This window comes from Sphingomonas sp. LaA6.9 (assembly GCF_022601895.1).
GTDB lineage: Bacteria > Pseudomonadota > Alphaproteobacteria > Sphingomonadales > Sphingomonadaceae > Sphingobium_A.
The window spans coordinates 1-57,671 of the sequence record NZ_JAKVIO010000008.1; the positions used below are offsets into that span (position 1 = coordinate 1).

42 protein-coding genes and 1 pseudogene (1 of these 43 running past the window's edge) are annotated in these 57,671 nt (G+C 64.2%); 16 read left to right on the forward strand and 27 right to left on the reverse strand.

The window, feature by feature from the left end:
- Positions 1-973: acyl-CoA carboxylase subunit beta (locus MKI88_RS05980; RefSeq protein ID WP_281063713.1), on the reverse strand; the 973-nt coding region annotated here is incomplete at its 3' end.
- 211 nt (positions 974-1,184) lie between these two features.
- Between MKI88_RS05980 and MKI88_RS05985 the strand changes: the two genes are divergently transcribed.
- On the forward strand, positions 1,185-2,579 hold the full coding sequence (locus tag MKI88_RS05985; RefSeq protein WP_241630051.1) for a short-chain fatty acyl-CoA regulator family protein: 1,395 nt from the start codon (positions 1,185-1,187) through the stop codon (positions 2,577-2,579).
- A gap of 55 nt (positions 2,580-2,634) precedes the next feature.
- Here MKI88_RS05985 and glk read toward each other — a convergent pair whose 3' ends face one another.
- Complete coding sequence (glk, locus tag MKI88_RS05990; RefSeq protein ID WP_241630052.1) at positions 2,635-3,609, reverse strand: glucokinase; 975 nt, start codon at positions 3,607-3,609, stop codon at positions 2,635-2,637.
- A gap of 209 nt (positions 3,610-3,818) precedes the next feature.
- Here glk and MKI88_RS05995 point away from each other — a divergent pair, with 209 nt between their 5' ends.
- Positions 3,819-5,102: a sugar MFS transporter gene (locus tag MKI88_RS05995; RefSeq protein WP_241630053.1), complete on the forward strand. Its 1,284-nt coding sequence runs from the start codon at positions 3,819-3,821 to the stop codon at positions 5,100-5,102.
- Here the strand turns inward: MKI88_RS05995 and MKI88_RS06000 are convergent.
- The gene (locus MKI88_RS06000; protein WP_241630054.1) at positions 5,099-5,347 is read right to left on the reverse strand and encodes a hypothetical protein; all 249 of its coding nucleotides are present in this window, start codon (positions 5,345-5,347) and stop codon (positions 5,099-5,101) included. The two genes, MKI88_RS05995 and MKI88_RS06000, sit on opposite strands and share 4 nt — an antisense overlap.
- 1 nt (position 5,348) lies before the next feature.
- On the reverse strand, positions 5,349-6,425 hold the full coding sequence (locus tag MKI88_RS06005; protein ID WP_241630055.1) for a Glu/Leu/Phe/Val dehydrogenase dimerization domain-containing protein: 1,077 nt from the start codon (positions 6,423-6,425) through the stop codon (positions 5,349-5,351).
- 119 nt (positions 6,426-6,544) lie between these two features.
- Here MKI88_RS06005 and MKI88_RS06010 point away from each other — a divergent pair, with 119 nt between their 5' ends.
- The gene (locus tag MKI88_RS06010; protein WP_241630056.1) at positions 6,545-7,000 is read left to right on the forward strand and encodes an Lrp/AsnC family transcriptional regulator; all 456 of its coding nucleotides are present in this window, start codon (positions 6,545-6,547) and stop codon (positions 6,998-7,000) included.
- A 4-nt stretch (positions 7,001-7,004) separates the two neighbouring features.
- Here MKI88_RS06010 and MKI88_RS06015 read toward each other — a convergent pair whose 3' ends face one another.
- Positions 7,005-8,174, reverse strand: a complete 1,170-nt coding sequence (locus MKI88_RS06015; RefSeq protein WP_241630057.1) for an MFS transporter — start codon at positions 8,172-8,174, stop codon at positions 7,005-7,007.
- A 99-nt stretch (positions 8,175-8,273) separates the two neighbouring features.
- Here MKI88_RS06015 and MKI88_RS06020 point away from each other — a divergent pair, with 99 nt between their 5' ends.
- On the forward strand, positions 8,274-9,212 hold the full coding sequence (locus MKI88_RS06020; protein WP_241630058.1) for a LysR family transcriptional regulator: 939 nt from the start codon (positions 8,274-8,276) through the stop codon (positions 9,210-9,212).
- On the opposite strand, the gene bla is transcribed toward MKI88_RS06020, so the two are convergent.
- A complete protein-coding gene (gene bla / locus MKI88_RS06025; protein WP_241630059.1) occupies positions 9,184-10,113 on the reverse strand; it encodes a class A beta-lactamase in 930 nt (309 codons plus the stop codon). The two genes, MKI88_RS06020 and bla, sit on opposite strands and share 29 nt — an antisense overlap.
- A 96-nt stretch (positions 10,114-10,209) precedes the next feature.
- Between bla and MKI88_RS06030 the strand changes: the two genes are divergently transcribed.
- Positions 10,210-11,082, forward strand: a complete 873-nt coding sequence (locus MKI88_RS06030; RefSeq protein WP_241630060.1) for a LysR family transcriptional regulator — start codon at positions 10,210-10,212, stop codon at positions 11,080-11,082.
- Between the two features lie 2 nt (positions 11,083-11,084).
- Here the strand turns inward: MKI88_RS06030 and MKI88_RS06035 are convergent, their stop codons facing one another.
- From MKI88_RS06035 to MKI88_RS06065, 7 genes are all read right to left on the reverse strand, one after another.
- Positions 11,085-11,735, reverse strand: a complete 651-nt coding sequence (locus tag MKI88_RS06035; protein ID WP_241630061.1) for a glutathione S-transferase family protein — start codon at positions 11,733-11,735, stop codon at positions 11,085-11,087.
- Positions 11,736-11,968: 233 nt separating this feature from the next.
- On the reverse strand, positions 11,969-13,144 hold the full coding sequence (locus MKI88_RS06040) for a BamA/TamA family outer membrane protein (RefSeq protein ID WP_241630062.1): 1,176 nt from the start codon (positions 13,142-13,144) through the stop codon (positions 11,969-11,971).
- Positions 13,145-13,254: 110 nt separating this feature from the next.
- Complete coding sequence (locus MKI88_RS06045; RefSeq protein ID WP_241630063.1) at positions 13,255-14,583, reverse strand: DcaP family trimeric outer membrane transporter; 1,329 nt, start codon at positions 14,581-14,583, stop codon at positions 13,255-13,257.
- A gap of 246 nt (positions 14,584-14,829) precedes the next feature.
- On the reverse strand, positions 14,830-15,684 hold the full coding sequence (gene pflA, locus MKI88_RS06050; RefSeq protein WP_241630064.1) for a pyruvate formate-lyase-activating protein: 855 nt from the start codon (positions 15,682-15,684) through the stop codon (positions 14,830-14,832).
- Entirely contained in the window at positions 15,674-17,932 is a 2,259-nt protein-coding gene (gene pflB, locus MKI88_RS06055; protein ID WP_407073307.1) for a formate C-acetyltransferase, read from the reverse strand. The genes pflA and pflB overlap by 11 nt, the downstream gene beginning before the upstream one ends.
- A gap of 61 nt (positions 17,933-17,993) precedes the next feature.
- On the reverse strand, positions 17,994-19,274 hold the full coding sequence (locus tag MKI88_RS06060) for an MFS transporter (protein WP_241630065.1): 1,281 nt from the start codon (positions 19,272-19,274) through the stop codon (positions 17,994-17,996).
- Between the two features lie 9 nt (positions 19,275-19,283).
- Entirely contained in the window at positions 19,284-20,870 is a 1,587-nt protein-coding gene (locus tag MKI88_RS06065) for an L-serine ammonia-lyase (protein ID WP_241630066.1), read from the reverse strand.
- Between the two features lie 665 nt (positions 20,871-21,535).
- Here MKI88_RS06065 and MKI88_RS06070 point away from each other — a divergent pair.
- Together MKI88_RS06070 and MKI88_RS06075 are read left to right on the forward strand one after the other, a co-directional pair.
- Positions 21,536-22,459 carry a hypothetical protein gene (locus MKI88_RS06070; RefSeq protein ID WP_241630067.1) on the forward strand — a complete coding sequence of 308 codons (924 nt, stop codon included), beginning with the start codon at positions 21,536-21,538 and terminating at the stop codon, positions 22,457-22,459.
- A 1-nt stretch (position 22,460) separates the two neighbouring features.
- The gene (locus tag MKI88_RS06075) at positions 22,461-23,231 is read left to right on the forward strand and encodes a metallophosphoesterase family protein (RefSeq protein WP_241630068.1); all 771 of its coding nucleotides are present in this window, start codon (positions 22,461-22,463) and stop codon (positions 23,229-23,231) included.
- Positions 23,232-23,255: 24 nt separating this feature from the next.
- Here the strand turns inward: MKI88_RS06075 and MKI88_RS06080 are convergent, their stop codons facing one another.
- The 3 genes from MKI88_RS06080 to MKI88_RS06090 form a co-directional block, all read right to left on the reverse strand.
- The gene (locus MKI88_RS06080) at positions 23,256-24,434 is read right to left on the reverse strand and encodes an acetate/propionate family kinase (RefSeq protein WP_241630069.1); all 1,179 of its coding nucleotides are present in this window, start codon (positions 24,432-24,434) and stop codon (positions 23,256-23,258) included.
- A 38-nt stretch (positions 24,435-24,472) separates the two neighbouring features.
- Positions 24,473-25,438, reverse strand: a complete 966-nt coding sequence (locus MKI88_RS06085) for a phosphate acetyltransferase (protein ID WP_281063715.1) — start codon at positions 25,436-25,438, stop codon at positions 24,473-24,475.
- Positions 25,439-25,779: 341 nt separating this feature from the next.
- The gene (locus MKI88_RS06090; RefSeq protein WP_241630070.1) at positions 25,780-28,197 is read right to left on the reverse strand and encodes a PQQ-dependent dehydrogenase, methanol/ethanol family; all 2,418 of its coding nucleotides are present in this window, start codon (positions 28,195-28,197) and stop codon (positions 25,780-25,782) included.
- Positions 28,198-28,351: 154 nt separating this feature from the next.
- Between MKI88_RS06090 and MKI88_RS06095 the strand changes: the two genes are divergently transcribed.
- From MKI88_RS06095 to MKI88_RS06110, 4 genes are read left to right on the forward strand one after another with little or no spacing between them, the layout of a single operon-like run.
- Positions 28,352-29,107 carry a CoxG family protein gene (locus MKI88_RS06095; RefSeq protein WP_241630071.1) on the forward strand — a complete coding sequence of 252 codons (756 nt, stop codon included), beginning with the start codon at positions 28,352-28,354 and terminating at the stop codon, positions 29,105-29,107.
- Positions 29,104-29,973, forward strand: coding sequence for a xanthine dehydrogenase family protein subunit M (locus MKI88_RS06100; protein WP_241630072.1), 870 nt, complete (start codon positions 29,104-29,106; stop codon positions 29,971-29,973). Before MKI88_RS06095 ends, MKI88_RS06100 begins: the two co-directional genes overlap by 4 nt.
- Positions 29,970-30,455, forward strand: coding sequence for a (2Fe-2S)-binding protein (locus MKI88_RS06105; RefSeq protein WP_241630073.1), 486 nt, complete (start codon positions 29,970-29,972; stop codon positions 30,453-30,455). Before MKI88_RS06100 ends, MKI88_RS06105 begins: the two co-directional genes overlap by 4 nt.
- Before the next feature lie 41 nt (positions 30,456-30,496).
- Positions 30,497-33,181 (forward strand): xanthine dehydrogenase family protein molybdopterin-binding subunit, encoded by a 2,685-nt coding sequence (locus MKI88_RS06110; protein ID WP_407073310.1) that lies wholly within the window; start codon positions 30,497-30,499, stop codon positions 33,179-33,181.
- Positions 33,182-33,222: 41 nt separating this feature from the next.
- Here the strand turns inward: MKI88_RS06110 and MKI88_RS06115 are convergent, their stop codons facing one another.
- Together MKI88_RS06115 and MKI88_RS06120 are read right to left on the reverse strand one after the other, a co-directional pair.
- Positions 33,223-33,867, reverse strand: coding sequence for a 2-dehydro-3-deoxy-6-phosphogalactonate aldolase (locus MKI88_RS06115; RefSeq protein WP_241630075.1), 645 nt, complete (start codon positions 33,865-33,867; stop codon positions 33,223-33,225).
- On the reverse strand, positions 33,864-34,739 hold the full coding sequence (locus MKI88_RS06120) for a 2-dehydro-3-deoxygalactonokinase (RefSeq protein ID WP_241630076.1): 876 nt from the start codon (positions 34,737-34,739) through the stop codon (positions 33,864-33,866). The genes MKI88_RS06115 and MKI88_RS06120 overlap by 4 nt, the downstream gene beginning before the upstream one ends.
- Positions 34,740-34,958: 219 nt before the next feature.
- On the opposite strand from MKI88_RS06120, the gene MKI88_RS06125 reads away from it, so the two are divergent.
- A complete protein-coding gene (locus MKI88_RS06125) occupies positions 34,959-35,378 on the forward strand; it encodes a hypothetical protein (RefSeq protein ID WP_241630077.1) in 420 nt (139 codons plus the stop codon).
- On the opposite strand, the gene MKI88_RS06130 is transcribed toward MKI88_RS06125, so the two are convergent.
- Positions 35,360-36,913, reverse strand: coding sequence for a serine hydrolase domain-containing protein (locus MKI88_RS06130; protein ID WP_407073311.1), 1,554 nt, complete (start codon positions 36,911-36,913; stop codon positions 35,360-35,362). The genes MKI88_RS06125 and MKI88_RS06130 overlap by 19 nt on opposite strands.
- A gap of 755 nt (positions 36,914-37,668) precedes the next feature.
- Between MKI88_RS06130 and MKI88_RS06135 the strand changes: the two genes are divergently transcribed.
- Positions 37,669-39,561 carry a CocE/NonD family hydrolase gene (locus MKI88_RS06135; protein WP_241630079.1) on the forward strand — a complete coding sequence of 631 codons (1,893 nt, stop codon included), beginning with the start codon at positions 37,669-37,671 and terminating at the stop codon, positions 39,559-39,561.
- A 57-nt stretch (positions 39,562-39,618) separates the two neighbouring features.
- Here the strand turns inward: MKI88_RS06135 and MKI88_RS21515 are convergent.
- The 5 genes and pseudogenes from MKI88_RS21515 to MKI88_RS06155 all read right to left on the reverse strand — a co-directional run.
- Positions 39,619-40,341 (reverse strand): annotated as a pseudogene (locus MKI88_RS21515) (phytochelatin synthase family protein); the annotation flags it as partial.
- Between the two features lie 113 nt (positions 40,342-40,454).
- Positions 40,455-42,332 (reverse strand): CocE/NonD family hydrolase, encoded by a 1,878-nt coding sequence (locus MKI88_RS06140; RefSeq protein ID WP_241630080.1) that lies wholly within the window; start codon positions 42,330-42,332, stop codon positions 40,455-40,457.
- Between the two features lie 18 nt (positions 42,333-42,350).
- Complete coding sequence (locus tag MKI88_RS06145) at positions 42,351-43,844, reverse strand: serine hydrolase (RefSeq protein ID WP_241630081.1); 1,494 nt, start codon at positions 43,842-43,844, stop codon at positions 42,351-42,353.
- A gap of 83 nt (positions 43,845-43,927) precedes the next feature.
- The gene (locus MKI88_RS06150; protein ID WP_407073308.1) at positions 43,928-44,983 is read right to left on the reverse strand and encodes a DUF1611 domain-containing protein; all 1,056 of its coding nucleotides are present in this window, start codon (positions 44,981-44,983) and stop codon (positions 43,928-43,930) included.
- A 33-nt stretch (positions 44,984-45,016) separates the two neighbouring features.
- Positions 45,017-46,150, reverse strand: a complete 1,134-nt coding sequence (locus MKI88_RS06155) for a dipeptidase (RefSeq protein ID WP_241630082.1) — start codon at positions 46,148-46,150, stop codon at positions 45,017-45,019.
- A gap of 266 nt (positions 46,151-46,416) precedes the next feature.
- On the opposite strand from MKI88_RS06155, the gene MKI88_RS06160 reads away from it, so the two are divergent.
- Both MKI88_RS06160 and MKI88_RS06165 read left to right on the forward strand, forming a co-directional pair.
- Positions 46,417-48,363, forward strand: a complete 1,947-nt coding sequence (locus tag MKI88_RS06160) for an amidohydrolase family protein (RefSeq protein ID WP_241630083.1) — start codon at positions 46,417-46,419, stop codon at positions 48,361-48,363.
- 339 nt (positions 48,364-48,702) lie between these two features.
- The gene (locus tag MKI88_RS06165; protein ID WP_241630084.1) at positions 48,703-51,342 is read left to right on the forward strand and encodes a TonB-dependent receptor domain-containing protein; all 2,640 of its coding nucleotides are present in this window, start codon (positions 48,703-48,705) and stop codon (positions 51,340-51,342) included.
- Positions 51,343-51,431: 89 nt separating this feature from the next.
- Here MKI88_RS06165 and MKI88_RS06170 read toward each other — a convergent pair whose 3' ends face one another.
- A complete protein-coding gene (locus tag MKI88_RS06170; RefSeq protein WP_407073309.1) occupies positions 51,432-52,724 on the reverse strand; it encodes a dipeptidase in 1,293 nt (430 codons plus the stop codon).
- Between the two features lie 129 nt (positions 52,725-52,853).
- Entirely contained in the window at positions 52,854-53,864 is a 1,011-nt protein-coding gene (locus MKI88_RS06175; protein WP_241630085.1) for a histone deacetylase family protein, read from the reverse strand.
- Between the two features lie 711 nt (positions 53,865-54,575).
- Here MKI88_RS06175 and MKI88_RS06180 point away from each other — a divergent pair.
- The gene (locus MKI88_RS06180; protein WP_241630086.1) at positions 54,576-55,337 is read left to right on the forward strand and encodes a hypothetical protein; all 762 of its coding nucleotides are present in this window, start codon (positions 54,576-54,578) and stop codon (positions 55,335-55,337) included.
- Positions 55,338-55,358: 21 nt separating this feature from the next.
- Here the strand turns inward: MKI88_RS06180 and MKI88_RS06185 are convergent, their stop codons facing one another.
- A protein-coding gene (locus MKI88_RS06185; protein WP_241630087.1) for an EAL domain-containing protein crosses the window boundary here: on the reverse strand, positions 55,359-57,671 show its 3' portion. Its footprint extends 768 nt past the window's final position; the window shows 2,313 of its 3,081 coding nt (coding positions 769-3,081); the start codon falls outside the window, past its right edge — the gene reads right to left on this strand; its stop codon occupies positions 55,359-55,361.

Genomic DNA, 57,671 nt, shown 5'->3' on the forward strand with positions numbered 1-57,671 from the left:
GGTTGGCGACGATGCCGACGGTGCGCCCCTCGATCCGGCCAAAGCCGATGATGATATTGCCGGCATGCGCGGGCTGGAGCTCGAAGAAATCGCCTTCGTCGACGGTCTTCCGGATGAGCTCGTGCATGTCATAGGGCTGGTTCGCGTTCGCGGGGATCAGCGTGTCGAGGCTTTCCTCAATACGATCATAGGGATCGGCGGTCGGGCGCTCGGGCACTTCCTCGCGGTTGGACAGCGGCAGATAATCGATGAAGGTCCGCGCCGCCCACAGCGCCTCGATATCATTCTCGAACGCCACGTCGGCAACGCCCGATTTGGTCGTATGCGTCACCGCCCCGCCGAGTTCCTCTTGTGTGACCACTTCGTTGGTAACGGTCTTCACCACATCGGGGCCGGTGACGAACATGTAGGATGAGTCCTTCACCATGAAGATGAAGTCGGTCATCGCGGGCGAATAGACCGCGCCGCCCGCGCAGGGCCCCATGATGAGGCTGAGCTGCGGCACGACGCCGCTGGCGAGCACGTTGCGCTGGAACACTTCGGCATAGCCGCCGAGCGAGGCCACGCCCTCCTGGATGCGCGCGCCCCCCGAGTCATTGAGCCCGATCACGGGCGCGCCGACCTTGAGCGCGGTGTCCATGATCTTGCAGATCTTCTGCGCATGGCGCTCCGAAAGCGAGCCGCCGAAAACGGTGAAGTCCTGCGAAAAGACATAGACGAGGCGGCCGTTGATCGTGCCCGATCCTGTGACGACGCCGTCGCCCGGGATCACCTGCTCGGGCATGCCGAAATCGACGCAGTTGTGCTCGACATACATGTCGACTTCCTCGAAGCTGCCCTCGTCGAGCAGCACGTCGATGCGCTCGCGCGCGGTCAGCTTGCCCTTGGCATGCTGCGCCGCGATCCGCTTTTCACCGCCGCCGAGCCGCGCCGCCGAGCGCTTCGCTTCGAGTTTTTCGACATTTGCCTGCATGAGTCCCTCGATCCTTAACGAACCTGCCCCTTTTCAGGCTTTGCCTGGCGACGCAAATGTGAATTTGCGAAGTTGCGAAAGGTGATTTTGCAAAGTATGGTTCGCGCCCATCCCCCGTCATTCCAGCGGAGCTGGAATCCTGGCACACGGAATGTGCCGGGCGGGGCGGTGTTCATGGATTCCGGCTTTCGCTGGAATGACGGAGTGGTGGATGCGCAAGAGACTCTTCGCGGGCGAACGCCTGCGCGCGCTTCGCCAGCGCTCGGGGCTGGGACAGGCGGCGATGGCGACGCGGCTGGGCATTTCGGTCAGCTATCTCAGCCAGCTGGAGAATGACGACCGGCCGATGACCTCGGCGGTGCTTGCCGCGCTCGGCCGGCACTACCCGCGCGATCTCGATGCGTTCGAGGGTGACGAACCCGCGCGCCGCTTCGCCGCGACACGCACCGCGCTCGACGATCCGCTCTTCGCCGACGCGCCGATCGCGGCCGACATGCTCGCGCGCCTCGTCGAACAGCAGCCGCATTTCGCGGATCGCTTCATCGCGCTCCACACGGCCTATCGCCGCGCCGAGGAACGGCTGCAGATGGTCGAGGAAACCATGTCGAGCGGGGTTGCGGGCGACACGCGGCTTCCCTGGGAGGAGGTTCGCGACTGGTTTCACGAAGCGGGCAATTATGTCGACCTGCTCGACCGCCGCGCGGAGGCGCTGGCCGAAGCGATCGGCCCGGGCGAGCCCGCGATGATCGGTCGGCTGCGTACCGCGCATGGCATCGGAATCGACGCGGTTCCCGACGCAATGAGCGCGCCGCTCCGCGCGCTTGACCGCCGCACGCGCCGCCTCAGCCTTTCGCCGGCGCTGCCGCCGGAAAGCCGGCGTTTCATGCTCGCGCACCAGCTCGTCGCCTTCGAGATGGAGGAGGAGATCGCGGCGATCGCCGACAACGCCGCGCTGCGTTCGGCCGAGGCGCGCCGCCTGCTCGCGATCGGGCTCGCCAACTATGCCGCGGGTGCGCTGCTCATGCCCTATGAGCGCTTTCGCGCTGCCGCGCGGTCGCTGCGCCACGATATCGACCGTCTGGGCCAGCAATTCAGCGTCAGCTTCGAACAGGCGTGCCACCGGCTCTCGACGCTTCAGCGCCAGGGCGCGCGGGGCATCCCCTTCTTTTTCTGCCGCGTCGATATGGCGGGCAACATCACCAAACGCCACTCGGCCACGCGCCTCCAGTTCGCGCGCTTCGGCGGGGCGTGCCCGTTATGGATCGTGCACGAGGCGGTCGCGATCCCCGACCGCATCCTCGTCCAGCTCGCCGAGACGCCCGATGGCCTGCGCTATGTGCAGATGGCCAAGGGGCTGGTAAAGCCGAGCGGCAGCTATGCCCGCACCCCGCGCCGTTACGCGGTAGCGCTTGGCTGCGAGGTCCAGCACGCGGGGGACTTCATTTACGCTGACGGCCTCGATGTTGCGGGGGGCGCGACCCCCATCGGCATCTCGTGTCGCCTGTGCCCCCGCACCGATTGCGACCAGCGCGCCTTTCCTCCGGCGGACCGTGCCATCCGCATCGACCCCGACCGCCGCGACGTCGTGCCGTACCGGGTGACGTAGCGGGGAGGGGGCAGCAAGCTGGCCGCTGACCGCGCCCGCGCCGCAAAAGCCGCGTTTATGAAGGGTGGGCGCCAATCGCCCAGGCGGCGGCGGCACCGTAGAGGCCGGGCTCAGGGTGCGTGATCTGCTTGACCGGGATCGCTGCCATCATCGACTCGAAGCGACCCTTGGCGCGGAAGCGTTCGGCAAAGCCTGAACGGTGGATCGTATCGGCAATTCTGAGGCCAAGCCCGCCCGCGATCACGACACCCTGCGCGCCCTGCGCCAGCGCGAAGTCGCCCGCTGCCGCGCCCAGGCACTGGCAGAAACGGTCGAGCGCGGCGCTGGCGAGGCTGTCGGTGCCCGCGAGTGCGGTGGTCCACAGCGTCTTGTCGTCGGGCACATGAACCGCCTTGCCCTCGATCTCGGCGAGCGCCTCATAGATATTGACCAGGCCCGGGCCCGAGACGATGCGTTCCACCGACACGCGGCGATAGCGCTTGCGCAACCGATCGAGGATCGCGTCCTCGATCCGGTCGAGCGGCGCGAAGTCGATGTGCCCGCCCTCGGTCTCGCTCACGAAATAATGGCCGTCGCGGCGCAGCACCTGCGCGACGCCAAGCCCCGTCCCGGGACCCACAACCGATATGACACCGTTATCAGGCAGCGAGACTTCGGGGCCGCTGAGGTGGCGGAAATGCTCGGACCCCATCTGCGCGACGGCATGACCCACCGCGCCGAAATCGTTGACCAAAGCATAGCTCGATACGCCCAGCCGTTCGCCGATCAGCGACGGGCGAATGATCCACGGATTGTTGGTGAGCTTGATGACCTCGCCACCTACAGGGCTCGCCACCGCGATGCCCGCCTTGTCGGGAAGCGGGCGGCCGACTTCGGCGGCGAAATGCTCCCAGGCGAGTTGCAGGCTTGGATGCTCGGCGGTCTTGAGCGTGACGGGTTCGCTCAGATGGAGGACACGTCCTCCGTCAACCTCGGCGAGTGCGAAACGGGCATGCGTGCCCCCAATATCTACGGCAACGATCTCGGTCATGGCGTGCTCATGTATGGCAATTGCGCGAAAGGCAATGGTGCATCAAACGCATCATCGTTTCGTGCGAGGGGGGATATTGGGTGCGATGCCATCGGGATGCCGCGACCGACATCCCTCTTGCAAATTGTCGCATCTTGCCGTCATTACTGCGCACGACTGCCCCCGGCGCTGGTGGTCTGGTTTCCGATAAGAACGAGAGGATCGAAGATATGGCCCTGGCCTCGACGGCAGATAAGACAACGCTATCATATACAGATGCCCCCGCGGACCTGCGCTGGTTCGTCTTTGCGCTGTTCTTCATCTTCGGCGGAATCACCAGCCTCAACGACATCCTGATTCCCAAGCTGAAGCACCTGTTCGAGCTGAGCCATACCGAGGCGATGCTGATCCAGTTCGCCTTCTTCATCGCCTATCTGCTGATCTCCATCCCCGGCGCGATGCTGGTGAAACGGCTGGGCTATATGCGCGCCGCGTCGTTCGGTTTGCTGACGATGACCGTGGGCTGCCTGATCTTCATTCCCGCATCCTGGTCGGGGCTGTTCGTGCCCTTCCTGCTCGCGCTGTTCGTGCTCGCGGCGGGGATCACGATCGTTCAGGTCGTCGCCAATCCGCTGATTTCGGTGCTCGGCAAGCCCGAGACCGCGCATAGCCGGCTGACCTTCGCGCAGGCATTCAACTCGCTCGGCACCACCGTATTCCCGTTTGTCGGGGCACGGCTGATCCTCGGCTCGCTCGAAAAGGTCGACGAAAGTGCGCTCGACGCCGCCGGGCTCGCGGCGTACCGTGCGCAGGAAAGCCAGGTGATCACCAACACCTATATCGGACTTGCGATCGCGCTCGTGATTGTCGCGCTCGCCGTCTGGACGCGTCGCAAGCGCATGCCCGAAATGCCGCAGGAACCGATGCGGCTCTTCCAGTCGTTCGACCTGCTCAAGCAGCCCCGCGTCGCCTTTGGCGCGCTCGGCATCTTCCTCTATGTCGGCGCCGAGGTCGCGATCGGCAGCCTCATCGTCGCCTATCTCGTCCAGCCGCATGTGCTGGCGCTGCCCGAGCGCAGCGCGGGCGAACTGGTCGCCTTCTACTGGGGCGGCGCGATGGTCGGCCGCTTCATCGGATCCTGGCTGTTGCAGCGCTTCGCACCGGGGCTGGTGCTCGCCTGCGCCGCGCTCGGTGCCTGTGCGCTGCTCGCGATTTCGGGACTCTCGACGGGCACCGTCGCGGGCTGGGCGCTGCTGGCGGTCGGTCTGATGAACTCGATCATGTTCCCGACGATCTTCTCGCTGGCGTGCGAGGGGCTGGGCGAACGCGCGCCCGATGGCTCGGGACTGATGAGCACCGCGATCGTCGGTGGCGCGATCGTCCCGCTGCTGACGGGCGTCATCGCCGATGGTGCGACGCTCGCGCTCGCGCTCGCCATGCCTGCGGCCTGCTATCTCGGAATCGCGCTGTTCGCGCGCTACTGCCTGCGCAACCCGGTGCTGCCGCTCGGTTAGGTCGAGAAGGCGAGCGAGACGTTCTCGACGAGGCACGATGCGCGCATCTTTTCCGCGATGATGTGCGCATTGGCGAGCGGCAGATGGTGCTGCGTGATCTCGACCGCGAGACCGTCATCGTCGGCCTGCATCGCGACTGATGCGGGAACGAGCCCGAGCTGCGCGAAATAGTTGAGCAGCCGGGGCACGGTTTGCGGATCGGATGCGGCGCGGATCGCGAAATGCGCGCGCGATGCGGGTGTCATCTCACGCAGCCTTTACAAGGTCTGCGTGCTTGGCGCCCGCCGCATTCGCGATGATATGCCGCGCCATCCGGTCTGCCACGATATTCGTCGGCAGTTTCTCGCGCACCGCGCGTTCGAAGAGCGCGCGCATCCGCGGCCCTATCGCGCGCACGCGACCTTCGACCTCGCCCGCGGTCTCGCCCAGATATTCGGCGGCGACGTTGATGATGCCACCCGCATTGGCGACATAGTCCGGGGCGTAGAGAATGTCGCGCGCGTGGAGCAGTGCGCCATCCTCGGCGGTCGCGAGCTGGTTGTTGGCCGCGCCCGCGATCACCGAGGCGCGCAGCCGCGGGATGCTGTTGCGATCGAGCACCGCGCCGAGCGCGCAGGGCGCGAAGACTTCGGCATCGGCCTCAAGGATCGAGGCCGCGGGAAAGACGCGTGCACCCGTTTCGGCCGCAAGCGCCTGCGCACGGCGTTCATCGGCATCGGCGACCATCAGCCGGGCGCCCTCGGCCGCGAGCATGCGGCAGAGATGGCCGCCGACATTGCCCGCGCCCTGAACCGCGACCGCGACATCGGCCAGATCCTTGCCGAGCCGCGCCTGCACCGCGACGCGCATCGCCTCGAGCACGCCGAGCGCGGTCCAGGGTGAGGGATCGCCGCCGGCCATGCCATCGACGGCGTGGAGCCCGGCGACGTGGTTGGTGCGCGTACGGACGCGTTCCATGTCGGTCACGGCGGTGCCGACATCCTCGGCCGTGACATACGCGCCGCCGAGTGCTTCGACGGCTTCGGCGAAGCGCTCGAACAACGCCGCGCGATCGAAATCGCCGTCAGGGCACTGGAGCACTGCCTTGCCACCACCAAAGGGAAGGCCCGCCATCGCGTTCTTGTAGCTCATCCCGCGCGCCAGCCGGATCGCGTCGATCGTCAGCGCCTCGCGATTGTCATAGTTCCATAGCCGGCATCCGCCCGCAGCGGGGCCGAGCACGGTCGAATGGAGCACAATCGCACCAATGAACGCGCCCTTTGCATCCTCGATCAGATGGATCTCTTCGGGGGGCGTGTCGCCGATGGGATGAAACTGGGTCATTCTATGCTCCTTCAGGGGAAGGATTATCACGAGGCCGCCCGAAAGAAATTTCTAAATCTGCGAGAAATATGCGATATGGGAATTATAAATTCATGGAATTTGAGATTACGGGATAAAAAATGCTCGATTCGTCCGATCGCAAGATTCTCACCATCATGCAGCGCGACGCGACGCTGTCGACCGCGGAGATCGCCGAGCGCGTCGGCATGTCGCAATCGCCGTGCTGGCGGCGCATTCAGCGGTTGCGCGAGGGGGGCTATATCCGCGGCGAGGTCGCGCTGCTCGATCGCAGCAAGGTCGGGCTCAACGCGCAGATCTTCGCGCAGGTGAAGCTCTCCGCACACGGCCGCACGCACCTCGACGAATTCTCGGCGGCAATCCGCGGCTTTCCCGAGGTACTCGAATGCTTCGTGCTGATGGGGCCGGTCGACTTCCTGCTGCGCATCGTCGCCGAGGACATCAACGCCTATGAGCGCTTCTTCTTCGAGAAACTTTCGCGCGTGCCCGGCGTGCAGGAGGTCAATTCGGTGGTCGCGCTGTCCGAGATAAAGGCGACCACCGAACTTCCACTGTAACGCCTCAGACCCGCAGCGCCACCGGCGCGCGCCGGTCGAGCCGCGCGCTCCAGAGCGCGATGGCAAGCCCGCCCAGCGTGATCGCGGCGGCGACCCAGGTGACGGCACCGAGGCCGGGGCCGCGATCGATGGTGACGCCCCCCGCCCAGGCGCCGAGCGCATTGCCGAGGTTGAAGGCGGCGATGTTGAGGCTGGAAGCAAGCCCTTGGCCCGCGCCGCCCGCCTGTTCGAGCACGCGCATCTGCAAGGGCGCGACCGTGGCGAAGGCGGCGATGCCGAGCAGCCCGGTGAAGACGATCGCGGCGACCTGGCCGTGGATCGCGAAGCTCATCAGCCCGAGCACGCCGGCGAGCGCTGCGAGCGTCACGATCACCGCGGGCATAAGCCGCTTGTCGGCGAAGCGGCCGCCGAGCAGGTTGCCGATTGCGAGCCCGCCGCCGAAGACGAGCAGAATCGGCGAGACCGCGGCTTCCGAAAAGCCCGTGATGCGGGTGAGGATCGGCTGGATATAGGTAAACACCGCAAACACGCCCGCAAAGCCGAGCACGGTCATGGCGAGGCCGAGCAGCACCTGCGGGCGCGCGAGTACCGCGAACTCTTCGCTCAGCGGTGCTGCTTCGTGACGCTCATCCGCGCTCGGCACGAACACCGCCAGGATCAGCGTGGCGACGATGCCGATGGCGGCCACAACCCAGAAGGTCGCGCGCCAGCCCGCGGCGAGACCGAGCCACGCGCCAAAGGGCACGCCGAGCAAGGTTGCCGCGGTAAGGCCGGTGAACATGATCGCGATCGCCGAAGCACGGCGGTCGGGCGCGACGAGACTGGTCGCGACGACCGAGCCGACGCCGAAGAACGTGCCGTGAGCGAGCGAGGTCAGCACGCGCGCCGCCATTAGCGTGGCATAGTCGGGCGCGACCGCGCACGCGATATTGCCCGCGGTGAAGATCAGCATCAGTGCGATCAGCACGGTCTTGCGCGGGAGGCTGCGCGTGGCGATCGTCAGCAGCGGCGCGCCGACGAAGACGCCGAGCGCATAGCCCGAGATGAGCAGCCCCGCAGCGGAGATCGAGACGCCGAGATCGGCGGATATCTGGAGCAACAGCCCCATGATGACGAATTCGGTGGTGCCGATGCCAAAGGCTCCGGCGGTGAGGGCATAGACGGCAATGGGCATGGCGTTTCCCCTGAAGCGCGATTCAGCCGGAGACATAGCGCGCGCACCGATGATGAATTAGAAGGCGCAAAGGCACATCATCTGTGAGGTGAATTCATCATGAGCAGGCAGGACACCAATCGCTCGGGCGAGATGGAAGTCTTTGCGCGCGTCGTCGAGGAGGCTGGCTTTTCGGCGGCGGCGCGAACGCTCGGCATGACCCCCTCGGCGGTGAGCAAACTCGTCGCGCGGCTGGAGGCGCGACTGGGAATACGGCTGGTCAATCGTTCGACGCGACAGCTCCGCCTGACCGCTGAAGGGGCGGCCTTCTACGACCGCGCGGTACAGGTGCTCGCCGATATCGACGAGGCCGAGCGCGAGGCGTCGGCGGGAAGCGTGCCGCGCGGACGCGTTCGCGTGAATTCGAGCCTGCCCTTCGGTTATGCCTATCTGCTCCCGCTCGTGCCGCGCTTCACCGCACTGCATTCCGAAGTGACGCTCGATATCTCGCTGACCGATCAGGTGATCGACCTGTTCGAGGAGCGCACCGATGTGGCCATCCGGGTGGGGCCGCTGCGCTCGTCGCAGCTCATCGCGCGCAAGCTCTGCGAAAGCGGCACGGCGGTGGTCGCCGCGCCCGACTATCTGGCGCGATGTGGCGTGCCGAAGACGCCCGACGATCTCGATGGGCACAACCGCATCGGTTTCAACTTCACGCGCAGCTTCGAAGGCTGGCCTTTCCTGATAGACGGCGCAGTGCGCACCGTGCCCGCCTGCGGCAACGTGCTGGTGGGCGATGGCGAATCCTCACACCGGCTTGCGCTCGCGGGTGCCGGGATCGCGCGTCACGGGCGCTTCCACGTGCAGGACGATATCGATGCCGGCCGGCTCGTCCCCATCCTTGAGGACTATAATCCAGGCGACCGCGAGGACGTTTATGCGGTCTATGTCGGCCAGCCGGGGCAACTTCCCGCACGCGTCCGCGTCTTCCTCGATTTTCTGGTCGAGCAGATCCGCTTCGGCACCCGTTTCACCGATCCGCTCGCGCTTGTGAGCTGATCGCCGTGACAAGCGCGCGGGCGACCTCGGCATGGACGGCGCTGTTGATCTCAAAGGACTTCGGGCTGCCCGTCAGATAGCTCGCGACCAGGATCGGCGCGCGTCCCGCGGGCCAGAGGATGCCGATATCGTTGACGGTGCCGCGTTCGCCCGCACCGGTCTTGTCGCCGACACTCCAGTCGGCGGGCACGCCCGCGCGCAGCCGTGCATCGCCGGTCGTGTTGGCAACGAGCCAGCCGATCAGCAGATCGCGCGAGGCGGGGGTGAGGGGCGAGCGAACCAGCAGCCGGTGAAGATTGCCGAGCATCGCCAGCGGGGTGGTCGTGTCGCGCAGGTCGCCGGGCATCGCCTCGTTGAGCCAGGGTTCGATACGGTCGATCCGCGTGTGCCGATCGCCAAGGCTGCGCGCAAAGGCGTTGAAAGCCTTGAGTCCACCAAGCGCGGTCAGCAACAGATTGGCCGCGGTATTGTCGCTGGTCGTCATCGTCGCCGCACAGAGTTCGGAGACGGTCATGCCGGGCCCACCGGCATGATCCTTGGTCACGGGCGAGTGCGCCACCAGATCCGAGGTGGCGAAGGCGATGCGCCGGTCGAGGCGTTCCTGCCCATTGTCGCAGCGCGCGAGCATCGCCGCAGACAATAGAAATTTGAAGGTGCTGCACATCGGGAACCGCTCGTCGCCACGCCATGCGAAGCGCGCGCCACGCGCAGTGTCGAGGATCGCGACGCCAAGCCGGCCGCCATTGTCGGCCTCGATTTCGGTGATCCGATTGCGAAAGGCGCTATCACCAAAAATGCCACTATTGCTGTTGCCTGCCGCCATGGCTCCGGTTGCGCGAAGCGCCATGAGCGCAATCGCACTCCCACCGAGATGCTGGATTGCCCGTCGTCTGTCGATCATGCCCGTATCTCCCTTTCCGGCGAGAATGCCGGCTTGGCATCGGCGGCACAAACGACGATAAATCGGCTCTGACCATAATAAATTTTGGGTATTGTCGTGGACAAGCCGCATCTTCCGCTCAATGCGCTGCGTGCCTTCGAGGCTTCGGCGCGCCATCTGAGCTTCACGCGCGCCGCGCTGGAACTGTGCGTGACACAGGCGGCCGTCAGCCATCATGTGAAGCGGCTCGAGGAGCGACTGGGCACTGCGCTGTTCCGGCGGCTACCGCGCGGGCTGGCGCTGACCGATGAGGGTGCGGCGCTCGTCCCCGTGGTCGCGGATTCGTTCGCGCGGATCGGCGACATGCTCGACCGCTTCGCAGACGGGCGCTTCCGCGAGGTGCTGACGCTGGGCGTGGTCGGCACTTTCGCGGTGGGGTGGCTGATGCCACGCTTGGCGGGTTTCCGCGAGGCGCACCCCGAAATCGACCTGCGGCTGATGACGAACAACAACCGCGTCGACCTGGCGGGGGAGGGGCTGGATTTCGCGATCCGCTTCGGCGACGGCGCGTGGCACGGCACCGAGGCGGACAGGCTGTTCGACACGCCCTTCGCACCGCTGTGCAGTCCGGGTCTTGCGGCACGGATCGCGACCCCCGCCGATCTGGCGCGCGAGACGCTGCTCAGATCCTATCGCGCCGACGAATGGACGGACTGGTTTGCGGCGGCGGGGATTCCCGCGCCGACGATCCGTGGTCCGGTGTTCGATTCCTCACTGACCATGGCGCTGGCGGCGGAGGCGGGTGCAGGAGTTGCGCTGCTTCCCGTCGAGATGTTCGTCCGCCAGCTCGGCGAAGGCAGCCTCGCACGCCCGCTCGACATCGAGGCGGTGACGGGCGGCTACTGGCTCACGCGGCTCAAGACGCGCGCCTCAAGCCCTGCGATGCTGCAGTTTCGTGACTGGCTGCTCGTCCAGGCCGCGTCCGGCTGAGATCAGTCGGGAAAATTGCGCGCGATGACGGGGGCGATCGCGGGGTGCGCCGCCGCGCGATCGGCAATCGCGACGAGCCCGGGTGCGTGAGCTTCGAACCAGGGCCGGTTGGGGCGCCAGCGGATCATGATCGCGACATAGATGTCGAGCACGCTCATCGTCGCGCCCAGCACCCATGGCGCCCGCGCTTCGCCTTCGAACCACCGCCAGAGCCGCTTGCGATAGTCGATCACGGTGTCGCGCAGCGTGTCCGCGTCGCCCGGCGCCCAGCGCTCGGGATAATCGGCATAGGTGAAGGTCGCGTAGACATTGGTCACGAGCCAGACGAGATAGCGCAGAAATCGCGCGCGTTCGGGCGATCCGGGCGGCGGCGCGAGGCCGCTTTCGGGAAAGCGTTCGGACAGCCAGAGCGCGATCGCCGCGCTTTCGGTCATCACGCCGCCATCCTCGCACACGAGCACCGGGATCTGCGCCAGCGGGTTGAGCGCGAGGATCGTGTCGCGCATCGGGCCCGGCGTGTCGAACCCCTCGACATCCACGAAGTCGAATTCGACGCCCGCGACGGCGAGCATCGCCTCAACCAGCGTCGATCCCCAGCCGGGGGCGCCATAGAGCGTCGGGCGCGGCAAGGCGGATATGGTTGCGGATGGCATGGCGCCTTGCTGCCATAACCTGTGGCGCGTGCCAACGCCCGGCGGACAAAAGGGGCCAGGCCCGTCAAAGGGACGGCAGGCCTGGCCCTCCGGCGCGGACGATTCGCCGGCTGGGTCACATGCCGGGTCGACCGTCGCCTGCTCCCGCTTTGGTTACGGGCGCCGCGATCGTGCACCGAGGGCGTCAAGCCCGCGCCAGCAAAGCGTCAAACGATCGTCAAAAGATCATCAATTCAGAAAGCTTCGCCGATCCCGAGATAGACGCCATGCGCGTCCTTTCCGACCGCGAGGTCGAGGCGGAGCTGCACGTCATTGTCCTTGAAGGGCCGGTAGCGCACGCCAATCCCGGCCGCGGGGAGCAGGTTCCCATGGTCGAGAAGGTCGCCAAGCTGAGGTGCGATGCCACCCACGCCGACAAAGGCGACGCCGCCCCAGCGCTTTGCGATGTGATGGCGCAGCTCGCCCTGCACCGCCCAGCTCGCGCCATCGCGATAGCGGCCGCTGGGATAGCCGCGCAGCACGCCATTCGAGCCGAACAGGCACAGGTCGTAATAGGGCACGTCGCCGTTCGCGGAGCAAAGCGCAGCGTTGGTGGCCAAAATGGTCTCGGCGCCGACGGGGAAGTAGGCGCTGCCGTTCAGCTGGAGCTTGTCATGATCATAGCTGTCGCCCAGCGCCGTGAGCCCGAAGATCCACGAGGCGTTGAGATTGAGGCCGCGACGCGGCTGGTCGTGATTGTCGCGCGTATCATATGCGACGATCGGCCCTGCCATGGACAATGTGCTGTGCAACTGGTCGGCGGGCGGGGGAGGGGTGGACGAAACGGCATCCGCCTCGGGCCTGGCATCGTTGGAGACAAGCCGATAGCGGATGCCGACATAGCCATGGCGGAAGGCGCGCATCTGCGCCCTGACCTGAAGACTGAGCTTCTTGTTGACGAGGTCGAGCGCGTCGCCGCGATCGCCATCTTCTTCGCCGATCCCGTAGAAATTCTCGCGCGCGTCGAAATAGGAGGCCGTCGCGCTGACGCGGAATCGATCGTCGGCGGACGACATCTTATGGAATAGCCCGATCCCCTTGGAGCCGCGCGATGTCCACACGATCCCGCCGCCGGAGACCCATTGATGCGGGCTGTTATTGGGATTGTAGAAAGCGACGACGCCCCCCGCGATGCCCGCGCCCGTCGTCGGGCTGGAAAAGGGCACCGGCGCGAACAACAGGTCGGTCTTCTTTTTCTCCTTCTTTTCCGGCGGTGGCGTTTCGGTTGCTTCAGGCGTGGCGGGCGTCGCCGCCGCAGCTTGTGCGGCCTCGTCCGCTGGACCCATCTGCGCGCGGGCGGGCAGGGCGATAGCGGCCAGTGTCAGGGCGGCCGATGCTATCAGCGTGGAATGCCGAGCAGGATGCTGCACCGTGTTCCTCCGCACCGTCCATTGGGACGCACTCACCGTCTATCAGGCGGGCGCTCGCCAGGGCATCGGGACAAATCCTGAGGCGTGATCGGGGCTGGCAAGCCGGCCTGCTATTTTCCCATAATATCCTTGCTCGAGAAGCTGACCTTGAAGGTAAACTGGACGCGAAAATCCTTGCCCTTCGTGCCGTCCAGGTTCTTGCGTTCGCCCCATAGCAGTTCCGCGCCGGTCAGAACGCGCTTGATCGGAGACCAGAGCAGGTTGCCGCTGGCATATTGCGCCTTGTTGAACGTGTCGGGGGTCTGGAAATTGGTGTTGTCGACATCGACGATGCTGTAGCCGACCGAAGATGTCAGCTGGCTCGTCCAGTTGAAGTCCACATAGGCCGAGACGCCGAGCAGTGGCACCGGCGTCGCCTCGAGAACCAGGAAATCCTGTATGGGAGGCGGGGGAAAGATGGGCGGGACCGGGACCGGCAGGGCCGACGGCGCAAGGTCCATGCCGCCATCGTTCATGTAGGTCGCGATGCCTTCGCCATAGACGACGCCCGCGCGAATCGTGGCCGTCTTGCCAAAGTTGAACGAGCCCGTTGCATTGACGCCCCATCCGGTCTCGTCGCCCTTGGGCCTCAAATCCGGCTGACCCGGCGTCTCATAGCCGATCTGGCGCAGAATGCCGCTCAGGCGCACATGGCCCCAGTCGCCACCGTAACGAATTGCGGCGGTGAAGTCGGGCAATTCGTCCTTGCCTCGAATGCTGCTGCCAAGGCTCTCGTCGATGATGCGGATATTGCCCGTGTCGATGTCGTCGAGAGCATGCTCAAGCGCCACCGCCGCGGAAAAGCCGTTCTTGTCGACAAAGGTCACGCGCAATTGCGGCGTGCGCAGGAACACCATGCCGTTCGGTCCCCAATAGTCGACGACGTTCGGAAAAATGTCCCCGTCCATGAACAGCGAGTTGGTCTGTCCGGCCAGTACCGGGCCCCAACGGCCATAGGCGTGGCGCAGACGGACGGCAGTCTCGCCCGCGTCGTCCTTCACGCCGAAAAAGTCGATCTCAAGTTTGGCTTCCCAGCTATTGCCGCCAGCTTCGCCGCTGCCCTTCACCCCGAGCCGCGACTGCTTGACCGAGAATGACGTCTCGCCATCCGAGCCGAACTGCCCCTCCGGGGTGGCGATGCGCGAGGGACGAAAAGCGTCGACCCAGTCCGGGTTCATCCGTCCGTCGATGTCGGCGATGAGGTCAATCTGCGCAAAACCGTAGACTTCAAAATCTGTCTTCGTTTCCTCGGCGTCCTGCGCGAATGCAGGCGCCGATATCGACAATGCCAGCGCGCTCAGAACAAATCCCGTTGTGCGTTTTCCGCCTGAGCGCGCACCTCGCGATACGGCGCTATGTTGCGCGCGAAAGGTTGAGGCGATCGCTTGAAATGTGGCCATCACTTGCCTCCCTTTTCTTTCGAAGCGCAATTGTTGCGTTGAATTGCGCCCAGTGATCAGCAGATCGTGCAAGCAAGAAATATGTCCGCTAATATTGGCGACTAAGCCTTACGCGACAGCATATTTTACAGGGCGAATGGCGATCAATCGGGCAAACCCTGAACCTTGGTAAAATAAACCCCGAGACAACAAATTAGGTGATCCGGAACAGTTGGTTCGAAGCCGGATTTCTTATCCAGCCCGCAACTAGTCGGCCTTCAATCCCGCCGCGCGAAATATCTCCACGGCTCGCGATACCTCCGATTTCGATGGGGGCTCGGTCGTCGACAATGTGTATTCGATCCCGAGCTTGTCCCATTTGTATCGGCCCATCTGGTGGAAGGGGAGGATTTCGGCGCGTTCGACGACGCCAAGCGAGGCAGCGAAGGCCGCTATCTGCTCCATTTCTTCGACAACGTCGGTAAGGCCCGGCACGAGGACATAGCGAAACCACATCGGCCGCCTGAGCGCGGCAAGCCGGCGGCAGAAATCGAAGACCGCTGCATTGTCCATTCCGGTCACATGCCGGTGCTGGTCGAGGCTGAAGGCCTTTATGTCGAGGATGACAAGATCGATATCGTCGAGTTCTGCATCCGACAGCTTGCTGCCATAAATGCCGTTGGTCTCGATAGCGGTGTGAATGCCGAGGTTCTTGGCCGCGCGAAAGAGTTTCGCGGCGAAGCGGTGCTGCATCAGCGGCTCCCCCCCTGAGAGGGTGAAGCCGCCTTTCATCGCCTTCAGGCCCCTCTCATATTTTCGCAGTTCTTCGGTCGCGCGCGCGATCGTCACTGGGATTCCGTTCGAAAGCGTCCAGGTGTCCGGATTGTGGCAATATCTGCAGCGGAACATGCACGCCGTCGTCCATGCGACCAGCCGTATCCCCGGACCATCGACCGCCGAGCCGGTGGTGAAGGAGTGCAGGAAACCAACATCGCCCGTTGCCAGCGCGGAGCGGACATCGGTTTCGGGAACGCCCTTGCCAAGATCGACCCTGAGTTCGAAGGGGCTCGCCGCCTCCAGGGGCGTGGCGTTCGCTTCAAGGCCGGTGGTTTCACTCACCATGGAAGGTCCGGTTGATGACGTCCATCTGCTGGTCGCGGGTGAGCCGGATGAAGTTGACCGCGTAGCCCGAAACCCGGATCGTCAGGTTGGGATATTTTTCCGGGTGATCCATCGCATCGAGCAGCGCGTCGCGATTGAGGACGTTCACGTTCATGTGATAGCCGGTCGAACCGAAAAAGGCGTCGAGGATCGCGGTCAGATTGGTGATGCGATCGTCCTCGGTATTGCCAAGCCCGGTGGGGACGAGCGTCGACGTCAGCGAAATTCCATCGGCCGCGTCGCGATAGGGAATCTTGGCGACCGAGGCCCCCGATGCGTGGATGCCGTGGGTGTCGCGGCCGTGCATCGGATTGGCGCCGGGGGCGAATGGCTCGCCCTTGCGGCGGCCGTCGGGCGTGTTTCCCGTCGCCTTGCCATAGACCACGTTCGACGTGATGGTGAGCACCGACTGGGTGTGCAGCGCGTTGCGGTAGGTCGGATATTTGCGCAGCTTCTGCATGAAGGTGGTGACCAGCCAGGAGGCGAGGTGGTCGACCCGGTTGTCGTTGTTGCCGAAGAGCGGAAAATCCCCCTCGGTCTCGTAATCGACGATGAGGCCGGTCTCGTCGCGGATGACCTTCACCTTGGCATGCTTGATCGCCGAAAGACTGTCCGCGACGACCGACATGCCGGCGATGCCGAACGCCATCGTCCTGAGCGGCGCATAATCGTGAAGCGCCATCTCGATCCGCTCATAGGCATATTTGTCGTGCATATAGTGGATGACGTTCATGGCGCTGACATAGACGCCCGCGAGCCAGTCCATGATGCGCTGGTATTTGTCGAGCACGTCGTCGAAATCGAGATAATCGCCGGTTACGGGCTCGAACTCGGGTGCGACCTGCTTGCCCGAAACTTCGTCCCGCCCGCCGTTGATCGCGTAGAGCAGAGCCTTGGCGAGATTGGCGCGCGCGCCGAAGAACTGCATCTGCTTGCCCATCAGCATGGGCGAGACGCAGCAGGCGATCGCCCCGTCGTCGCCCCAGGCCCGCCGCATGATCTCGTCGCTTTCGAACTGGATCGAACTCGTGTCGATTGCCACCTTGGCCGAGAAGCGGCGGAAGGGCTCCGGGAGCTGCGGTGTGTACCAGATGGTGAGATTGGGCTCGGGCGCCGGCCCGATATTGTAGAGCGTCTGAAGATAGCGGAAGCTGGTCTTGGTCACCAGCGGGCGGCCATCGTCGCCCATGCCGGCGATGGATTCGGTGACCCAGGTAGGGTCGCCGGCAAACAGGTCGTCATATTCGGGCGTGCGCAGGAACCGGACGATGCGGAGCTTGATGACGAAATCGTCGACCATCTCCTGCGCCTGTTCTTCGGTGATGAGGCCGGCGGCAAGGTCGCGTTCGAAATAGATGTCGAGGAAGGTCGATGTCCGGCCGAGCGACATGGCCGCGCCATTCTGTTCCTTCACGCCCGCCAGATATCCGAAATAGAGCCATTGCACGGCTTCCCTGGCGCTCACCGCGGGCGTCGAGATGTCGAAGCCATATTTGGCGGCCATCTCCTTGAGTTCGCCGAGCGCGCGGATCTGCTCGGACAGTTCCTCGCGGTCGCGGATGATGTCGTCGGTGGACCATGCATCGTCGAGCGCGTCCTTCTCCTGCTTCTTGCGCTCGATCAGCCGGTCGACGCCGTACAGAGCGACGCGGCGATAGTCGCCGATGATGCGGCCGCGGCCATAGGCGTCCGGCAGCCCGGTCAGGATGTGCGAGCTGCGGCACCGGCGGATGTCGGCGGTATAGGCGTCGAAGACCGCGTCATTGTGCGTCTTGCGGTATTTGGTGAAGGTTTCGACCACCGCCGGATCGGGTGTGTAGCCATATGTCTCCAGCGCAGTCTGAACCAGGCGGAATCCGCCATTGGGCATGATCGCGCGCTTGAGCGGCGCATCGGTCTGCAGGCCGACAATGACCTCATTGTCCTTGTCGATATAGCCGGCGTCATGTGCGGTGATCGAACTGGGGATTTGCGAAACATCGAGAACGCTCTTCTTGCGCTCTTCGACGAACAGCGCCTGAAGCTTTGCCCATATGGCCCTGGTGCGATCGGTCGCACCCGCAAGGAACGCCTCGTCGTCATAATAGGGGGTGACATTCTGCTGGATGAAGTCGCGGACGTCGATGTCCTTGACCCAAAGCCCCGAGCGAAACGCGGCCCGGACTCCACCTTCGGCGGCTGTGGGCGCTTCCATGACTTGATCCGACATCTTGTCCTCCAGTTCAGGCTCGGACGCGTCCCGGGGTCAGCCCGGGGCCCGTCCCGATACGTCAGGTCGCGGGCGCGGCGACCGGCCGCGATGCAGTCCCCGTTTCGCGCAGAAACAGCGTCAGGATGATCGCGAGGCCGACCCCGTAGATGAGCGGCTCGAACGCGACCTGATAATCACCGAGTTCGCGTTCTCCGCCGCCGCTCGCCCTCATGAGCAGGCCGCCGAATACCGGCCCGAGCAGCGCGGACAGGGAGAAATTGATGAAGTTGACGACGCCCGTCGCGGTGCCGCTATATTCGGGCCGATTGGCTTCCTTGATCACGGTATAGGGGATCATCGCCGCCCCCGAGGCGATGCCGGTAAAAAGACCGAGCAGATAGGGCGGAAGCAGCCCCGGCGGCCCGTAGAGTATCAGGACGAGGCAGATGAGAAGACCGCTCGCGCCCGCGATGATGACCGGTTTGCGCCGGCCGATCCGGTCGGACACCGCGCCCATCAACGGGCAGCCGATGATCCAGCCGAAGGGGACCGCGGCCGAGCGCATCACAGCGCTTGTGTAGGGCATGTCATGCGCTTCCTGCAGGAAGCGCACGCCCCAGACCATGTCGAAAATCGTTGTCGGGATGAACATGAGCCCCGCGATCAGCCCGCACAGTATCGACTGCGGGTTGGTGGCGACCGAACCGAATGCGACCCCCACATCCTTGAGCCAGCCGCCATGCGCGTGCGCCTGTGGCGCCGCTGGCGCGGGCTCGCGCCGGGGAATGAGCGCGAGCAGAAGCGCTGCGATCAGCAGGCCCGCAACACCCATCACAAGCCAGAAATGATCCCACTGGACACCCGACGCAATGGCGGGACCGACCAGGAACTGGCCCGCCGACCCGCCCGCCATCCCGAACATCTGGGTTACGCCGATCAGCGTCGCAACACGTGACGCGGGGAAATTGGTCGTGACGATATAGGTGGCGCCAATGAGCGCAAAGACGCCGCCCGCGCCCTGCAGGAAGCGGCCAATGCTCGCTATCGTCGGGTCGCCGGTGGCGAACAGCAGCGCGCCCACGCCCACCGTGGCCGCCCCAAGCGGAACCGCGCTGCGCGGGCCGAGCTGATCCATCGCAACGCCCGCGACAAGACTGAACGGCGCGTAGCCAAAATAGAAAAGACCGACGAGGGAGGCGAGCCCGACCGCCGACACGCCAAAGGCATCGGTCAGCTCAGGCACCATCACCGCCGGAGCCGACCGCATCACATATTGGTAGAAATAATAGATGGCCGTGACCAGCCACGCGATGGTGATTGCGCGAAGTGCGCCTTTTCCGTCGCTGCTGGCCAGCGTCATCTATTTCACTCAGCAGAGCGTAACCGAGACGGCGAGACCGCCTTCGGACGTCTCCTTGTACTTCGAGTTCATCTCCTTGGCGGTGAGCGCCAGGGCCGTGACCACCGAGTCGAAATCGACGCGGCGGTTGATGGGGATTTCGTTCTTGGCGATCAGGTGCCCCGTCCATGCCTTGACCGCGCCGAAGGCGCAGCGCTCGATGCACGGTACCTGCACGAAGCCCGCGACCGGATCGCACGTCATGCCGAGATGGTGTTCGAGCGACGCCGAAGCCCCATTGGCGATGATGCGGTTTTCCATGCCATAGGCCTGGCCGATCAGCGCGGCCCCCATTGCCGACGCCACGCCGATTTCGGCCTGGCAACCGCCTTCCGCAGCCGACAGGGTGGCGTTGTGCTTGCACAGATAGCCGACGGCGAGCGCCGCCAGCAGGCCCTGGCGGAGCGCGTCCTCAGAGAGCTTGGCGCCCTCCGGCCCGAGCGAATAGACCACCGCCGGAAGAACCCCCGCCGACCCGCCGGTCGGCGCCGTGATGACAAGGTGGCCGCGCGCATTCTCTTCCGATCCGGCGAGCGCATAGGCGCTGACGATCCCGATCGCCTGGCGCGCCGTGCCTTCCTGCTTCTGCGCGTTCTGATAAACGTCATGCGCCTTGGTCTTGAGCTTGATCGGTCCCGGCAATGTCGATGTCGGGGCGGCCAGCCCCGTCTTCACCGTCGCGCGCATCGCCCCGATAATCTTGTCGAGAAACGCATAGACGTCGGCCTCGCTCTTGCCCGAGACCGCGACTTCGTTGGCCATCACCAACTGGGCGACGGTCAGCTTGTCGCGCTCGGCATGCGCGAGCAGCTCCGCCATCGTTGCATAGGGATATTTGGGAGCACCCTTCTTGGGGGGCTGATAGCCCTTCCATTCGATGAAGCCGCCGCCGACCGAGTAATATTCCTGTTCGAGCAGCACCTTGTCGCCCGCCATCACCTTGCAGGTCATGGTGTTGGGATGGTGGAAATCGCCCTTGGTGGCGTCGTAGATGATGTCGGCGAGCGAGACATTGATGGTCTTCGACCCGAGCTTGACCGGGAAGACCTGGCTTGGGTCCGCCGCCAGGCCATCGAGGAACGCCGGATCGACCGTCGCGGGCTCCTTGCCGACGAGCCCGGCGAGCGCGGCGCGCTCGGTTCCATGGCCCTTGCCGGTCGCGCTCAGGCTGCCGAACAGATTGACCTTGAGCGCGGTCGCCTGGCCGAGCTGGGCGGCCGGCAGCTTGATCGCGCGCTGATAGAAGTCATAGGTGATCCGCATCGGCCCGATCGTGTGCGATGAGGACGGACCAGGGCCGACCTTGTAGAATTCCTCCGCCGTGGTCATCACGGGACCCTTGGACTTCTTCACGACGTTGAGATTGGGGTCGAGCGGCGGATCCTTGGCGGGTGCCGCCTGCGCGAATGCCGCAATCGGACGGCCGGTAAGAACGGTGATCGCGCTAGCAAGTGCGCTCCGCATCATGAAGGCGCGCCGATCCGAACCTTCTGGTGGCTCCGTCAGATCGAGCTCAGGAAGCGCGATCGAACGCTCTTCTTCATCATAGACGTCCATGACGGAATGCTCCGGATTCGAGTCGGAAACGCCGAGATTACTTCATGTTTTTTCTATCGAGTTGCCCGTGGGATGCGTATCGGGGAAAGTACCGAGATACCGTCACAATAAACCCGTATAGTTCAGACCGCGGGCTTTCCCGTTGTCGAAACTATCTTTGAAGATCATATCTTTGGAGATTATTGCCGCAAAAATGTCATAACATTTTTCATGCGGCGGGTTCTTCCTGCCGTGCAGTCGTGTGTCTCGACTTCCACCGCGCGTGGACAATGTTGCGGCCTGGTGCCTGCGAGAGCCAAACGACCGGCCTCTGCACGACGCGGCACAATATCTCTGCCGCGTTGCCGATATGAAGCTCGAGGATGTCACCCCTACCAAGGGGTCATGTTCGACGATCTTCCCCCCGCCAATCCCAAAAGTAGCTGAATGCTCTCACGCCACAGCGTCGGCAGCGCCGGTGATTTGGTTGACCAGTCTCGTTCCACTTGTGTCCCCGAGCAAACCAACACTTCAGGCTTCGCAAATTCCTGATGCGAACCACGGGCAACTTCCTTTCACAGCGACCTCTGCTTTTCGGATAAACGTCCCCGACGTGCCGATGGTCCGCGGTGGCACATCCCGATTAACACTTTTGCCTGCGCAGGTCGAATTTCGGGGGGCGGGAAATGAAGCGCGCCGACTGCAGGACCATGGCGAAATTTGTGTTGAAGGTTGCCCGGGAACCAAAGGCAGTCAGCCTCGTTTGCGGTGGGCGGCAGGGGTGCCTGATTAATTTGAGTTGGGTAATTCCGATGCATTCTCATTCGGCTGGCAATGCCAGTCCGGCAGGCAAAACAGAATACGTCCCCGGACCAGCAATCGGAGCCATGCAGGTCTCGCATGACATGGAGACCATCTTCGGGGGGGCGGATCCTCTCCCGGATGGGGAGGCTTCAGTCGCAGCCGGGTCAACAATGCTTATTGTCTCGCGCTCCTCCGCCAATCGATTGGGAAAGAGGAGGACTCTGGCCCTCACAGGTGTCGCTATTGCAGGAGTGCTGGGGATTTCGATTATCCTCGCGCCGCGCGGCATTCCCGACCCTTCTCCAAGGCAAATCGTGACGCCTCCGTCGCAGGTGGATCTGGTCTCTCGCGGCCCGACCTTCGTCGAGTCAGCGGCCGCTCCCGCCGTGCCGTCGAGCAGGGTGAACGAAGCTGCCACCGAGACCTCCCCTGCCGTAAAATCCCCCACCAGACCGCGGTCGACGACCGATAATCCAAAGCGCAAGTCGACACAGCGTCTCGCCACGAAATCCGCGCCCAAGGCTCATCGCTCGCGTGCCAGTACGTCATGTAAACGGATGGGCGGCATGGAGCTTGCCAGGTGCATGCGGCCGCAAATCCTTGCTGCCGATCGGCAACTTCGCAATGCCTATAATGACGCTGTTCGCTCAGGCGTGGATCGGCGCACGCTGGTTGCGTATCACCGCCAATGGTCAAAGTTGCGCCGCCGGGCAAACTCGGACCCCCGCAGTGTCACGGCCGGCTATCGCCAGATGGCAGAACAGCTCGATGCCACACGAACCGGCGGGCGCGCAGGGGATATCTGAGATGGCGTCGGCGGCTGCTGTCCGGATGGCGGAACCAGACTGGCCCAGGGGCAAGGTCGACGGCCAGTTGATTTATGCCGTTGGCGACATCCATGGCTGCTACGACCAGCTCCGACGGCTCCTGACGCAGATCGCAAGCGATGCCGAAGCCTCTGCCAATGGCAGAACGACCACCATCATCTTCTTAGGGGACTATGTCGATCGCGGTCCTGCCTCGCGCCAGGTGCTTGACGCGCTGTGCTGGCTCAAGCGCCGGCGCCCGTTCCATCTGCAGTTTCTCAAGGGTAACCACGAGGAGGTGATGCTGGGCTATATAGCGACTCCAGTGCGGGCGAGGGAATGGCTGCGCTTCGGTGGTTCCGAAACCCTGCAGTCCTACGGCGTCACGCCGCCAGCGCCAGACGATCCTCCAGAAGCGCACCTCGCCGCGCGCGATGACCTTCTCGAACGTCTGCCCGTCGCCCATCTGCGCTTTCTTGAAGATCTGGAGCTCATGGTCGGCGTTGGTGACTTTGCATTCGTCCACGCCGGCATCAGACCGGGCGTGGCGCTGTCCAGGCAAGAGGAAGAAGACTTGCTTTGGATACGCGAAGAATTCATCGGAAGTGAGGAATCGCACGGTCGCATCATCGTTCATGGTCACACATGGGACAGCGACCGGCCGCAGGTACGACCACACCGCATCGGCATCGATACCGGTGCGTACGAAACCGGGGTTCTCTCGGCTCTGCGTATCGAGGATGACCACCTGAGCATCCTTGCGGCGCGTTGAACGATCCTGGTTTTTCCACGCGGTCTAGTGCGCACCCAGCAGCGAAGCTGCGTGCCGTGCGATCATGCGTTCTTCGTCGGTGCGAACGACCCATGCGGGTACGCGAGAAGAGGCGCTGCTGATCCGTCCCGTGCCCCCCGCGTTGCTCGCCTCGTCCAGTTCAAGGCCCAGCCAGCGACATCCCGCGACCACTTCAGCGCGGGTTTTCTTATCGTTCTCGCCGATACCCCCCGTGAAGACCAATGCGTCGAGGCCGCCGAGCGCGGCGGCAAGCGAGCCGATTTCGCGTATGATCCGATACACGAACAATGATACCGCCTCGGCGGCCGCGGGTTCGGAGGATTCCCGCAGCGTGCGCATGTCCGACGAGATGCCCGACACCCCGAGCAGGCCGGATTCGCGATAAACCAGCTTTTCAATGGCGCGGGCATCCATGCCGTGCGTGTCCATCAGGTAGATCAAAACGCCGGGATCGACCGCACCGCAACGCGTGCCCATCATCAGGCCGTCGACGGCCGTGAAGCCCATGGTTGACGCGACGCTGCGCCCCTCATGCACCGCGCAGAGGCTGGCACCATTGCCGAGATGGGCGATGATGACCCGGGACGCCGCGATGTCGGGCGCAATCTCCGTCAGCCGCGACGCGACATATTCATAGGACAGTCCGTGAAAGCCATAGCGACGCACGCCGGAGTCGGTGAGCTTGCGCGGCAGCGCGAACATCTGCGCCAGATGTGCCTGGTTTCGATGGAATGCGGTGTCGAAACAGGCGACCTGCGGCATTTGCGGAATGTGTTCCGCGATCGCCTTGATCGGCGCGAGATTGTGCGGCTGATGCAGCGGCGCCAGCGGTACCAGCTCATCAAGCGAGGCAATGACCTCCGCATTGATCCGGATCGGCTCGGCATATTGCATCCCGCCATGGACGACGCGGTGCCCGACCGCCGTCACTGGCCTGCCTGCGAGGAGTTCTCGGGCTTTTCCGATAATTTCGCGCGTTGCAGCCGCGTGGTCGAACCCCTCGTTCGGCCAGTTCTGCTCCGCGACGCGTTCGCCCGATGCATTCGATACGCGCAGACGCGGTTCCACGCCGATCTGCTCGATCTGCCCGCGAAACAGCACGGATTCGCCGGGGCCGTCGTCATAAAGCGCGAATTTGATGCTCGACGAGCCGGCGTTGAGAACTGCGATGCATCCGCTCATTGGTCAATGCCCTCGAACAGAATGAAGGAGGCCGTTCCTCAGACGATTGCGGAGTCCGCTTTCGCGCGGCGTGACGCGGCGACGAGCACTGCGACCGCACAGGAAGCGAGCCGCGTGAGCTGCGCATCCGCACGGCTGGTCAGGATGATCGGCACGCGCGCGCCGAGCACGATCCCCGCGGCATCGGCGCCGGCAAGGAAGGACAGGCTCTTTGCCAGCATGTTCCCGGCCTCGAGGTCGGGCACGATCAGCGCGTTGGCACGTCCGGCCACGGGGGAGGCGATTTTCTTGATCGCCGCAGCCTCGGGGCTGATCGCATTGTCGAGGGCGAGGGGACCGTCGAGCACGCCGCCGGTGATCTGCCCGCGATCGGCCATCTTGCACAGCGCCGCGGCTTCGATGGTCGAAGGCACCTTCGGATTGACGGTTTCCATCGCGCTCAGGATCGCCACGCGGACTTCCGAAATGCCCATCGCGTGGCCCAGGTCGATCGCGTTTTGCACGATGTGGATCTTGTCTTCCAGCGTGGGCGCAATGTTGACGGCTGCGTCGGAGATGATCAGCGCGCTCTCATAGCCCGGCACATCCATGATGAAGCTGTGGCTGATCCGGCGCGCGGTGCGCAGACCGGTTTCGCGCGCCACGACCGCGGCCATCAGCTCGTCGGTGTGCAGGCTGCCCTTCATCAGCGCGTCGGCGCGACCAGCCCGTACGAGTGCCACCGCCTTGGCGGCGGAATCGTGGCTATGCGCCGCATCGACGATTTCGAACGCACTGATGTCAAGATCGTTCGCTGCCGCAACCTCGCGAATCTTGCTCTCCGGTCCGACCAGGATGGGCGTAATCAGTTTGAGCCGTGCGGCCTCGACGGCGCTTTCCAGCGAAACTTCGTCGCAGGGATGGGCGATGGCGGTTGCCGTGGGAGGATGACGCTGGGCCGCTTCGACCAGGCGCTTGAATTTCTCGTGCCGGCTGCCGCTGGCTGCAACTTCTGTTTCAGACATGTGCGCCTTCCGCTTTTGATGGCCTCGCGGCCCGTGTGGGAACAGTGTCAGCGACGCGATGGATTCATCTGGCGGGCTTCGCATTCGCCCGCCGCCCGGTATCTCTCAGAGGTTGACCACGGCCTGAGGCCGAACTCGCTTGTTTGAGCCTGCGGCAATAAGTGGGCTGTTCACGCGCCCCGGATCACGCCCGACGGAGATATCGGCATCTCCTTAAACCCGGTATCCGGATAATTACTGAGAAGCTGAGCGGGTAATGCGGACCCCGTGACGCTCCGGTTACAGCACCGCAATCTCCGGCATTTGCCCGGCTTCGGCGAGATCGGCGAGCGGGTGCACCGTCAGCGGCGCGTGCCCGTCACCGGGAAGGTCCCGAAGGGGCCGGTTTCCACGGTGCCGGAGAAGCTGTCACCGTCCAGCGTGACATCGTATTTCAGCGCGACGGGGAAGGGCATATAGGCCTTGCCCGACATGGTCGCGCGGTTCCCGCTGACCGTTCCCTTGAGGTCGACCGATCCCTGCGAGGAGGAGGTCTTGCCGGTGATTTCGCTGCCCACGACCTTGTAAACGCCCTTGGCAGGTTGCTTGCCGATGGGGGAGTCGGTGACCACCTCCCAGGTTCCCGAGAAGCTGGCATCGGTCGCGCCCGCCCCGGCCTTGGGGCCGGCTTTGCGGGTTGCGGCCTCTTCGGTCAATTGCCGCCCGCGTCCGCGCAGATATTGCCGGATTGCCTCGATTTCATCGGACGACAATTCGGGGAAGGCGGGCATCCCGGCGCCAGTGAGCGCGCCATTTACCGCTGCGTGGAACGAGTCGCGATTGGTGGGATAGGGCGAGATGCGCAGATCGGGGGCCGCGCCGCCGCCGACGGCATTGAAGCCGTGGCAAACCAGGCAGCCAGACATCGCGAAGGCCATGCCGCCACGCGACTCCAGCGCGAGATTCGGGCGATAGTCCGGATCGTTCGGCGCGGTCAGCGGCGCGGGCTCGGTCACCGGCAGCTTGTCCTTGCCGTCCAGCACGAAGGTCAGCACGCGGCGCGGCATGCGATAGTCTGTCCGGTATTTGGCGAGGCCGGGCGAGAGGATGCCGCCGCCCGACGCACCGCTGCCGGTGATCACCGTGACATATTGCTTGCCGCCGACGCTGTAGGAAATGGGAGGCGCGACGACGGGCGCGCCCGTCTGGTAACTCCACACTTCCTTGCCGTCGCGCGCGTCATAGGCGACGAGCTTGCCGTCGATCCGTCCCTGGAACACCAGGTTGCCTGCGGTCGCCATCGTTCCGCCGGGCCAGTTGCCGGGAAGCTCGACGCTCCAGCGCGCCTTGCGGGCCACGGGATCCCATGCCTTGAGGAAGCTGCGACGCGCGCCCGGCAGGTCGGGATCGGGGATGGCGTTGATCGCCATGCCGCCGAGTTTCGGCTGCTTTGCGAAATCCACGCCTTCGTCGCCGACGAACGACGCGCCTTCGATCACGGGAATATAGACCAGCCCGGTGCGCGGGCTGTAGGATTGCGGCAGCCAGCTATGCGCGCCGCGCAGGCCCGGCCATAATTCGAACAGGCCGGGTTTTCCGTTGTAGCGGATACCCGGATTTTCGATCGGGCGGCCGGTCTTCTGGTCGATGCCCTTGGCCCATGTGACCTTCGCATAGGGATCGCCCGAGAGGAACTCGCCGGTGGCGCGGTCGAGCACATAGAAGAACCCGTTTTTGGGCGCCTGCATCAGCACCTTGCGTTCCTTGCCGCCGATTTTCAGCGTGGCGAGCGTCATGTCCTGCGTCGCGGTGCAGTCCCATTGTTCGCCCGGGCAGACTTGATAATGCCAGGCATATTCGCCGGTATCGGCCTTCACCGCGACGACCGAGGCGAGGAACAGATTGTCGCCGCCGCCGGGGCTGCGCAGCGACTGGTTGTAGGGAAAGCCGTTGCCTACGCCGATATAGACAAGTTTGAGTTCGGGATCATAGGCAAACGCATTCCAGGCGGTGCCGCCGCCGCCCTGCTTCCACCATTCCCCCTTCCACGTCTTCGCCGCCATCCGCATGGCTTCGTTCTCGAAGCCGTCGGCGGGGTTTCCGGGCACGGTGTGGAAACGCCAGAGTTGTTTCCCGCTCATCGCGTCATAGGCGGTGACATAGCCCCGGATCGGGCTGACATCGGCGCCGCCATGCCCGATCACGAGCTTGCCGTCGAACACGCGCGGCGGGCCGTTGATGTAGCGCATCTCTTTCGGATCGAAGTCGCGCTGTTCCCACAGAGGTTTGCCGGTATTGGCGTCGAGCGCGATGATCCGGCCGTCCTGGGTCGCGAGGAACAGGCGGCCGTTCCACCAAGCGATGCCCTTTGGCCCCCATCCCATGCGCAGGGCAAGGCCGCCGAGTTCGCGCGTTTTGGAATCATATTCCCAGAGCAGCTTTCCGGTGGCGGCCTCGAACGCGCGAATGAAGGAATGGCCGGTGGTGACGAAGAGCTTGCCGTCGGCCTCCACCGGGCCGGTCAGCGTGTTTTCGGAAGGCAGGTCGTAGTGCCATGCAAGGCCCAGCGTGGAGACTGTATCGGTATTGATCTGGTCGAGCGGGCTGTAATGCTGTTCGCCGCCGGTCCGTCCGAAGGAAGGCCAGTTCTCGGGATCGACAAGCGCGGTGGGTTCGGGGGGAGCTGCCGAATCGCTGCAGAAATTCAACGCCAAACCGCCCGCGATCGCCAGCGCAAGCCAGGCGAACATGCGGGTCGTCCTGCCCCCAAATACAGTCATCCACACCCTCCCTTATGCGGCACCACAGGCATATGATGTCGCGGCCCGGTGCAGCCATCGCCCGTGCGTCAAGCTGCACGAGACGGTTGCCACCGTCCCGATCCCAAGGCAAGTTATAAGCCACTGTGTCTCATAACGTCGGGAGCGAAGCAATATGCAGATGGCCGGAGAGCAGCGGATCGCCGCTTCCCGTCAGCGTGTCTGGGAGGCGCTGAACGATCCCGAGATACTCAGGACCTGCATTCCCGGCTGCCAGTCGCTGGAGAAGGAATCGGACGAGCGCCTGAAGGCGACGGTCGAGATCAGGATCGGCCCGATCGGCGCGCGCTTCAACGGCGCGGTGACGCTGTCCGACCTCGATCCGCCCAATGGCTACACGATTTCGGGCGAAGGGCAGGGCGGCACGGTCGGCTTTGCCAAGGGCGGCGCGAAGGTGTGCCTCGCCGAGGATCGCGGCGATACCGTGCTGACCTATCGGGTCGACGCCGAGGTCGGTGGTCGACTGGCGCAACTGGGCGGCCCGATCATCGATGCAACCGCCAGGCAGCTTGCGGGCAAGTTCTTCAAGCGTTTCGGCGAAGTGGTCGGCGCGCCCGTGGTGGCGCAGGCGCAACCGGCGCGCGCGGTCGAACCGGCGACGACCGGCGCCATCCCATCCGCCACAGGCATCGCGGCTGGTCGCAATGCGTCGATCGTATGGATTCTCGTGCTGGTTGCGGCGCTTGTGACGGGCTTCCTGATCGGTCGTGGGGTTGGTGGCGCGCCGTCCGACTGGATGGGGCTGGCGATCGGCCTGCTCGTCGTGATCGTCGCGGCCGCGGCCTTCGAATTCGGAAGACGATCGGCGGCGCCCGTGGTCGTGCTGGACGCTGCGCTGCTCGCGCGGTTGACCGAAGGAGCCAGGTCTTGAAGCCGGCACCGTTCGACTATTTGGCGCCCGAAACGATCGAGGAGGCGTGTGCCCATCTCGCCGGGGCTGGCGGCGGGGCGACCGTTCTCGCAGGCGGGCAGACGCTGATGCCGTTGCTCGCGCTGCGGATGAGCCAACCCTTCATTCTCGTCGACATAAACCGCATCGCGGCACTGAAGGGTGTCGCCCGGGTCGATGGGGGTACGCGGATCGGCCCCGTAGTTCGCCAATGCGAGGTGATCGCGGACACGACGATCGATCGTGCGCTTCCCGCTCTTGCCGTCGCAACGCGCCATGTTGGACACCACCAGACGCGCAATCGGGGTACGATCGGCGGATCGATCGCGCTTGGCGAACCAGCGGCCGAATTGCCCGCCACCGCGCTGGCGCTCGGCGCGTCAATTGAAGCGCGGTCGACACGCGGGGTACGCCGCATCGCCGCCGAAGAATTCTATTTCGGACCCTATATGACCGCGCTCGAGCCAGACGAACTCGTCACCGCGATCGATTTCCCGGACTGGCCGACGGGCAGCATCACGTTGTTTCGCGAGGTGGCGCAGCGGCCGGGAGATTTCGCGCTGGTCGGTCTGGTCGGCGCGCTGGCGGTCGAGAATGGCAGGGTCGCGCGTGCCGGGATTGCCTGGTTCGGCATGGGGCCGACGCCGATCAAGGCGCGTCAGGCAGAGGCCGCGCTCATCGGCCAACCGGTGTCCGGCCTCGATGCGCGCGGGATCGCCGAGCTTGCCATCGCCGACACCGATCCGTTCGACGATCACCACGCGACCGCCGAATATCGGCGCACCGTTGGCAGGCGCATTTTGGCGCGCACTCTGGAAGTTGCTTTGGACGAGAGGCGGGCGGCATGAGCGAGCATCGGATCGAGGTCAGCATCAATGGCCGCAATCACAAGGCGATCGTCGAAGGGCGCAAGTCTCTGTGCGACTTTCTGCGCACCGATGCGGGCTGCACCGGCGTGCATGTCGGCTGCGAGCATGGCGTGTGCGGCGCCTGCACCGTCATCGTCGACGGGGCTGCGGTGCGTTCCTGCCTGATGCTTGCGGTCCAGGCCGACGGATGTTCGGTCACGACCGTCGAGGGGCTCGCCGCGCCCGACGGCACGCTGCACCGCGTGCAGCAGGCGATGCGCGAGGAGCACGGGCTGCAATGCGGCTTCTGCACGCCGGGGGTGGTGATGACGCTCGCCGCGCTCACCGAGGGCACGGATAGGCCCGATGCCGAGGCGTTGCTTGCCGCCATGTCGGGGCATATCTGCCGCTGTACGGGCTATCAGGGCATCAGGCGGGCGGCGCTGCGGCTTGCGGGCGAAGCCGCGGGCGACGCTGCGTGAGCGCCGCGCAGATCACCGCCGCGCGCTTCATCGGCGAGCGCATGCCGCGCAAGGAGGACCCGCGGCTGCTGACGGGCAAGGGGACTTTCGTCGACGATATCGTCCTGCCCGGCATGCTCCACTGCGCGTTCGTCCGCAGCCCGATCGCGCGCGGGCGGATCCGTGCGATCGACGTCTCGGTCGCGCGCGAGATGCCCGGGGTGCATGCCGTCCTGACCGCCGGGGATCTTGCGGCAATCAAGATCACGCCGCTCAGCTTCTACCTTGCGCCGACCGAGGTGCCGACGCCGCTGCTCGCGACCGACCGCGTTGCCTATGTCGGCGATCCCGTCGTCCTCGTCATCGCCGACGACCGCTATCTGGCCGAGGATGCGGCGAGCCTCGTGACAGTCGACTATGAGGAGGAACAGGCCGTCGTCACGATCGGCGACGCGCGGAACGGGCCGCTCGTCCACCCGGGCACGGAGTCCAACGTCGCGGCCGTCATGGGAATGGACGAGGACGAAGATTGCGAGGAACTGCTCGCCGGCGCGCGGCATTTGCTCAGCCGCACGGTCACCCATCAGCGCATATCGCAATCGCCGATGGAGACGCGCGGCGTGGTCGTGACGCGGCAGGGCGAGGAGGAACTGCTCGTCCATATCACCTGCCAGAGCCCGCACATGGTCGCGCGCTACCTGACGCAGGCTCTGGGCATGCCGAGCATGAGCATCCGCGTGATCGCCAAGGATGTGGGCGGCTCGTTCGGCCTCAAGAACCATCCATGGCGCGAGGAACTGTCGGTCATCGCGGCGGCCATGCTGCTCGGCCAGCCGCTCAAATGGATCGAGGACAGGCTCGAAAACCTGACGTCCGCCAACCAGGCGCGCGAACAGGAACTGACGCTGCGCATCGCCTTTGACGGCGACGGAAAGCTTCTTGCCTCGCACGGCGACTATAGCCTCAACAACGGCGCGTATCCGCAAGGGGCGGACGCCAATATCGCGGTGCACATGTTCATGTGGGCCGCGTACAAAATGCCCTATTACGGCTTCTACACGCGCGGCTGGTATTCCAACACCGTGGGGCTTGCGGCCTATCGCGGTCCGTGGGCGATGGAAACGCTCGCGCGCGAGACGATGCTCGACATCGCCGCGCGGCAGATCGGCATCGACCCCATCGAGATCCGGCGCCGCAATCTCGTGACCAGCGCAGACCAGCCCTGCACGACGCCGCTCGGCATAATGCTCGAGGACATCACGCCCGCCGAATGCCTCGACAAGTTGCTTGAGGTTGTCGACGTCGCCGCCTTTCGCGCCGAGCAGGCTGCGGCGCGCAAGGAGGGTCGCTATCTCGGCCTTGGCGTTGCGACCTATATCGAGCCGACGGGCTCGGCGGGGAGCATCGGCGTGATGACGGGCGAGCTGGCGCAGGTCCGGGTGGAGCCAACGGGCAAGGTTACCGCGGTGATGAGCACGCATTCGCAGGGCCATGGCACGGCGACGACGATGGCGCAGATCATCGCGGAGCAGCTTGGGGTGCCCTATGAAGATGTAACGGTGTTCGAGGGCGACAGCGCGCGCGGCGGCTTCGGGCCGGGCGCGGCGGGCAGTCGTCAGGGCGTGATCGGCGGGGGCGCGTCGATGAAGGCGGCCGCGCTGCTCAGGGGCAAGGTCAAGCGTATTGCCGCGTACCTGCTCAACGCCAATCCCGACGATGTCGAGATTGCGGGCGGCATGATCCGTGTCGCGGGCGCCGAGGAGATGACGCGCACCCTGCGCGAGATCGCCGAGATCGCCTATGGCGAGCCCGACCGCCTGCCGCCGGGCGTGGAAACGGGACTTGAGGCGCAATATCGCTACACGCCACCGCCGATCACCTTTACCAGCGCGGCGCATGCCTGCATCGTCGAGGTCGATGCCGAGACGGGCTTCGTCAGGATCAGGCGCTGGGTGTCGAGCGAGGATTGCGGCGTCATCATCAATCCCGCGGTGGTCGAAGGACAGATCGCGGGCGGGCTGGCGCAGGCGATCGGCACCGTGCTTCTCGAGGAGTTCGCCTATGACGCACGCGGAAATCCCACCACCGTCACCTACAAGGACTATCTGCTGCCCGCGATCTCCGACGTGCCCGATATCGAATATGTCCACGCGTCGACACCGTCGAAATCCGAGGGCGGGTTCCGCGGTGTTGGCGAGGGTGGCGCGATCATCGGACCGCCGACGCTGGTCAACGCGATTGCCGATGCCTTGTCCCCCTTTGGCGAAGTCCCGCTCGCACTGCCGCTGACGCCATCAAAAATCCTCGAGGTGATCGAGGGACGCCCGATCGCAACGAAGGTTGCGGTTCCGCCGACGCAACCCGCGACCGCGGTGGCGGAAGCCGTCGAGGATCAGCGCGCGCCGGAAATCGCGACGCAGCCCGCCGATATACTTGCCGAGGCATCGGCACCGGCCAGTATCGACGGCAAATGGAAGATGATCCTCGCCTCGCCGGTGGGGCCGCAGCCGATGGTCGGCCATTTCACGACCGAGGGTTCAACGCTCAGGGGCAAGCTCGAAAGCGATCAGGGCTCGATGGACTTCGCGGGGATAGTCCAAGGCAACCGGCTCACATGGGATCTGAAGGTGACCAAGCCGATGCCGTTGACGCTCAAATACGATGTCCAGATCGACGGCGACGTGCTTACCGGCAAGGTGAAGATGGGCTTTTTCGGCACTGCGAAGCTGACGGGCGAGCGAAGTTAGTTTCTGATTTTGGGAGCGCGCGGCGCTTTCCCTTCAACCAATCAGGCTCCACGGCTGTCCTCACGCCACGCCGCGACAAAGGCCCCGGCATTTTTCGAGACCTGGCTGGCATCCATGCCCGCGCGGTAGAGTGCCGAGCCAAGCCCGAAACCGCGCGCGCCGGCCTTGCGCCACGTCGCGAGCGTAGCCGGTGTCACGCCGCCCACCGCAAGTACCGGAACTTCGGCGGGCAGCACCGCGCGATGCGCTTTCAGGACATCGCTCGACGCCCCCTCCGCCGGGAAGAGTTTGAGCGCATGCGCTCCCGCCTTGAGCGCGGCAAAGGCCTCGCTAGGCGTGAAATAGCCCGGTAGCGAGGCAAGACCCGCGGATACGGTCGCCGAAATGACGTCCGCGTCGGTATTGGGCGATACGATGATGCGTCCGCCCGCCTGTTGCACCGAGCGTACCTGTGCGGGTTCGAGCACCGTACCTGCTCCGACAATCGCGCGTCCGTTCAAGCGTGCCGCCAGTCGTTCGATGCTCTTCAGCGGCTCGGGCGAATTGAGCGGAACCTCGATGAGTGTGAAGCCCGCATCCACGAGCGCGTCTCCAACCGCGTCGATTTCATCGGGGCGCACGCCGCGCAGAATCGCCACCAGCGGGCATGTCGCAAAGGCATCGGCGAAATCGGCGGGAAGGGTCATGGCAGGGATCTCCAGATCGAAGTGATGCCAGCAACAAAGGCGCCGTGGCTGTCGACATGATGGCATCGTCCGCCGAACGCCTCGATCGCGGCGGCGTACAGGCCCGCCAGTGTCGGGTCGGCGAGCATGTGCACGTCGCGCGTGCCGTCGCGTAAACGGGCCTCGACATCGCTTCCGATGAGCAGGCCGCTTACATAGGCAGCGCTCGCCGCGGCATCCCGCTTGCCGAGCAGCATTGCGGCGCGCGTCCCGAAGAGCGTCGCCAGCAGATCGTGGCGCGCCGCGTCGGCAACGCCCTCCACGAAGGCGGCGCCGGGCACTACTGGTCCGTGGAGCTGGCTTGAAAGGAGGCCGTGTGACTTGAGCAATGCGAACATCTCGCCGGTCATGGCGGTTGTGAAGCCGTCGATACGGCCCGCTTTCATCCATGCCCATTTGCAATGCGTGCCGGGCTGGCAAAGCAGCGCATCGCCGGGCGCGAGGCCACCGGCAACCGCGCCGAACAACTGAACTTCCTCGCCGCGCATGACATCCGCGCGACCGCCTGCGACCTGACTGACCCCAGGGACGATGCCGATCCGGGCGGGCTCGACCCAGTGCACATTGCGGGCAAGCGTATCGAGATCGGCGGGGCAGGGGACATAGGCCGTCTCGTGCCATCCGCGATTGGACCCGACCATTCCGGCAAGCAGCATGGGCAATCCGCCATAGCGCGCGCTCAGCGCCGAAGCTTCGGCGGCAAAGCCGTCGCGGCCAACCGCCAGCGTTCCGCGGCCGTCGCGATCGGTGCGCACCACGTCGCCGGTCTTGTCGATCACATAGGCCCGACGGTTGGTGGTGCCCCAGTCTATGGCCACGAATTCCCCCGTCATCGCGTCACCACCATGCCATGTAGCGCGCGGATCTACCGGCCATAACGCTGATCGAGGAGCTGCGGCATGGTGTAGATCTCGTTCCTGAGGAAAATCGCATGGACTGCCTGCGATGACTGGTCCGGTTGCGTCGTTAGTTGATCTGCACCTGCGATGCCAGCCTGGTCCGGAGGCGGAGCGCGGCGGAGCCGAACCGCGGCGTCATGCGCATGAAGGGCCATGGCCGAGAACACGGCAGGTCGCGTTGTCCAGGGCGAGGTCGATCAACGGGGCTTAACGCGTCAGTTCGCGCGCACGACCAGACAGCTTGAGTGCCTCGTCGATCAGGGCGGCCGTAGTTTCATCGGTGGATTCGCCAATGGCAATCCGGATGCAGTTCCGGGCTTCCCGATCCAGCCGCGCGGCGCGAGCGAGACGGCGGTCGAACTTCGCAAGCATACTCATGCACCACACAATGCAGATCGCGGAAAAAGTTTCCCGGCCGGCGCCGGGCATCAGGCGCGTTGCGCTCTGCCGGTCAAAATTCAGGATTGGCAGCGACCGGGGATTTCGGCTTCATACTGGCTGCGTCGTTACCGCAACGAAGCCGAAATCCCCATTGGATCACTCGTTCAATCTGATCACTTTACCTCGTTGTAGAGATACTCGTGCTGGCTGTCCCGGATGGTCAGCGTCCGCACACCGTCCCGGTTGCCGACAAGGGCGTCGACGTCGATCCCGCCGGGGCCCACCGAAACAACCGACACGGTGCCATCGGCGTTCTTGCGCGTGGCCACCGGACCTTCGATGAATCCTGCCGTCACCCATGGCGTGCCGCCTTGGTCGCGGAACGTGATCGTGCTTCCATCGACCGGGTTCCGATACGTCTTCGCCAGGCCCGCAAGCACAGCTGCATCGCCGGGAACGGTTAGCTTGGCCCGCCGCACCTTGGCTTGTGCCTTGACCCGGGCCGCTGCCGCAGCGACGCTTTGGGCCGCTTCGGGCTTACCGTCGTAAACCACCTCAAGCAGGCGGCGGAGGAATGGCGCGAGCATGGCCGCGCCCGGATCCGCGTTGGTAAGGATCACCGCGCCGATCCCCGTTTCGGGCAGGACAAAGAAGGTGCTGTGATATCCCTGCAGAGTGCCGCCATGGGTGACAACCGTCACGCCCGAGACGACGCGCTCCATCAGGCCCATCCCATACCATGCATTTTCGCCGATCGGCACGCCGTGCTTGCGACGCTCGAGGATATTGGCTTCGCTTACCAGCCTCTTGCCCTCAGGGGTCAATCCCTTGCCCAGTTCGAGCTGTGCATAGCGCGCCATGTCCGCCGCCGTCGACCATGCGCCCCCCGCCGGGCGATGCGGCGTGATCAGATGGTTGAAATGGTTCGACATCTCGACCATCTGGCCGTTCACGTCGAGGCCATGCGGCCGCGCCCAGTTTCCGCTCTCGCCAACGTCAAAGGAAAAGCCAGTGTCAGGCATTCCGAGCGGGCCGAAGATCCGCGTCTGCATCGCCTTGTCGAAGGCGGCGCCAAGCTCCATGTCCGGATAGGCCAGCGCGCCGCCCAGATAACCGGCTGCCGAAGCCATGAGGTTGTTGTACTGGAACAACTCGCCGAACTTGCTGGTGGGCTGTGTCTGCGCGAGCTGCTTGAAGGTGTCGGAAGCCGGTGCGCCGCCGTCGGCCAGGATGAAAGCGTAATCCTTGCGCGGCAGGCCCGTGCAGGCGCAGACGAGGTGGCGGACCAGCACCGATTTGGTCACCTCGTCGCTGCCCAGCCGGAACGCCGGGTAGAGATCGGTGACATGCTGGTCCCATTTCAGCTTGCCCTCGTCAGCAAGCACCGAGAGCAGCAGCGTCGCCATCCCCTTGGTGTTCGAGGCGACCATGAATTTGGTGTGTTCGTCCACGGGCTCACTGGAACCGAGCTCACGCACGCCGACGCCGCCCTGCCACACGACCTTGCCCTGATCGATCAGCGCAATCCCGACACCCGGCACTTCAAGCGCCTTCGCCGATTCAGCGACGAACTCGCGCAGCGTCTGAATGCGATCGGCCGTCAGCCGATGCGGCGCCTTGCCAGCAAAGGTTTCGGGGGCGTAGCCGGCGGGGCGGAGGCTCTGCTGAAGGATCGAAGTTGCCCCGGAGCGCTTGTTCGCGGTCGATTCCGCACCATCGGCGATCAGGACGGTCCAGGCGTTGCCCGTCCGCATTGCCGTGGCCGAAACGACGGCGTGTTCGATGGGTGACGTTTCATAGGAGATGCTGACGCGCTGATCCCAGCCATCGCCGCTCGTACCTGCCGTCACGAGCCGGACAGTCCGCTTCGCCTCGGGCTTGTAGAGCGACCATGCCTTGGCGGCGGCGGCGGGCGCATCCGCCGCGCTCCCCACGTCCACGACAACGATGTTCAGATTCGCTTCGGGCGCGGCAAAGATCGTTGCGGCCCCCTTGCGCGTCAAAGTCCATTCCTTGGGCTGGACATAGGCGACCCCCGAACCGGTCTTCCCCGGCGTGTCGGCCGCGACAGTGGTCTGGGCTGCCAGCGCCGGTGCAAGGCTCAGCAGGGAAAGAGCTAGCGTAACTTTCACGGCGAGTTTCTTCATGGACATCAACCCCTGTTGGACTTTTTCACCCCGGCAGCTGCCCCAGTGAGAGCGGGAGAGAAATGTTTCTAAATGAACCTAATCGGAAATAAGTAGCCTAATGAGGACGTGTGTCAACACAACAACACGGTTCCTGATTTTAACAAAATGTGGGTCACCTGAATTCAGTATCTTAGGAGGTCTTCGGACGTGGTCTCTGGAAAAATCAACCGGCAGGGAAGGCCCAAAAGTCCGTCGAGATGCGCGCTCGATCGGAAAAAAATGACTTGATTGGAAAATGAGCTGTCATATTGATTGTCGCGAGATCGATTGATGCGATGACGAGGAGGGTGCGCATGTTCAATTCGGCCACGAAACGACGTGCCGCGATCCTGGCGTTGTTGATCGCTACCAGCCAGCCCGGCGCCGTCATCTCGCAGGGGGCACCCCCCGCGCCGCTTCCTGCCGAATCCCTCAATGCGGCGGACTATGTCAGCGAAGACGTCATGATCGCAATGCGGGACGGTGTCCGTCTGCACGCCCAGATCTGGCGCCCCAGAAACATCACCGAGCCGCTTCCCATCATGATGACCCGCTCGCCCTACGGTTTCACCGCCGAGAGGATCGGCAACGGATTGAGCAAGTCGGGCGGCTATGGCGAACTTGCGGCCGACAAGTTCATCTTCGTCTTTCAGGATATTCGCGGTCGCTTCGGCTCCGAGGGCGAGTTCGTGAACCTGCGCCCCGTCAAAAAGTCCGAAAAGGACATCGACGAGGCGACGGACACCTATGACACGATCGACTGGCTCGTGAAGAACGTCGCCAGCAACAACGGAAATGTCGGCATTTTCGGCGTGTCCTATGGTGGGTGGACCACCGCCGTCGCAACCAAGGACCCGCATCCGGCATTGAAGGCGGTGTCGTCGCAGGCCTCGCCCGAGGACATGTTCATCGGCGACGACTTCCTGCACAATGGCGCATTCCGGCTCGACTATGCCTGGTCGTGGGTGTCGGCACTGGAAACCGACGGGCGGACGATGAAGGCGTTCGATTTCGGCACCGACGATGGCTATGACTGGTATCTGAAGCAGACCGACCTCGCCAATCTCGATCGGCAGCGCTTGGGCCGCACCATGCCGAGCTGGCAGAATTTCGTCTCGCACCCGTCCTATGACGCGTTCTGGAAGGAGCGCCGCACCTCCCACATGATGCCCGCAAGGGTCGCGACACCCAACCTGATCGTCGCCGGGTGGTGGGATCAGGAGGACTTTTACGGTCCGATGCAGATCTACGCCAATCAGGAAAAGGGCGACGATCGCAACCTCAATTATCTCGTGGTCGGGCCGTGGAACCATGGTGGATGGCGCCGCGACGGCAACACCTACGGACCCTATCAGCTCGGCGGGCCGACCGGCTCGTGGTTCCGGACCAAGGTCGAGCTGCCATGGTTCCGCTACTGGCTGAAGGGCGTCGGCACGCTCGATCAGCCCGAAGCGCTGGTGTTCCAGTCGGGCAGCAATGTCTGGCAGCGGCTGTCGCGCTGGCCCGCAGCCGAGGCGAGGCAGCGCAAGCTGTATCTGAGGAGCGGCGGACGGCTGTCTTTCGATCCGCCCTCGGCCGCGGAAGCCGCCGACAGCTTCCGGTCCGATCCGGCCAATCCCGTCCCCTATCGCGACCGGGCCTCGATCAAGCCCTTCATGCGCAAGGGCTCAACCTGGTCGACATGGCTGGCCGATGATCAGGCGCCCTTCACCAGGCGCAAGGATGTCCTGTTCTGGCAGACCGAGCCGCTGACCGAAGACGTGACGATCGCGGGGGATATCGCCGCGCAACTGTTCGCAAGCACGACGGGCTCGGATGCCGACTGGGTGGTGAAGCTGATCGACGTCCATCCCGACGACGCGGCGACCGCGCCCGAACTCAAGGGGCGCCAGCGCATGATTGCCAACGACGTGTTCCGCGGTCGCTTCCGCACCAGCTACGAAAAGCCGCAGCCGATCGTGCCGGGCAAGGTGCTGGACTACAATATCGATCTCCATTCCGCGTCGCATGTGTTCAAAAAGGGGCACCGCATCGCCGTGCAGGTGCAGAGCAGCTGGTTTCCGCTGATCGATCGCAACCCGCAGACCTATGTCGCCAATATCCTGAAGGCGAGGCCTTCCGACTACAAGGTGCAGACGCATTCGGTCTTCCACACCCCGGCCTATCCTTCGGCGATCTCGATCGCGGTGGTCGACGGCGGGCAATAGGTGGGGGCGAACGCCGATCTCGCGCACGCTCCTGACGATGATCAGCCCCCGTTCCTTGCCGGTGGATGTGTCCAGGGTATCGGTCGCGCGCCAGAGGCGTTCGCTGCTGACCAGAAAAGGTCGATAGGCCGCGTTGACATCCCCGACCAGCACGAGGTCGCGGTCTGGAAGATAGCCGAGGATTGGTGAAAAATGCCCATGTCCGCGGCCGAACAAGGGACCGCGGTGAAAGTTCACGACATAGCGACGCGTCGGATCATTGGTGCGCAGCATGTGCGCGCGGAATTCCGCCAATGACGGATCGCGGATCACAGCGACAGGTAGGGTCGAGCGCTTTCGCAACACCTCCGCCAGTTCGTCGAGTGTCATCCCGCCGATCAATATGCCGAACCACGGCTTGTAAGCCGTGCCGTCGAGCACCGATTGTTGCGAGGCCATGATGCCCAGCGAGCGCAACAGATTTGCGAGGCTCGCAGGCCCGCAAAAGCTCTGATTCTCCTGAAACTCATAGGGGTGCCGGCGATATTGTGCAGCCACCGGAAGTCGCCAGGCAGCCGCCATCAGGTCTGCGTTGCGGAAATCTTCGCGCCGTTCGATCGAAGGCACGCCGGCATACAGGTTCCTCTCGAAGACCAGCGGCCCCAATTTGATCGCGGTGGCCACGAAGACGAGCGCGAGCAATGCTGTCAGGGCGAGGAGCAATCGTCGCGGACGCGACATCCGCACTGCTTTTGATCCGGGGTTGTCGGGTGCGATCATGCCGACCTCCGTCAACATCATCACTGTAGCGTTGAAAGCGCACTGCCGAAACCGCCCGGTTCGGGCCGGGTGGCCATTCGGCCGCCACGCGCATAGTGAGCAGAGCGCGTGGCGGCCGCGGCTGCGTCCTGCCGTTATTGGACGACGGGCAGCTCTATATAGGAGGCGTCATCCCCCGCATGGTGGACGGCATTGCGCGCCACCACCCATTTGGTTTCGCGTTCATTGTCGCCGCCCGTGTTGAGGTTGCGGACGAACTTGGGAAAGTTTGACGAGGTCACCTCGACGCGGATCCGATGTCCGGGCTGGAAGGTGTTGCTCGTCGTGATCGGCGAGGGCCTGATCGTGTAGACGCGATCCTTCTCCATCATCACGGGTCTGTCGAAGCCGTCGCGGTAGCGTGCGCGCAGGATCGTATCGCCGAGGATATAGGCGGTGCCGTCGGGCGCGACGTCGACCAGCTTGACCGCGAAATCGGTATCCTTCGCGTCGGAGGAGATCTTGAGCACCGCATTCACGAACCCGCTCACTTCCATCGGCTCGGTCAGTGGCTCGCTGGTATAGACGAGGACATCGTTGCGCGCCTCGATCACGCGCTGGTCGAAGGCACCCGCGGTCACCAGCCCGCCATTGCAGCAATCGCCGCCACCGATGGTCTGGGTTGGGTTCATTGGATCATAGCTGTAGCGATCGGGTGCCTCGACGGCGGGCGGCGCATCGCGCAGCAGCTTGCCGTCGCCATAGACGCTGTTCGCGGCACCCGAGGAGCGCAGGTACATGCGCACGGTCTTCGCGGCCTTGGGCGGCCATTGCGAGTCCGCCTTCCAGTGGTTCTCGCCCATCGCGAAATAGCGCACCGCAGGCGTCGAGTCCGGAAAGGCCTTGGTGTCGCCCTTCAGCCAGCGGTCGAAAAAGCCATAGACCTGGCCGTCGACATCGAAGCTCGCATCGCCGAGCTTGCGATCGCCCGAGCTGTAGTCGGGGCCGAGCTTGTTGAACTGACAGTGCGGGTTGGGGGCGATCACTGCATATTGATGCGCACTCGCCTCCGCGTCGCTCTTCACCGCGCGGGCGTGGTTGAACAGCGCCATGTTGGGCCCGATCGAGACGTCGTACCAGCTGTTGAACCACAGCGCCGGCACGCCCCAGCCCATGTCGTCGTGATAGAGTCCACCCTTGCGCCAGGCAGGATCGGCGGGGGTGCGCGCGATGAAGCGCTCGAAAGTGGCGGGGGGCTCCCCCATGCTCGTCAGGATCTTGTCGACCGGCAGCGTTGCGATCTGCTTGGGCCATTTCACCTCGGGCTTCTTGGCGGCGAGGTCGTTATACTGGACCAGCCTCGACCGCATCTCCTGGTCGAGCTCCGAAGGCACCTGCGGGCGCAGCGGGTTGTCGACGCCGTAGAGCCACACGAAGAACAGCGTGCGGGGCACGCCGCCGGTGTACCAGTTGCCCTGTTCCTGGAAGGGGCCGACCTTGCCGATGCCCGCACCCGAGGCCATCGGGATCATCGCCTTGTGCGCGGGATGGTTTTGCGCCGCCAGCTGGAGCTGCCATTCTGCCGAGGAGGAGCAGCCGAGCGTACCGACCTTGCCATTCGACCAGGGCTGCTTTGCGATCCAGTCGAGCGTGTCATAGCCATCGGTCGCGGGATGGCCGAGGATCTCGTACTCGCCTTCCGAATAATAGCGCCCGCGCTCGTTCTGGACGATGAAGGCATAGCCGCGCTTGACCGCCTCCAGCGCGCGCCGGCTGGTCGCGGCCTTGTACGAGAGCTCGTTATAGGGGGTCTTCCAAAGGATCGTCGGCAACGGCCCCCTGGTGCCCTTGGGCAGATAGATATTGGTGGCGAGCCCCACCCCATCGCGCATCGGCACCATGGCGATCATCGTCGTGTCGGCGCGCTGCGCGAGCTCGCGTGCGAGCGCCTCGTCACTATAGGACGTGTAGTCCTGTGCGAGTGCTGTTGTTGCGAGCCCGAACGCGACGGCAGCGACGATGAACTTCTTCATGCTGGATGTCTCTCCGGATCAGGGCACGAGGCGGAAAAGCATATAGGGCTGGTGCTCGAACGAGAAACGCGTGTCGGCGCCCTCGCCATAGAACTCCAGCTTGCCGAGCGGGCCGAGCGGGGTCGTGTCCTCGCCGGTCTGACGGAACAGCCGCGGCCCGACCTGCTCCCAGCGAACCGTTTTGCCGCCGATCTCGGTCGACAGCCCGCGCTCGCCGTCCTTGCGGATGCGGACAAGGCTGGCCGCGGAGATGGTGCCCGGTGCATAACCACGGCGGTTGGGTCGATAGAAACCCTCAACCATCGCGGCCGGCGCGCCCGTCCAGAGCGGCAGCGGCTTGGCGGGGAAGAGTCGTTCTGTGACGAGATGCATCAGCTCCGAACGCGCGATCGAAGAGCCGTCGCCGCCCGTGAAGGACACGAACACGCCCACGCCCGCTTCGGGCACGATCATCAGATCCGAATGGAAATAGCCGGTGTTGCCGCCATGACCCACGATCCGCGGATTGGCAGCGTTGTATTCCAGGAAGCCATAGGCGATGCCGGGAAGCGAAGGGGCATTGGCGAACAGGCGCTCGCGCATCCTCCGCGCGGTCTCGGGCTTGAGGATGGTCCCGTTGTCGAGCGTGCCGTCCTGCAGATGTGCCAGCATGAAACGCGCCATGTCGGCGCCGGTTGCCGAGAGCGAGCCAGCGGGCGCGATGTTGGTGATCAGCTCGCCCGGCTTTTCGACGAAGCGACCTTCGGTGAAGTCGTAGCTCTTCGCCAGCTCCCATCCCTCGGGCACCGGCTCGCGGAACGTGCTGTGCGTCATCCCCAGCGGCGCGAAGATGTGCTTGTCGATATAATCCGGGAATGCCTCTCCCGAAACGCGCTGCACGATATAGCCGGCAAGCGCGGTGCCATAGTTGGAATAGCTCGCCTCCACGCCCGGCTGGCGGACGCGCCCCGGGATATGAGTGGCAAGGAACTTGCCCAGCGGCTCGAACTCGGACATCGATTTGGAGAACATGCCGACATAGGTGTCCTCGAAGCCCGGCGTATGGGTGAAGAGGTCACGGATGCGGATCGGCTTGTTGAAGGCCGTGGTCGGCACCTTGAAGTCGATATATTTCTCGACCGGATCGTCCAGCCCGACCTTGCCCGCTTCGATCTGCTGCATCAGTGCGGTCCAGGTGAAAAGCTTGCTGACCGAACCGGGGCGGAACAGCGTCCGCTCAGGATCGACTGCCACTCCCTTGGCGACGTCGGAATAGCCATAGCCCTTGTTGAACAGCACCTTGCCGTCGGCGACCACCACCACGACGGCGCCCGCAATCTCGCGATTGGCGAGGCCGCTGGCGACCACGCCATCGACGAAGGACTCGAGACCCTGAAGCTGCGGCTTTTGTGCTTCGGCGGCGGTCGCTTGCGGCGCTGCATCGCGCGCGACCGCTACCGTCGACAAGCCGCTCGAAAGCATGAGCGCGAGAAGGGCGGCGCCCACTCTCCGGTTGTTGCGATGACGCGACATAACATCCTCCCTATTCACTGTTAGTCCGGGGCTTGTTCGCCCCAATTTGCTTTGGTCAGCCGACGGCCTGCCGTCGGCGTACGTCAATCTTCCGCCTTCAGGCAATTTTTCACCAGCCGGTCGAACGCTTCGCCCCCGCGAACCGGATCGGCGACGGGAAGCCCAAGCCGCGCGCTCTCGCCAGCGATCAGCGCGGCCGCCTCGGCCTCCCCGAGATTTGAAGTGTTGAGCGATACGCCCGCGCAGCGAATGGCCGGATTGGTACGCCGTCCAAGCAGCAGCGTCGCCTCGATCGTCTCTTCGATGCTGGGCAGGGTATAGCCCGGAGCACCCAGTACGTCGGTTCGTCCCGGTTCATGGCATACGACCACGATGTCAGGCTGGCTGCCATGGAGCAGGCCGAGCGACACCGCGGCATAGGCGGGGTGGAACAGCGAACCCTGTCCTTCGATCACGTCCCAGTGATCGGGGGCAGCATCGGGAGAGAGCAGTTCCGCGGCGCCGGCTTCGAAATCAGACACGATGGCGTCCATCGGCATGCCGCCGCCCGCGATCATGATTCCGGTCTGCCCCGTCGCGCGGAAGTCCGCATTGACGCCAAGTTCGGTAAAGGCGCGCGCGATGGCGATCGCCGTGTATTTCTTGCCGAGCGCGCAATCGGTGCCCACGGTGAGAAGCCGCTGGCCGGTGCGCTTGCGGCCGGTTCCCACGGGAATGTTCGGGGGAGGCGAACGGACGTCGATCAATTGCCGCCCCAGCGCCTGTGCCCTGTCGGCCAGACCGGGAATGTCGGTCAGCCGCGCATGCATCCCGCTGACGACATCGAGCCCCGCCTCGAGTGCCTCGAACAAGGCCGCGCGCCAATGATCGGGGATCACGCCACCGCTGTTGGCCACGCCAATCACCAATGCCTGCGCACCCCTGGCTGCCGCTTCGCCCGGCGTGAGCGGCTGCAGGCCGGTCGTAACCGAGGCGCCTTTGAGCGCGAACTCGCCCACACATTTGTCGGCCGCCCAGTCGCGCAACCCGAATGCGGTCTTGGCAAAGGCGCGCTCGGTCGTATCGCCGAGAAAGAGCAGATAGGGCTGGGGCAACACCATCGCGCTTGCAGCGCAATCAAACACGGAGTCCATCTTCATCTACAGGTCCTGCAAGGGATTTCAGGATTGAGTTCAACCGCCCCAGGTCGAGGCGAGCAGACGCTGGAAATTGCCGCCAAGTACCGCCTTGATATTGGCGTCGGAATATTTACGGCGGATCAGTTCTTCGGTGAGATCGTAGATCTTGTACGGGTGATCGAACCCGTCGACATCGATCTTTTCGCGGAAGGCGTAGCTGTCCTTGTACGCGCCGCGCAGCTGCTTGTTCATTTCGGGCGAGACGTCGTCATAGCCGTTGAGGTCGGCGTCCGAGCCGATGCCGACATGGTCGATGCCGACCAGCTTTACCACGTGGTCGATATGATCGGCGAGCTGCGCGATACCGGTGGGTTCGGTCTTGCTCACGAAATTGCGAACGCCGGTGATGCCCATCACGCCGCCCTTGGCGGCCAGCGCCTTGATCGCCTCGTCGGTCTTCACCCGCGGGTGATCGATCAGCGCACGACAGTTGCTGTGCGTGATCGCGATCGGCTTCTTGGAAATCGCGATTGCGTCGAGAGTCGTGCGATCGCCCGAATGCGACACGTCGATCAGCATGCCCACCCCGTTCATCGCTTCGATGATCGAGGCGCCGAAGTCGGTGACGCCACCATCGACGCGCTCGGTCGAGCCGGATCCGATGCGGTTCTGCGAGTTGTAGGTGAGCTGCGAGCAACGCTGGCCCAGCTGGTAGAAGAACTTGACGTCGGTGGGGCGGCGGAAGTGGTCGGCGTTCTGAAGGCCCATGATGACAGCGCATTTGCCGTCGGCCTTCGCACGCGAAAGGTCGGCCGCCTTGTCGACGGCGGTGAAGACATGGGAGTTTCGCGCGACGTAATTGCCCCAGATCGCGAAGAAGCTGAGGGCATGTTCGTGCGCGTCCGGCCCGCCAAGGCCGACGGCGTGATGGAAGCCGGTGATACCGCAATTCCGGAACTCCGCCGCGTCCTTGTCGCTCAGTGGCACCGCGTAGAATTCGGGGCCCATGTCGATCTTGAGTGGCGCAAGCATGTCGATGACGAGCGATTGCCGAACGAGATCGATCGCGCGACGCGAATAGCCCTTGGGCGGCGGGGCGAGGCGAGGGGCTGCCGCGCGCGCGAACGGTGCGGTTGCGGCCACCGCGACGGCAGCTGCGAGCGCCTGGCGGCGAGACAAAACAGACATTGCGAAACCCCTCTCCAATATTTCCAATCAGGACATTATGGTCCCAAAAAGAAATCGTCAACCTGAATTGGGCCGCTGTCACGGGGCGGGCGTAGGTCGGGACGGCCCAAAAACGCCAGATTTTCTGCGCTTCGCGTGGTTTTGATCTGGGAGGGGCCGGGCATTCGCTATAATGTGAAAAAAATCGGCATAATCTGAGAATTTTAATCTCAATCTTGACAATATGTTTCAATTAAGCGCGTTGTCCGGCCAAAGGGAGCGCGTCAATGGCCGTGTCGGATTGGATTTCTGCCCCGGGCAGGGGGCTGGCGTTGTGGAGCGCTGTAGCGCTTGGCGCCGTGGCCGGGCCGGTCTGCGCGCAAGGCGATGCGCCGCGCTATGACACCATCATTCGCAACGGCACCATCGTCGACGGCAGTGGCCTTGCGCCTTATCGCGGCGACGTCGCCATCACGGGCGGCCATATCATGGCGGTGGGCAATATCGGCGAAGCGGCCGCCGGCGCCGAGATCGACGCGACCGGACTGGTCGTCGCGCCGGGGTTCATCAACATCCACAGTCATGCCCAGCCGGCAGCCGTGGCCACGGCGGTCAACATGCTCACCCAGGGCGTGACGACCGAGATCACCAATGCCGACGGGCACGGCACCATCGACATCGCGAAGCAGCTGGCCGAGTTCAGCGCGAACGGTCTCGCGGAAAATGTCGGCCTGTTCATCGGCTTCAACGCGGCGTGGCGCGATACCGTGGGGCACGAGGATCGCCGTGCGACCCAGGCGGAGATCGCGGCAATGCGCGATATTCTCGACCGAAATCTCGCGGCAGGCGCTTGGGGCGTTGCGGCGGGCCTCGATTACAAGCCCGGCTATTTTGCCGACGCGGACGAGGTAATCGAAATCGTCTCGGTCGCCCGCAAGTGGCGCACGATCTTCCCCAATCATGAGCGGCTTCGGCCCGAGGAGCGGTACAGCTCGTTCAAGGGCATGAAGGAGACCGTGGAGATAGCGGGGCAGGCGGGCGTGCTGCCGATCATCACGCATCTGAAGACGCAGGGCGCCGAGCAGGGCAATGCACCTGCGGTAATCGATTTCATGAAAAACGCGACCGCACGCGGCCTGTATACCGCTGCGGATGTCTATCCGTACCTCGCGGGCAGCAGCGGCCTTTCGCTGATGATTCCCGGCTGGGCGCACGAGGGCGGCCGCGAGGCGATGCTCAGGCGGTTCGCCGACCCCGCAACGCGCGCCAAAATCATCGTCGAAGCCGAAGAGGCGATGACGCTGCGCTTCGGCGGACCCGAGGGCGTGCGGGTCGTGAGCACCGGGCAGCGGCTCTCGGATGCCATGAAGGAGATGGGCGCGGGGGCGGGTGAGACGTTGATCCGGTTGCTTGAGCAAAAGGAGCAGAGCGCCATCCTCAGCTTTGGCCGCGAGGACGATCTGGTCGCCTTTCTTCAATATCCGGACAGTGCGATCGCTTGCGATTGCGGCGCCAATACCGGCGCGCGCGTGCACCCCCGAACCTGGGGAAGCTATCCGCGTGTGCTCGGCCAATATGTGCGTGAGACCAACGCCCTGACGCTGCCCGACGCGATCCGCAAGATGACGGCCTTGCCCGCGACGATCATCGGCATGACCGACCGCGGATATCTTGCGCCGGGCATGCGGGCCGACGTCGTGACTTTTGATGCCGGCCGCATCCGCGACCACGCCACCTATGACGCGCCCACGCTGCCCTCCGAGGGCGTTCGTGACGTCTTCGTCAACGGTCAAGCGGCGTTACGCGATGGAATCGCCACCGGCGCCCTTGGCGGCAAGGTCGTTTTGCGCACGGCTTATATGCCCAGTCGCCCGATGACGCCTGCAGGCCGTAAGCGCAGCATTTCGGGCAGTGGCGTCGTTGAAGCCAGCGGCGGCCGCTATTCCGTCAGCTTCGCGATCACGCAGAAGCCGGGCGAGGCCGGCTCCAGCGGGCGATTGACGCTGAAAGACCGCGCATCGGGCATGCAATGGAAGGCGGAACGACTGGGGACGATCCAGACCGCCTCCGAATGGGCGAGCGTCACCGCTGTTTTGCGCGACGCGGCGGGAGTGACCCGGCCCGTGACGCTCACGCTCGAGAAGGCGCAAGGCCCGCGGATCGTCGTCAGCTTCGGGGACCAGGAGTTTGTGAGCGGGCAAGCGCGGGCGCGGATCGGAACGCTCGCGCGCTAGAAATAAAGCCGCATTTCGTTCGGTTTGAGAGGTTTCAGCCAAAACGAGTTGGTTGCATCCTGAAAACACAAACAATTTTCTGATAAAATAAATATTGTCCTGATTGGGATCATGTGACAGATTGAAGTCTCAGAATTGCGATCGGTTGGTGGAATCGCGAGCAAAAAAATAGTCAAGGGGGACGACTCGATGCGTGTTAGCGGCAGATTGAATCACAACGTCGGACGGAGCTGTCGCGCAGCTGCAGTGGCGGTGCTCTTGCTCTCGACCACGAGCGCTTTTGCGCAAGCGGCGGCTGCGGAAGATGCTGAGGCTGCTGATCCCGCGAGTGAAATCATCGTGACCGGATCGCGCATCGCCAAGGCCGGTTTCGACCAGCCGACACCCACGACGGTGGTCGGCGAGGTCGAGCTTCGCGAGGGCAACAGGCCCAACATCCAGCAGGTGCTGAACGATCAGCCGCAGTTTCGTCAGACCGTCACCCCGCAGGTGTCGAACGGCAACACGTCGACCGGCACTGCACCCGTCGATCTGCGCGGCCTCGGCATTTCGCGCACCCTGACGCTGGTGAACGGCCGCCGGTTCGTCGGTGAAAACAACCTGAACTTCATTCCCACCAACCTCGTCCAGCGCGTCGAGGTGGTGACCGGCGGTGCTTCGGCGGCCTGGGGATCGGGCGCGGTCGCGGGCGTGGTCAACATCATCCTCAAGGACGATCTCGAAGGCATCTCGGTCGGTGGACGGACCGGCATCTCGTCGCGCGGTGACGGCATGCAATACGGCTTCGACGCGAGCTTCGGCACGGATTTCGCGGACGGCAACGGCCATTTCATGATCGGTGCAGACTATATCAAGGATGAGGGCATCCCTGATCGCAACTCGCGCCGCAACCTGGGCAGCGCCGGTATCGTGCGCACCAATCCGACCAGCACCACCGACCTGTCGACGCGCCTGACGCGCGACGTGAACTACGGCAATCTCGCGGCCCAGGGCCTGATCACCAACGGCGTGCTTGCCGGCCAGATCTTCAACCAGGATGGCACGCTGCGTGCGTTCCAGGGCGGTACGCGGCTCGATGGCACGCCGCTTGGCACCTCGGCGTTCCCGGCACAGATGATCGGCGGCGTCGACGGCATTGGCCTTTATGACGACATTGCTGTTTCGACGCCCTTTGACCGGCTGAGCACCTATGCTCGTGCGAGCTACGATGTGGGCGGCGCGACTGTGTGGGCGGATTTCACCTATGGCCGCTCAACCACCGACGCGCCCTTCCTGCCTGACTTCACCGTCGCACCGCTGACGATCCAGGCGACCAATCCCTATCTGTCCACGACGATCCGCAACCAGCTTGCGGCCGCCGGTCAGACGAGCTTCACCATGGGCCGCGTGTTCAACGACATCCTGTTCATGCAGTTCGACACCGTTCGCGAGAACATCGAAGGCGCGATCGGCATCGATGGCACGTTCGGCAACGGTTTCAAGTACAGCGCGCACTACAGCCACGGCGAAGTAAACAGCAACCAGAAGCTGGAGAATTCGCGGATCGGGGCCAACTTCACCAAGGCGCTCAACGCTGTGTCAAGCGGCGGGCAGATCGTCTGCGCGGTCAACGCCGATGCAATCGCCACCAATGACGACCCCGCATGCCGCCCGCTCAACCCGTTCGGGCTGTTCAACGCCTCGGCGGAAGCGGTCGACTATGTCACGGGCACGCAGCAATCGATAACGGTGAACAAGCTCGATTCCGCGGGCGTAGAGGTTCAGGGTGACATCTTCTCGCTCTGGGCGGGACCGGTGACACTCGCGGTCGGCGCCGAGGCGCGCTGGGAGGAGCAATCCACGCGGCGCAATGCCGATGCGGTTGCGGGCATCTTCGCGCTTCCCGTCTTCACGAGCGACCTTGCGGGCGGATTTGACGTCCAGGAAGGTTTTGCCGAACTCGCGGTGCCGCTCGTCGATATCGAGGACGTCAAAGCCGATCTGAACGGCGCTGCACGCTATTCGCACTATAGCAATAGCGGCGGAATCTGGTCGTGGAAGGTCGGCGGCACGGTGCGCCTGTTTGACAGCGTCCTGCTGCGTGCGACCAACTCGCGCGACATCCGTTCGCCCAGCGTCGCCGATTTGTTCGCGGTCCGCCGCATCAACGTCGGCCCGCTCGTGGATCAGGATTCGGCCGGACGAACCACGGTCCCAGGCTACAACCCCACACCGCAGACGGTCACGACCTATAGCGGCGGCAATCCGGATCTCGAGCCCGAGGTGAGCAAGACGCTGACCGTGGGCGCGACCTTCTCGCCCAAGTTCTTCCCCGGCTTCAACCTCTCGGTCGACTATTACGACATCGACATCAGCGGGGCGATCACCACGCTTTCGGCCTCCAACCTGACACTTGCCTGCAACAAGGGCAATCAGGCGGCCTGCGATCAGGTGATCCGTAACCCGACCACCCAGACGGTCGAAACCGTGTTCTCTAACGCGCAGAATATCGCGAGCTTTGCGACGCGCGGTGTCGATATCGAAGCGTCCTATTCGCTTCCGCTGTCTCAAGTTGCTGACATGCCGGGAACGCTTCGTTTCCGCGCGCTGGCGACCTACATCGACCGGTTCATCTTCGACACCGGCCTGACGCGGGTCGACAGCGCCGGTGACGTTGGCGACTCCACGGCAAACGGCATGCCCAAGTGGCGCGCGACGCTCAGCGCAGGCTATCAGGGTGAGGATCTCTCGGTGGACGCACGCGTGCGCTATGTCGATGGCGGTCTCTATAACCACTTGCTGACCACGCTGATCAACAACGAGATCGGATCGCGGACCTATGTCGATCTGGGCGTACGATTTAACGTCGACGACAAGTTCGAGTTGTTCGGCAACGTCAACAATGTGTTCGACGTCGCTCCGCCCATCTCGGCCGCAGGTAACCCGCACTATGACGTCGTGGGTACCTACTTCTCGGCCGGCGCCCGCGTGAAGTTCTAAACAAACGGTTCGCCGGCTCGCCGGCGCCGAAAGCTGCAAACTGAGGGCGGCGTGGCAGGGGGCCACGCCGCCTTATTTTTCGAAATGCGCTACTGCTTGGTCGCAGCGGGTGCTGGCGTTCCGATCGGCGGCTCACCCTCCATCGACGCCGCCACCTTCTCGGCGGTCGCCATCACGCGCAGCACGTTCTCGCCTGCGAGTTTGGCTACATCGGCATCGCTCCATCCCCGCCGCATAAGTTCGGCAAGCAGGGCGGGATAGGTCGTCACGTCACTCAACCCCTGTGGCAGAGTGTTGCTGACGCCGTCATAGTCCGATCCCAGCCCGACATGATCGACGCCCGCAACGCGCGCGATATGTTCGATGTGGTCGGCGACCTGCGAAAGCGTGACCTTGGGAGCGGGATGCTTGCGTTCCCACGCAGCGAAAGCGGCCTCCGCCTTGTCGGGCTGCCCGATGTACAGCCCGCCGAACGGAGGGGCGTTCAGCCGCGTCCTTTCGGCCGCGGCATCGGCTGACCAGCGCCGATAGGCGTCGGACACGTAGCTATTGGCGTAGTTGACCATGACGACGCCGCCATTGGCCGCCACCAGTTTGAGCACCTCGTCGGACACGTTGCGCGGGTGGTCGTTCAGCGCGCGCGCATTGGAATGCGAATAGATGACGGGCGCGCGCGATACGCGCAGCGCGTCCTTCATCGTCGCTTCGCTCACATGGCTGAGGTCGACCAGCATCCCAAGCCGGTTGAGCTCGTGCACGACCGTTTCACCGAAAGCCGTCAGCCCGTCATGCTTCGGATTGTCGGTTGCTGAATCGGCCCATGCGATGGTCCTCGAATGGGAGAGCGTCAGATAGCCCGCCCCCAGATCGTGATAGGTGCGCAGCACCGAAAGACTGCCGTCGATCTGGCCGCCGCCCTCGACACCGATCAGTGATGCGATCTTGCCCGCTGCATGGATGCGCCGGACGTCATCCGCTGTGCGTGCAAGCGCGAAATCGTCGGGGTAGCGCGCTGCGAGGCCGTGCACGACGTCGATCTGCTCGAGCGTCTGCTTGACCTGTTCGAGCCCGGGAAGGTTAGCGGACACGTAAACCGACCAGAACTGACCGCCCACCCTGCCGCGCCGCAACCGCTCGATATCGGTGTTGTAGGGGACGGGCTTTCCGGCAAGGCCGCTGCGCAGGTCAAGCGTCCAGAGCCCTTCGCCCTCGCGCTCGCGCAACGCCTCCGGCCAGTCATTATGCCCGTCGATCAGCGGCGTCGCCTTGAGAACGCGTGCCACCCGCTCCTCGTAATTCTGTGCATGGACGGGTGGGGCGGCGGCGATCAATGCTGTTATCGAGGCAAGTGTTCGAATGCTCCTGGCGAATTTTGCGGCCACCCTGATTTCCTTGTCTGTTTTGAACTATCGCGACGATGAATCGTCCGTCGACGAAGCGACGGGCGTGAAGAGCAGATCATGATGGTCGCCGCTGAAGTCCGCAAGTGGCGAGGCCGCGCGCCTGGCCGGTCAACCCGAAATGCCGGAGAGGAACCGCGCAACATTGTCGCCCAGATCGCCGACGGCGTAACCGCCTTCCATGACGATCAGGGTGGGCAGTCCAGTGGTGCCGATCCGCGCTCCGATCCGCGCGAAATCGGCAGCTTCGATCGCAAAGTGCGAGATCGGATCACCCGAGAATGTGTCGGCGCCGAAGGACACGACCAGGAATTTCGCGCTCCATTCGGATATGCGCGAGATCGCGGCATCAAGCGCGGTCAGATAGGCGTCGACCCGCGTTCCGCGCGGCAGCGGGATATTGAGGGTCGCACCCGCACCTTCGCCCTCGCCGGTCTCGTCGGCATGCCCCCAATAGAAGGGATAGTCGGTTGCCGGGTCAGCGTGGATCGAGGCGAAGAAAACGTCCCCGCGCGCATGGAATATGTCCTGCGTGCCATTGCCGTGATGATAGTCGATATCGAGGATCGCGACGGGGCCGACACCCGCATCCTGCGCCGCCTGTGCGGCGATCGCCGCATTGTTGAGATAGCAATAGCCGCCCAGATAGTCGGCACCGGCATGGTGCCCCGGCGGCCGGCACAATGCGAACGCAGTCTGCGCGCCGCCAAGCAGGGCGTGCAGGCCGCTCAGCGCGGTCTGGGCCGACCAATAGGCGCTCTCCCAGGTGCCGGGGCCGATCGGCGTGGCGGCGTCGAAGCTGTAGCGACCCAACCGCGCGTCGATCCGGGTCAGCGGAATGCGTCGTCTTGCAACGATGGGCCAGGTATAGCCGATCGCATCACCGTCGCGTCCGGCGGCGCGCCAGTCGTCATGGGCCGAGCGCAGAAATGCAAGATATTCCGCGTCATGGATCCGCGAAATCGGTGCCATGCCGAAATCGCGCGCGGGAGAGAGATCGCCGAGTGCGTCGGCGATATTCGCCGCGCGCGCCGGACATTCGGCATAGCTGGCCCATGTGCCGTTATGGAGTTCGCGCTCGGGCGCATGGTCAAGCTGGCGGGGATCGAAGAAGCGCAACATTTTTGACGCTATAGCATCCCGTTTGCCAGCACCGAAGGTCAATTGCTGTGGTGTTCAGGCCTGGGGAGGGGAGGGCGGAACGTCAGACGCCGAGGTTGCCCCTGACCGAATATGCAGAGTCATGGGGGCGTGCCTCGCCCCACCGCGTGCTATTACCATCTCGTCGGTTGTAGAGCGGAGTTCACCTGTTGTTCAGGCCATGCGGACTGTTCAAGGAGATCGATGAAGCTTCAGGGAACACCTCTAATCCGGATTGCAAAGGCGGTGGTTCCGCCGGCGCTCATGCTCGCGCTGCCCGCCCAGGCGCAGACGCCCGGAACTGTAAACGACTTCAGGCTTCCACCCGGCGACAACGCGCAGAGCGCTCCCATTACCGGGCCGGTGGACCCGACACTGCCCGTGTCGACGAGGGATATTCCAGCGCCATTGCCGCAGTCCGCCCCGGCCACGCCTCCGGCCACAACCGAGGCCGCGCCCCCGCCGATTGTCATTCCCCTGTCGCCCGCCAGATCGGCGGATGCCAGCCCCCCGTCTCAACCGGCAGCGCGTGCGCCAGCGGCGGAAGCCGCTCCGAGCGCGTTGCCCGCGCCGGAACCGTCCCGCCAGCCAGCCGCAGCCGTCCCCCCTGAGCCGCCTCCGGCCGCTTCCGCTGTACCAATGCGACGCGCCCCGAGCGTAGACCCGGCTCCGGCGCGATCGCCTTCGTGGATTATGTGGCTGCTCGGCGGGGCGCTGCTCGGGTTGCTCGTGGCTGGCATCGGATTTGGCTGGCTTAGAAGGCGGCGCTCCGGTGCCGGCGGAGATGTCGGGCAAACAGAGGAGGCGCGGTTGCCCGCGCGAACGGCACGCGTGCCGACGCCCAGGGCCCGCACGTCTCCGCCACCGGTTGCGCCCGGCCAGATCGAGCTTGTGTTCGAGCCCCTGAGCCTGACCATGGCACTGGTCAACGCGAGGCTTGCCTACCGATTGTCGGTGAAAAATCTCGGCGATACGGTCGTCGGGCCCGTCACCATTGCGTGTGACATTATCTCGGCCCATGGCTCGCTCACGCCTGGCGAGCAACTCCTGTTCGAAGGCGAAATGGTTGAGCCGCAGCATCGGCTTGCTTCGCTTGCCCCTGGAGAAGCCGTCTCCGTCACAAGCGAGCTGCAAACCCCGATCGCCGCCATCCGGCCCATCTGCAGCGGCGACGCAAACCTGTTCGTACCGCTTGCGCGCTTCCACATTACCGCGCTGGGCACAGGCTCGCGGCCGTTCATCAATACCCGGATTTTCGTGATCGGCGAACGGCCCGAACTGCCCCGCGAGCGGCTCAGACCCATCCGGATCGACGCCGGGCGGCGGACATTCTCGCCCCTCAGCCATCGCGAGATTGAATCAGCCGCCTATTTGCGCGCCGGGAAGACTGGCAAGACGGGCACGGGCTTGCCCGATCATCTCCGTGGCAATCGCTACGCATCGCATCTCAGGTGAGCGAACACCCCATCCGCCGCGTCACCAGCTGGTGATGCTCGTGTGCCGAAGGTCATGGATGCTGACATTTGGCAGGCCGGCCTTCGATCGGGCAGCGTCCCAGCTCTTGAAGAACGAACCAAACGGCTTCCTGGTCCGCGGATTGGCGATCACATGGGGGCACCCGTCCCAGCGCGGCAACTGTTTGATGACGTCAATCGCGCCCGCCGACAGGGGCACGTGATTGGCCTGACGCGATTTTGACGGCGGAATGCGCCAGAGACAGTTTTCGAAGTCGATGTCGTCCCAGTGCGCGTTCAGCAGCTCGTGTATCCTGAGGCTCGTCAGCAAAAGCAACGCGACGATGAATCGGAGCTGGGGATTGTGGCTGGCAAGGGCGGCTTTTCGCAACCGCTCCACCTCGTCCGGCGACAGGACATGCTCGCGCTCGCTGCCATGCTTGACCAGCGGCAGCCTGTGGATCGGGTTGATCTCGGCACCGGGCACGCCCCACCGGCTCGCCATGACAAACATGTACCGCAGAATGCCGTGGAGCCGTTTGACAGTGGCCGGTTCGTCAGCCGCATCCTTGATCGTGGCCCCGAGCCAGGCCGCAACATCCGATTGAGCAACCTCGTCCATGCGAAAGCGGCCGAACTTCGGCAAGATGTGCTTCCGCAGATGGAGCTCATGGATTTCGCGGGTTCGCTGATGGCGTTTAAGATGATGGAGGTAGCGCCGCGAAAATTGCTCGATCGTCGGAATCGCACGCCGGTCCTCATTGGCGGGCTTCGGGCCGTCCTCCGGATGTCGGGCCGAGGCAGGATCCTGACCTTCATCGCTCCCGGTCCGGCCGCGCACCACCGCTTCGGCCGAGGGTGGCAGGGCGTGCGCCGCGAGCGGCAGGCCAAGCTTTTCCGCGAACTGTTCAAATGTGAAGGGATCCGCGTCATCCCACAACTGTGTGGTGCCCGGGTGCCCGGACGCAGAGAGGCCGAAGGTGCCGAGCACATAGGGTGACACCCGATGGCTGGTGCATAGTCCGCCATTGCCGTCGCTCACCAACGGCAACCCGAACTCGATACCATGCTGCCGCCTGATGGCGCGACGCACCGTGGCCACCGCCAGCTGGCCATCGCCGAAATCCATGACGGTGGGCGTGCCCGGCGGAACATCGAGGAGCCCTTCGATCAGCGCGCCCGTTTCCGAGAGATTGCGGATCAGCACGGGATGATAATAGTTCCCCAGTATCGCGCCGGCTTTTCGGTACATCGATTGCCGATCGCTGCGCTGCGTCGCCGGGCCCGAGGGAGGGATGGTCCAATCCTCGCTCCCCAGACGCTGTACGAGGTCATCGGAGCTGATGGCTCCGCTATAAACATAGCCCTGGACATGGCTGACGCGCAGATTGCGGACCAGCTCCAGCTGGTCGAGCGACTCGATGCCCTCCGCGGTGGTCTCCATGTCGAGCGCGTCCGCGAGCGCGACGATTGCCGCGATGATCGCCCCGTTCCGCGATCCGGATATGGTGGCACCCCGTACGAAGCTCTGGTCGATCTTGATCTTGTCGAACGGTGCGGTCTTCAGATAGCCGAGCGAGGAATAGCCCGTCCCGAAATCGTCGAGCGCCAGCCGCACGCCGATATCCTTGAGGACCGAAAACATGGTGTCGGTCTCGGCGGATTCGCTGAGGAAGACGCCTTCGGTCAGCTCGAGCTCGAGCCGTTCGGCCGGCAGGCCCGACGCGGCCAGCGCCGACATGACGATCCTGGGCAGCGATTCATTCGTGAACTGGATTGGCGAGACGTTTACGGCGACCCTGAGCCGTCCGGGCCATTTCGCCGCGTCTTCGCACGCCTTTCGTAAGACCCATTCGCCGAGTGGTGCGATCAGGTTCGCTTCTTCGGCGATCGGAATGAACAATGCCGGCGAGATTGGCCCGCGCACGGGGTGATGCCAGCGGATGAGCGCTTCGACCCCGGTGACACGGTTGCTGCTGGCGTTGACGATCGGCTGATAGAAAAGCCCGATTTCGCCTTTTGCCAGCGCGTCGCGCAGGTCTTCTTCCAGCAGGCGCTTGTCTTCGGCGGCCTGCAGCAGATCGCTGGAAAAGAATCGGAAGCGGCTGCGCCCGCTGCCCTTTGCGGCATAAAGGGCCAGATCGACATTGCGGATCAGCTCTTCGCTCGTGCAGCCATCGATCGGCGCAACCGCCACACCGATCGACGCCCCGATGATGCACCGGCTGCCTTCGATCGAATAAGGCTGCGACAGGCTCGCGATGATGTCGTTCGCCAGCGTCCCGAGCACCCCGCGGTCCTCGCAATCGGGCAATATGATCTGGAACTCATCGCC

What these genes read in the sequence shown, in the direction of transcription:
- MKI88_RS06080 (WP_241630069.1), bottom strand. Translation starts at nt 24,434, where the DNA reads ATGAGCGGATGCATCGCAGTTCTCAACGCCGGCTCGTCGAGCATCAAA.
- MKI88_RS06005 (WP_241630055.1), bottom strand. Translation starts at nt 6,425, where the DNA reads ATGACCCAGTTTCATCCCATCGGCGACACGCCCCCCGAAGAGATCCAT.
- MKI88_RS06085 (WP_281063715.1), bottom strand. Translation starts at nt 25,438, where the DNA reads ATGTCTGAAACAGAAGTTGCAGCCAGCGGCAGCCGGCACGAGAAATTC.
- pflA (WP_241630064.1), bottom strand. Translation starts at nt 15,684, where the DNA reads ATGGTGAGTGAAACCACCGGCCTTGAAGCGAACGCCACGCCCCTGGAG.
- MKI88_RS06095 (WP_241630071.1), top strand. Translation starts at nt 28,352, where the DNA reads ATGCAGATGGCCGGAGAGCAGCGGATCGCCGCTTCCCGTCAGCGTGTC.
- MKI88_RS05995 (WP_241630053.1), top strand. Translation starts at nt 3,819, where the DNA reads ATGGCCCTGGCCTCGACGGCAGATAAGACAACGCTATCATATACAGAT.
- MKI88_RS06150 (WP_407073308.1), bottom strand. Translation starts at nt 44,983, where the DNA reads ATGAAGATGGACTCCGTGTTTGATTGCGCTGCAAGCGCGATGGTGTTG.
- MKI88_RS05985 (WP_241630051.1), top strand. Translation starts at nt 1,185, where the DNA reads ATGCGCAAGAGACTCTTCGCGGGCGAACGCCTGCGCGCGCTTCGCCAG.
- MKI88_RS06045 (WP_241630063.1), bottom strand. Translation starts at nt 14,583, where the DNA reads ATGGCCACATTTCAAGCGATCGCCTCAACCTTTCGCGCGCAACATAGC.
- MKI88_RS06175 (WP_241630085.1), bottom strand. Translation starts at nt 53,864, where the DNA reads ATGTTGCGCTTCTTCGATCCCCGCCAGCTTGACCATGCGCCCGAGCGC.
- MKI88_RS06000 (WP_241630054.1), bottom strand. Translation starts at nt 5,347, where the DNA reads ATGACACCCGCATCGCGCGCGCATTTCGCGATCCGCGCCGCATCCGAT.
- pflB (WP_407073307.1), bottom strand. Translation starts at nt 17,932, where the DNA reads ATGTCGGATCAAGTCATGGAAGCGCCCACAGCCGCCGAAGGTGGAGTC.
- MKI88_RS06115 (WP_241630075.1), bottom strand. Translation starts at nt 33,867, where the DNA reads ATGACCCTTCCCGCCGATTTCGCCGATGCCTTTGCGACATGCCCGCTG.
- MKI88_RS06015 (WP_241630057.1), bottom strand. Translation starts at nt 8,174, where the DNA reads ATGCCCATTGCCGTCTATGCCCTCACCGCCGGAGCCTTTGGCATCGGC.
- MKI88_RS06155 (WP_241630082.1), bottom strand. Translation starts at nt 46,150, where the DNA reads ATGTCTGTTTTGTCTCGCCGCCAGGCGCTCGCAGCTGCCGTCGCGGTG.
- MKI88_RS06140 (WP_241630080.1), bottom strand. Translation starts at nt 42,332, where the DNA reads ATGAAGAAGTTCATCGTCGCTGCCGTCGCGTTCGGGCTCGCAACAACA.
- MKI88_RS06075 (WP_241630068.1), top strand. Translation starts at nt 22,461, where the DNA reads ATGGCGTCGGCGGCTGCTGTCCGGATGGCGGAACCAGACTGGCCCAGG.
- MKI88_RS06135 (WP_241630079.1), top strand. Translation starts at nt 37,669, where the DNA reads ATGTTCAATTCGGCCACGAAACGACGTGCCGCGATCCTGGCGTTGTTG.
- MKI88_RS06125 (WP_241630077.1), top strand. Translation starts at nt 34,959, where the DNA reads ATGGCCGAGAACACGGCAGGTCGCGTTGTCCAGGGCGAGGTCGATCAA.
- MKI88_RS06120 (WP_241630076.1), bottom strand. Translation starts at nt 34,739, where the DNA reads ATGACGGGGGAATTCGTGGCCATAGACTGGGGCACCACCAACCGTCGG.
- MKI88_RS06010 (WP_241630056.1), top strand. Translation starts at nt 6,545, where the DNA reads ATGCTCGATTCGTCCGATCGCAAGATTCTCACCATCATGCAGCGCGAC.
- MKI88_RS06065 (WP_241630066.1), bottom strand. Translation starts at nt 20,870, where the DNA reads ATGGACGTCTATGATGAAGAAGAGCGTTCGATCGCGCTTCCTGAGCTC.
- MKI88_RS06145 (WP_241630081.1), bottom strand. Translation starts at nt 43,844, where the DNA reads ATGTCGCGTCATCGCAACAACCGGAGAGTGGGCGCCGCCCTTCTCGCG.
- bla (WP_241630059.1), bottom strand. Translation starts at nt 10,113, where the DNA reads ATGATCGACAGACGACGGGCAATCCAGCATCTCGGTGGGAGTGCGATT.
- MKI88_RS06060 (WP_241630065.1), bottom strand. Translation starts at nt 19,274, where the DNA reads ATGACGCTGGCCAGCAGCGACGGAAAAGGCGCACTTCGCGCAATCACC.
- glk (WP_241630052.1), bottom strand. Translation starts at nt 3,609, where the DNA reads ATGACCGAGATCGTTGCCGTAGATATTGGGGGCACGCATGCCCGTTTC.
- MKI88_RS06160 (WP_241630083.1), top strand. Translation starts at nt 46,417, where the DNA reads ATGGCCGTGTCGGATTGGATTTCTGCCCCGGGCAGGGGGCTGGCGTTG.
- MKI88_RS06035 (WP_241630061.1), bottom strand. Translation starts at nt 11,735, where the DNA reads ATGCCATCCGCAACCATATCCGCCTTGCCGCGCCCGACGCTCTATGGC.
- MKI88_RS06180 (WP_241630086.1), top strand. Translation starts at nt 54,576, where the DNA reads ATGTGGCTGCTCGGCGGGGCGCTGCTCGGGTTGCTCGTGGCTGGCATC.
- MKI88_RS06070 (WP_241630067.1), top strand. Translation starts at nt 21,536, where the DNA reads ATGAAGCGCGCCGACTGCAGGACCATGGCGAAATTTGTGTTGAAGGTT.
- MKI88_RS06090 (WP_241630070.1), bottom strand. Translation starts at nt 28,197, where the DNA reads ATGACTGTATTTGGGGGCAGGACGACCCGCATGTTCGCCTGGCTTGCG.
- MKI88_RS06020 (WP_241630058.1), top strand. Translation starts at nt 8,274, where the DNA reads ATGAGCAGGCAGGACACCAATCGCTCGGGCGAGATGGAAGTCTTTGCG.
- MKI88_RS06110 (WP_407073310.1), top strand. Translation starts at nt 30,497, where the DNA reads ATGCCGCGCAAGGAGGACCCGCGGCTGCTGACGGGCAAGGGGACTTTC.
- MKI88_RS06105 (WP_241630073.1), top strand. Translation starts at nt 29,970, where the DNA reads ATGAGCGAGCATCGGATCGAGGTCAGCATCAATGGCCGCAATCACAAG.